The organism is Myxococcales bacterium (assembly GCA_016703425.1).
GTDB lineage: Bacteria > Myxococcota_A > Polyangia > Polyangiales > Polyangiaceae > JADJCA01.
This window is the reverse complement of the sequence record JADJCA010000008.1, coordinates 284,694-342,364: the sequence shown is the minus strand read 5'-3', so window position 1 is coordinate 342,364 and position 57,671 is coordinate 284,694. Positions and strand designations below refer to the sequence as shown.

Genomic DNA, 57,671 nt, shown 5'->3' with positions numbered 1-57,671 from the left:
TCCCACTTGGCTCGACCTCGGGCGTTGCTACGAGGCGCTGGGGCGCATTGACGAAGCAGTCCACGCCGCCAAGACAGCGCTTCGCATCGACGCCACCATTCCTGGCATTCACACCGAACTCGCGAAGCTGCACGAAAAGGGCGGGCGTCGCGAAGAGATGCTCGAGGCCCTCGAGGCGAGCGTCAAACAGAAGCCCGAGGACAGTCAGGCGCTGCAAAAGATCGCCGTCGCGTATGACGCGCTCGGCAAGGACACGGAGGCGGTCCAGGCGTTGGAGCGCGCCCTCCAAGCCGACCCGTCACAGTTCGCGCTTCGACGCAGGCTCGCCGCGCTCTACAAGAAGGTCGGCCGCAACGCCGACGCGGCGGCCCAACTTCAGCGCATCGAGGACGCGGGCCACGCCGACGGCGAGGCGCTCTACGAGCTTGTCGGCCTTCGGCTCGCGCTCGGCGAGCGCACCGAGGCACTCCGAGTCGCGCGGAAGGCGGCGGAGTTGGCGCGCGATGACGAACGCGCGATGCGCACGCTCGCGAACCTCAGCGCCGAGCTCGGCTTCGTGCGCGAAGCGGCCGAGACCTACGAGCGCGTGGTTCGCCTCGCGCCGAAGTCGGTCGATGCGCTGCTGGGGCTCGCTCGCGCGTACGTGGGCCTCAAGCGGCGCGGCGAAGCCGTGTCGGCCTTCCGGTCGGTCATCGAGATCATGCCGGAGAACGTCGACGCGCAACGCGAGGTCGGACGCGTGTACCTCGACATGAAGGAGCTGCACGACGCGGCCGACGCCTTCTCCAAGGTGACGCGCATGCGACCCGACGACGCCGAGGCTCACGGGCTGCACGGCGAGGCGCTGCGCGCCCTGGGGCGCACGGAGGACGCGTTTCATGCGCTGCGTCGTTCCGTCGCTCTCTCTCCGGATGCACGCTTCGTCGTGGCCTTGGGTGGCCTCTTGGAAGAGACCGAAAAGCCCGCCGAGGCGCTCGCCTCGTACGAGCAGGCGCTCACGCTGGACACCGAGAGTCGACTGCTCTGGGCCAAGGTCGGCCTCCTCCGGCGGCGCACGAGGCCCAACGACGCGGCCGGCCTCGAAGCGCTCGAAAAGGCGGCGGCGGCCGGTAGCGAAGAGGCCCCTGTCTACATCGAGCTTGCGAAGGCTCGTCGCGAGGTGGGGCGCGTCGATGGCGCCGTGGCGGCGGCGCGCCGCGCCTTCGAGCTCGACGCTGCGAGCCCCGGCGCCGCCACCACGCTCGGGAGCATGCTGCTCGAGATCGACGCGCTCGAAGAGGCGGTGCGCGCCTTCGACACGGCGCTCGTCGTCTCGGCGGACGACGGTGAGGCGTTGGCAGGGTTGGGGCGCGCCCTCATGCGCCTCGACAAGCCAAAGGAGGCGCTCGATCGCTTGCGTCAGGCTGCGCGGGCGCGCCCGAGGACGCGGACACGCAGAAGGCCTTCGCAGGCGCGTGCCTCGTCGGGTCGGAACACGACGAAGCGGCGCAGGCGCTGCTCGTCGTGGTGCGGCTCCGGCCCGAAGACGGCGAGGCGCGACTCATGCTCGCCGAGGCGTTCCAAGGCGTGGGCAAGTGGCGCGAGAGCCTCGAGGCGATCGACCAAGCAGGGTTGCAGGGGCGTTCAGCTCGCGCCGCCTACCTTCGCGGGCGCGCGCATGAAGCGGCCGGGCGACCGGAAGACGCGGCGGCGGCGTATCGCGAGGCGGTCGAAAAGGATCGACGCCTCGCCGATGCGCACCTGCGGCTCGCGCGGATCCTGGAGAAGCAGGGCGCCTTCGAGGACGCCGCGACGTCCTTCGAAGCCGTCGTCAAACTCGAAGCGCACGACGCCGATGTGCTCGTGGCGCTCGCTCGCTGCCAGCGCGGCATCGACCGCGTGGACCTCGCGCTCGCGACGCTCAAGAAGGCGGCGCTCCTTGCCCCACACGACTCGTCGATTCCGCGAGCGCGCGGCGAGGTTCTCCTCGAGCAAGGCGAATACGGCGATGCCATCACGGCGTTCGCTCGAGCGGTGCGTGCCAACGCGGAGGACGCACGCGCTTGGCTCGGTTTGGGGCTCGCCCAAGAGCGGAGCGGCGAGGACATGGAGGCCATCGCGGCCTTGCGAAAGGCCGTCCGCATCGACCCCACGCAGATCGGCGCGCAGCGTCTCCTCGGCTTCTTGCTCGAGCGCCGCGGCTACCCGCAGCAGGCCGTCACGGCCTTCGCCATTGTGGTCAAGGCCGAGCCGAGCGACGTCGAGGCGACGTATCGCCTTGGCACGACCTTGTTTGCGAGTGGCGACGTAGAACGAAGTCGGCTGGCGCTCGAGCGCGCCGTCCAGCTCGACCCGCGGAACGCCAAGTCTTACTTCGGACTCGGGACGGCGCTCGTCAAGCTCGACCGCGTGCAGGAGGCCGTTCGATGCTTCGAGCAGGCCGCCACGCTTCTGCCCGCCGATGCAGACTTTCGCCTCGCGCTCGGCCTCGCCTACGCCCGCGCGAATCGCGTAGCCGACTCGGTCGCGTCGTACGAGGCCGCGATCACCCTCGGCCGTCGCGATCCTGACACGTACATGAACCTCGGCGCGCAGCTCGACAAGCTGGGGCACGGCGAGCGCGCCGTGGCGTGCTTGCTCGAAGCGCTGCGCCTGCGCGCCGATCACGTCCCGACCCACAAGCACTTGGCGGCCGCCTACGGTCGCCTTGGTCGGTATGCCGAGGCGGCTCAGCTCTACCGACAGGCGACGCGACTCGCTCCACAAGATCTCGAGCTTACGTTCGACTTGGGGGTCGCGCTTTCCCGTGCCGGCGACGCCGAGGGCGCCCGTGAGCAGGTGGTGATACTGAACCTGAGCGACCCCGCGGCGGCCGACCGACTGCGCTCGCTTCTTCGACCTTAACTGAGGAGAACACGATGGCTGGTTTTCGAAACGAACTGGTGGGCTTTGAGGCGCCCGAGGGCTGGGACGACAAGACCATCGTGGCCTTCGCCGCTCCCGTCGAGCCCGGGAAATTCTCGCCCAACGTCGTGATGACGAAGGACAAGCTGAAGGCCGGCGAGACGCTGCGCAGCTACGCCGATCGCCAAATCATGGAGCTCGCGCGGCGCCTCGAAGGATTCGACCTGATGGAGAGCGGAGACCGAACGCTCGGTGGCCTGCCCGCCATGGAGTACCGGTTCACTTGGACCAGCGAGCACGCCGAGCTCCATCAGCGCTCCGTCATGACCGCCTCCGGGTCGGACGTGATCACGTTCACCGGCACCTCGACCCACGATGAGGAGGCCGCCCTCGACGAGGCCATGGACAAACTCCTGGCGACGGTGACCTTCCCCAAGCAGGCGGGAGGCTACTCGCCGGCTGGGGGCGGCGCGGTGCCACCTCCTGCGCCTGCAGGCACCGGGTGGACGCCCACGCGATAGGCGCGATAGGCCCGCGAACCGCGATAGCGCCAGATGGATGCACCGCCTCACAGCCAACGCGCCCACTACGGGAAGCTCGTGGGGCTCAAGGACGTCTACCTCGAGGACAGCTACGTCCTGGGCATCGGGGAAGACCCGGGCCTCTTACGCTTCACAGTGCAGGTCGTCTTGAGGGAAGGGCATCCCGCGTATCAAGCGCCGGAGCGGCCCGCCCGGTATTGCTACCGGCTCGGTGTGCTCGAGTTTCGCAACGTGACCAAGATCGAGTGGGCACGAAAGACGCTGCGCAAGTACCGGGATGCCGACGGCCGCGTCGACTTCGGGAACATCGACGTCTTCTATCGCGAAGGTGCGACGTACCACCTCGAGGGGGACTGGGGCGTCGTCGACGTCGCCTCGGCGCCGCCCATCGTACGGCTGATGATGTAGAGCGCATCCCAAGCGTGAGCGCGCTCGAAACAGAGTGGCCCTTGAGCGCTATTCGGCTTTGCCTGCGCAGGTGTTGCTCGTGGCGATGGCGTTCTTGAGGCACTTCTGAGTGCCTCGGTCGCAGATCCCGATGGCGCAATCGACGGCGCTGCCACACGACTCGGGCGCGAGCTTCTTCGCGACGCACTTGCCTTGCGCCGCGTCGCACCGCGACGTGCCGTCACATTCTTCCGGTGTGGCGCACGGTCCGCCGATCGGAGAGGTCGGGACGCAGAGGCCCGCGTTGGGCCCGCCGGCCGCGCACGCGCCGCCGGCCGCGCAGGAGCCGGGGATGCAGGGGGCTCCTACGGCGCCCTTTGGCGCGCATTTCTGGACCTTGGGGTCGCAGAAGAGGTCTTCGCCGCAGCTCCCACGGACGCTAGCGGGGCTCACAAGGCAAGGAACACCCGGGCCCGCTTCGCCGAGGAGCGTGCACACGGGGGTCTTGGCGGCGATGGCGCCAATGGCCGCGTTGAGCGGGAGCACGCCGGCGTCGACGGCGTCGTCCGGGGGGATCTCGCAACCGACGCGGCCGCCCTCAGGTAGCGTCGCGCACTCGGCCGCTGCGGAGCAGGGCGCGCCGAGCGGCTTTTTACCCGCGAAGATCTGAAGGCACGTATCGCGCGCGTCGGAGATGCTCCCGGGCACCGGATCGCACGATACGGCGCCCGCGGCGCGAACGGCGTCGACGCAGGCCTTGGCCTTTCGAGGCTCGTAATTGACCAGCGCCGAAGGCCCCGCCAAGAGTTGCTCGACGTAGGCCTTCCAACCGCTGCTGCACGCGGCGTAGTTTGCGGCGATGCCGTTCTCCGAGCAGCAGTGCTCGAGGCTGCCGCACAAGGCTTGCGCGTAGGCCGCGGGGAACTTGCTCGGCGAGAAGGTATCGACGCCTTCCGTGTCGTCGCTGCAAGCGGCGACGGCGAGAACGCACAGGACCGCGGAGGCGACCGCTCCGCGGCGCGCCATGGCGCGGGCTCTTCCGTGGTTCAACGAGCCACGATTCGGCGGGGAGGGGCGGTGCGCTTCGCTCACGCGGCGAGCATACTTCTCCCGTGCGATGCGGCCCAATTGCCGGCGATTGTTGGGCAGGCTCCTCACCGGAGCACGCCCGAGCGGAAGGCCCACACGAGCATGCCCACGACGACGACGGCCCCGAGCGCGAGGCCCCCCAAGAAGAACGCGATCACCGAGCTGCCATCGCTCTCGTCTTTTCCTTCCGCCGGCGGGGCCTTCTCCCTCGGGCCCGTCGGTGTCATGACGGCCCGCGGCGTAGGCCGCGGCGTCGCTTCCACCTGGAGCACGGCCTGCCCGCTGGGAACCGTGGCGCCTTGCCCGAGCGGTGCCTTCTGTTGCCACGCGGCGGCCGGGACGGTGGCCGTGATGGGATCCACGACGCCCACGAGCGGCTTGATGACCAGGCCGGCGGGCGCCTTCGGAGACCGCAACGTTACCTCTTGCGCCACGCCCTGGGCTTGGCGCGTGGTGATCTCCAGGTCTGCGGGGGCGGCTGCCGCGGCGGGCTGCGCGACGCCCGGCGCGCTCTTCGTCTTAGGATCGCTCGGATTCGCGTCTTCGAAGACGGACGGCGCGATGACCGTTCGCTCCGATGACATGGGCTCGTCAGAGCTCGGCGCGGCGGAGCTGGGCCCCGGGAGCGCAGCCACGTCGGTCATCGTCGCCGGCGGGCTCGACGGGTAACCGCCCCGCTCGGTCGGCGAAGGGGCGACGCTGCCGGCTTGCGGCGCGGCCCCGGGGAAGGCGGGAAAGGCTTCCGATAGCGCGACGACCGTGCGGTCGCGCTGCTGCGGACTTGCGGCGCCGCGGCTCATCTTCTCAAGCAGCGCGCAGATCTCGGGAACCTCCGCGAGGGGGCGCCACCTGAGTTGATCGGCTTCCGTGATCCAGCGGTTGGCCTGAACGGCTCCGCTCTTGACGGCTCGCGCAACGTACTCGGAGGGCACCGGTCCGAGGTGCTGCCCGTCTTCAGAGTAGAGGAGCCAGGTGCCCATCGCTCTAGCGCAACGGAAGCTCGAGGGAGAGCTCCTCCAAAGTGACCCCCGCCACGCGGTGAGGAACGATGCGCAGCGACAGAACCCCGTTCTTCGCTTCGGCGAAGACCTCAGGGCCGTGGGGACGCGCGCCGGCGAACATTTCGAGGAGAACGGCCTCGGCGACGGCGCCGATCTTCGCCTCCGGTGTGCTCGGCGGGATGGCCGCGCCGAGCTCCCGAAGGGCGCGGACAATGCTTCCAACGAAGAGGGCGTCGGCAAGCGTTCCTTCCGCCGCCTTCGGCGCCGCTCCGCCGCTCCGTGCGAGGGCCCGCGCCGTGAGCACGTGCGCCGCGTCGCGGTTCGCGATGCCTGTAAAGCACACGAGTCCCGCGTCGGCGAGCTCGCGCGAAACGCTGTCGCTGACGAACGCCTCGGTGGCCACGGCAGCGCTTGTGCCTCGGTCGCTTACCTCACGAACGACGAGGCCGCTCAGCCCGTGGGCGGGGGCCGTAATGGGCGTGGGAAAGCCGGTCTCCGCGAAGCTCTTCGCGCAGAGCGCCGCGAGCGCGAAGGCGGGCCAGGCGCACACCCAAGAGCGTTCGTCGTCGGTCGGCTGCTGAAACGAGATGCCGCGAAGGCGCGAGCCCGCCATGTCGTAGGGGGCGCGGAGCCATACGCCGTTCAGCGCGACGAAGAGCCAGCGCATCGCGTCGTCGGCCGCCGCGGCGCGAACGGCAACGGAGCGCGCGTCGTCTTGGTTCGATAGCTTGCGCGAACCGCGGCCGAGGGACGCCAAATCTGTGCCGCCCACCAGCTCCGCCGAGCCAGAAACGAAGACCGGCGCGTGCATCGCCTCCCCAGCTGCGGCGGCTCGCTTGCCGCGCTCAAGCGACGACGCCGTTGCCCGGAGCTCGTCGCCGAGGACGACGAGGTCGAAGGCGCCCGAGTCAGCGTCACCGAGCGCCTCGAGCACACCGTCGATCTCCGCATCGGAGGCAGAAACGAGGAACACCTCGACGCCCCGTCGTGCGTCGGCGTGGTCTACGAGGAGCTTTACGCTGCGCCAGAGGCGCTCCAAGCGGCGGACCTCGTCGTGGATCAAGATCGACGATAGGACGCGGACGAAGGCCGCGTCGACGTTGGCCGTCGCGCCCGCCGGCGCCGCGGCCTTGGGGCGGCTGCTCTTGGTCACCGCCGAGAGCAGCGACGAAATCGGATCGGCGCCGGGGCTCTCCGCGGGAGTCGTGAGGTCCACCTTGTCGAGCAACGCGTCGAGGCTTGACGCTTCGGGTGTGGTCACCGCCGGCGCGGCCGGCGCGGGGGAAGGCGCGGCTCCGTCGGTCAGCGACGCCGCCCATCCCTCGCGGGGAAGCACACGCGCCAGGTGCGCGCGCACCTCGGCGGGGCCTCGCTTGGCGGAGCCGGCGTCGCTCAAGACGCGCTTCGCCTCGAGCAACGCCGAGAGGATCGGCGTCGTGTCGACGAGTCCGTCAGGGCGCAAGTCGCGGAGCGCCTGCCAGCGCAGATCGATCGGGAGCGGCGCGCCTCCGAACGGGTCATCCACGTCGATGGTGAACGGAGGAACGAGCTTGGCGAGCGTCTCGTCGAAAGTGGTGCGCTGGACGGGGAGGGCCGTTGGGTCGCGCGCCTCGGCGGTTCGGAACTCCTCCCGCGGCGTCAGCTCCGCCACGACCGCGATGCGGAAGGCCGGCACATCCGTCTCGACATCTTGCTCGTCACCACTCGACATGGCGCACCATCTTCGGAGAGGAAAGGACCTCGATGTCGAAGGGTATCCCAGCGAGCGACGAGGCCAACGCCTGAACTGCTCCGCTGCCAGCGGATCCTACCAGCAGATGAGCGAGCCCGTGTAGCCGCACTCGGGGCGCTGCATCAGCGAGTAGGTGAGGCCGCTCAAGAAGCCGACGCCAAGGCCGATGGTGCCTCCCACGAGGACCTGTCCGAACGACTCGTAGTCACCGACGCTGCGTCCGACGCCGGTGATGCCCGCGAGGACGAGCGGTCCGGCGAGGTGGCCGGCGAAGGCGCCGCCGTTGAATCGTCCGCCGCTCCACTTGAACGTGTCGAAGACGAAGACCGCCGCACCGTGGCCGAGGGCTGAGAAGCTGGCGAAGGCGTGCGTGGAAGGCGAGCCGTAGGACTCGCAGCCGGCGAGCTTGTTGTTCGACTCATCGCAACCGGGGCGGTGTGACTTGAAGAGGTTCTTCAGCGCGAGGTCGTTGAGCAAGGTCGCCGACGTCAGCGTCATCACGGGCGCGAGCACCGACACGTGCCATCGGGCCTTCCAGCCCACCGTGACCTCGGGGTCCGCGTAGAAGATACGCGGCATCAGGAGCTCGGTCGCGCCGCCGGCGACCATGGTGATCGTCGTGACCGTGCCCCAGCCGTCGCTCCGTTTGGGCTCCGGGCTGACCTGGGCGTTCGCCTCCTTGGCGCCGAGCACCAGCGCGAGACAGAGGGCTATGAGACGAGCGAGCTTGGCCATTCGGGCGTCCTCGAGGTCAGGAGACCGGCAGATTCCTCGGCCTTCGCTGAGTTCGCAAAACGGTAATGGGAGACGAAATCCCTGGCCAACTTTCGCGACAGCGAAGGCGTCTCGCTCGCGCGAGCCAAGGGCGTTCAGCGCTCGGGACGCACGGTGCCGACGGCGCCGGTAGCCCACGCTTGACCCGTGGCCGTCCGTCGAAACGTTGCGTACGCGCGCGCGAAGTCCGGTCCGAAGATGAGCCCGAAGGCCTCGCGCTCCTCGTCGGCCAAGTCCGAGTGCCGCTCCGCGTAGAGCTCCCAGAGCTGCCGGTACCGGAACGGCCCAATCTGGAGGCCGCCGGCGCCACGCCTCCTCGGATCTTCCGCGTAACGCTCGATGGCGGCCGGCGAGAGCTCCGCGAGCAGCGACTTGACACCGTTCATGATGCCGTTCAGGAGCGCGACCTGGTGAATCATCAGATCGGCGAACGCGCCCTCGACGTCGCGCGGGGCGTCAGGCGAACCGCTGCGAAAATCGAGGAGTGCTCGCGCCAGCTCTTCGGCGGTTGTTGCGCTCTCCACGTCGGCGGTGCCCGTCTCCTCGGGGCCGCGGCGAATATCCATCTGTGCCTCGAACTGCCGATGGCCTTCGCGGAGGCGCACGAAACCCCGGAGGAACACGTCCATCGAGTCCTGCAGGCACTGCAGGAACATCGCGATGTCATCGACGCTCTGTGGCGGAGGCGCGTTCGGCAGGTAGGTCGCGAACATCTCCAAGATGGCGCGATGCGCGAAGGCGTCGTTGCTCGTCGACATCGGCTCGGCCTCGCCGATTCCGTGTGCCGCGAAGAGCTTCTTGAACTCGGGATCGCCGCTCAGCTCTGGCATCTGCTGGCGAACGGCCATCACGGCGCGCGAGCGCATCTCCGGCTCGAGCGTGTCGAGCGTCTCCTCGAGACTGCGGAGCAGGTAGACCGTCGCCTCGCGCTGCTGCTGGTAAAAGGGCGTGAGCTGCGAGATGGCCTTTGCCGCGCCGATCTCCAGGCCGAGGTTCAGGCCCGCTTGCGTGGAGTCGCCGAAGTCGTCGCGCCGTTCGCTCTCGGCTTCCGCCAAGCCCACCATGCGGCCTTGCCGCCGGTAGGTGACCGTCGACTCGACGTCCATCACTTGGAGCTGGAAGATCAAGGTGACGATGGCGAACTCGCCACCGTAGGGCGTCAAATCGATGGGCGTGTTCGCCGCGGCGCGCCCGCTGCCGCGGAGCAAGGTGCCGTTTAGGCTCCCCAGATCGCGCAGGTGGAGCACGCCGTTGTGCGCCTCGATAACCGCGTGAAATTGCGACACGAAGGGTGAGTCGAGCATCAGGTCGTTCAGCTCGTTTCTCCCGACGCGCACGGGGAAACGGTCGAACGACCGCTCTTCTTGAGCACCCGTCTTGGTGTCGACGATGCGGACAACCAGTCCCGCGGCCACGGCCAGACGCTATCACGCTGGCCCGGCACGGCATCATTCCTCGCCACCCGCCCAGCCCGCTCGCCACTTTCTTGGAGCGCCAGATGACATTGTGCGAGTGTGACCTACATGACGACCTTCGGATCGGCGCAGGGGCTCGGACGGTTGCTCCGACGAAACCAGATGGGGATCCTTCGACTGTTCGGCGTGGGGGTCCTTTTTGCGGTGTTCATGCCGATGCACGGCACCCGCTATCAGGGCGACGCGCAGAAGCTCCCGGAGCTCACCCAGTCTGCCGGCGCGACGCCTAACGCGAAGTTGCTCGCGGCCAGCCGCCCGGCGGGGAGCGCCGCCGAGTCGGCGCGTTTGCGAGCGCTGCGGAGCTCCGAGTCCGACCTCTTCAAGAACCTCCCCGACGCGTCACGCCCGACCGAGACGGCGAGCCGCGTCGACGAGGCCCCCCGTGAAGGGCGCGAAGTGCAGGCGCCGCGCGACGCCACGGAGGACACCTCCTGGCTCGCCAACTTGCGAATGCCCGACATGCCGATTCGCGCTCACGAGCGCGTCCGCCAATACGTCGACTACTTCACGCAGAACGCCGATGGGCGCCGCGTGTTCCGGACTTGGCTAAAGCGCAGCGGACGCTACTCGAAGACCGTCAGCGGAGCGCTCCGCGAGCAGCTCATGCCGCAGGACCTTCAGGCCGTTGTGTTCGTCGAGAGCGGCTATTCGCCCAAGGCCGTGTCGACAGCGGGCGCCGTGGGCCTCTGGCAGTTCATGGCCAGCACCGCACGCATCTACGGCCTCGCCGTGGAAGCTGACATCGACGAGCGGCGGAGTGTCGAGCGGGCCTCGCAAGCGGCGGTGAAACACCTGTCGGACATGCGCGATCGCTTTGGCTCTTGGGAGCTCGCGTTGGCCGCCTACAACATGGGCTACAAGGCCCTTGTCGATCGCATCAAGGACGTGTCGACCAACGATTTCTGGATGCTGTCGGAGCTCGAGGGCGTGCTGCCGCGCGAGACCCAGCTCTACGTCCCCAAGGTCCTCGCCGCGGCGATCATCTTGCGCAACCTCGACCGCTTCGGCCTCGACGACGTGCGCGTGGATCCGCCCGTCGCCACCGCCGATCTCGACGTGCCCTCAGGCACCCCGCTCGCCGTGGTCGCCCGCGCGTCGGGCACGAGCGTCAAGGCCATTCGCGAGCTGAACCCGGAGATCCTGTCTGACACGGTCCCTGACCGAGGGCGAACGCTCGCGGTGCACGTGCCGTCGTCGGGCATCGCCCGGGCGCAGACGATCCTGCCGCGCCTCCTCGAAAAGCGCGACCGCGAGGGCCTCGACGACGGGCGCGAGGACTTCGACTGGGGCTCCGACGACGCGCCCCGCCGCTCGGCGTCGCGTCGCCGCGGTGACTTCTTCGACGCCGAGCCCCGAACCGCTGCCACGCTCGATGAGCCGCGGCGACCGGCGCGCGTGGCTCGTAACGTGCCGCGCGACGACGACCAAGAAGGGCCTGCCGGCCGCGTCATTCTCTATCGAGTGGGCGAGCGCGAGAGCATCACCGGCATTGCAAAGGCCTTCGGCACCAGCGCGTCACAAATCGCGAGCGACAATTACCTCGACCCCGACGGCAAGCTCCAAAAGGGCATGCTCCTCATCGTCGAGGTGTCCTCCAAGTCGATGAACCGCATCATGAAGCGTCGCACTCAGGGCCGCATCGACGATTCCGAGCGGGAACCTTCACGCGCCGCCGACGGGCAACCGGAGGACGACTCGGCCCGGGGCAGCGGTCCCGGCATCACCCTTCCGGCAGACGTGCGCAGCAACGGCACGCGAGGATAGGATAGCCCGCCATGCTCGTCGTCGAACCCCGCCCACTCCTCCGCAAGCTCAACCCAACGTGTACGCGCGCTCTCGAGGCCGCCGCGGCCATGTGCATGCAGTCGCGTCACTACGAGGTGACCACCGAGCACGTCATGCTCGCGCTTCTCGACGACCGAGGCAGCGACGTCACGACCGTGCTCGAGGCGCTCGGGCTCGACCTGACGACGGCGCGTTCAGCGATCTCGCGGGCGCTGGGCGATCTTCGGAGCGGAAACGCGGGCAAGCCGGCCTTCAGTCCGCTGCTCCTTGAGTGGATCCAAGACGCGTGGCTCTACGGCTCGACGGAGCTCGGCGAGGCCAAGGTCCGTTCCGGTGGCCTCTTGGTGCGCCTCGCGGCGGCGCCGACCCGCTACACGGCGACCGAGGTCCCGGTCTTCGAGCAACTCCCTCGTGAGGAGCTCCGCAAGAACCTTGCGGTCATCGCCGCGTCGAGCGGTGAAGCCAAAGAGCAGACGACCATCTCCGAGACGGGTGCCTCGACTGGCGGCGGCGGCGGCGCGGGGCCCGAGGGACTCAAGGGCGCCACGGCGCTCGGACCGCCCGACGGCGCGCTCGCTCGCTTCACCAGCGACCTCACGGAGCGCGCGAGGAAAGGGGAGCTCGACCCGGTGTTCGGTCGCGAGCCCGAGATCCGGCAGCTCGTCGACATCCTCTCGCGCCGTCGCAAGAACAACCCGGTCATCGTCGGCGAGCCGGGCGTCGGCAAAACGGCGCTCGTCGAGGGCCTCGCGCTCCGCATCGCAGAGGGCTCGGTCCCCGAGCAGATGCGAGGCGTTCACCTCCTCGTCTTGGATCTCGGCGCGCTTCAGGCCGGCGCTGGCGTGAAGGGTGAGTTTGAGAACCGGTTGAAGGGCGTTATCGCCGAGGTGAAATCTTCGCCGAAGCCCATCGTCGTCTTCATCGACGAGGCCCACACGATCATCGGCGCCGGTGGACAGCAGGGGGGCGGCGACGCGGCCAACCTCTTGAAGCCGGCGTTGGCGCGCGGCGAGCTCCGCACGATCGCGGCGACCACCTGGACCGAATACAAGAAGTACTTCGAAAAAGACGCCGCCCTCGAGCGCCGCTTTCAGCCGGTCAAGGTCGACGAGCCGAGCCTCGATAACGCGACCCTGATGCTCCGTGGCCTCGCGAAGCGCTTCGAGGAAGCGCACGGGATCATCGTGCAGGACGAGGCGGTTCGAGCCGCCGTGTCGCTCTCGAGTCGCTACATCTCCGGGCGGCTCTTGCCCGACAAGGCCGTCGATCTTCTCGACACGAGCGCCGCTCGCGTGAAGGTTCTGCGCGGCGCGCCGCCGTCGGCCCTCGAGGATCGCAAGGCCGAGCTTGCGGCCATCCATCGGCACCTCGAAGCGCTGGAGCGCGATGAGCGCGCCGGCCTGGTCATCGATCAGGAGGCGCGCAAAGACGCCCTCGAGCGCAAGGCAGCCGCTGAAGGTTCCATCGCCGAGCTCGAGGCGAGGACGGCGGCCCAGCGCGCCATCGTGGAACGCGTCGACGGTCTCCGAAAGGAAGTGACCGAAGGCGCCGAGGCCAAGAGGCCCGACCTTCGCAAAGCGCTCGACGAGCTCAAGGCCATCAAGCCGGAAGACCTCCTCGTGCACGCCGACGTCGACCCGGAGATCGTCGCCGCCGTCGTGGGCGACTGGACCGGCATTCCCGTCGGCAAGATGGTTAAAGACGACATCGCGGCCATCCTCGACATCGAGCCGCGGCTAAGGGCGCGCGTGCGCGGGCAAGACCACGCGCTCGATCTCGTGGCCCGCGAGATTCGCGCGGCGCGCTCGGGCCTGAAGTCCGAGACGCAGCCGATCGGCGTCTTTCTGCTCGTGGGCCCGAGCGGCGTCGGCAAGACCGAGACGGCGTTGGCTCTCGCCGACATCCTCTTTGGTGGTGAGCGCTTCATGTGCACCATCAACATGAGCGAGTTCCAGGAGCGCCATACCGTCTCCCGCCTCATCGGTTCGCCGCCGGGCTACGTGGGCTTTGGCGAAGGCGGCATGTTGACGGAGGCCGTCCGCCAGCGGCCCTACTCGCTGGTGCTCCTCGACGAGGTCGAAAAGGCCGATCGCGACGTCTTGAACCTGTTCTACCAAGTCTTCGACAAGGGCATGCTCGCCGACGGTGAAGGTCGCGTCATCGACTTCAAGAACACGGTCCTCATCCTGACGTCGAACCTGGCGACCGATCTCATCACCAACGCCGCCGATCCGGCGGGCGACGCGCCTCCGTCGCTCGACGACATGGTCACGCTGATCAAGCCGACGCTCTCGGCGCACTTCAAGCCGGCGCTCCTGGCCCGCATGACCGTCGTGCCGTACTACCCGATCCGTGCCGACGCCCTCGCGGCCATCGTTCGCATGAAGCTGAAGAGCGTCGCGAACCGCGCGCGCGCCTCCCACGGCATCGACCTTCAGATCGACGACGCCGTGGTCGACGCCATCGCGGCGCGCTGCCGCGAGGTCGAGAGCGGTGCCCGCAACGCCGACCACATCTTGCGCGGCAGCGTGCTGCCGATTCTCTCGGCGGAGATCTTGCGCCGCCTCGCCGATGGCAGCGCCCTCGACAAGATTCGGCTCGCGCTCGACGCGCAGGGCAACATCGTCACGACATGAGAGCTCGGAGGTAATGGTGGAAGACTGGCGCAGCTGGGCTCGAGTTTCGCTCTCACGTGCGGCGTCCGCGGTCCTCGTGACCGTCGCCGTGGGAGCGACCGCGTTCGCGTGCACGACGACGCCACCACCGGCCGCGAAGGCGGCGCCCGACCGGTGCAAGTTTCAGGTCGTCGACATGACGATCCTCGGCTCCCGGCGCCTCAATCCCACGGAGACGGGCGAGGCTCGTCCGGTGCAGCTTCGCATCTACCAATCGAAGAGCGACGCCCGCTTCAACTTCGCGGAGTTCGAGGACATCTGGAAGAAGGACCAGAAGACCCTCGGTGACGACTACGTCTCGATGCAGGAGATCACGGTCTACCCGGAGTCGCGCGCCGACGTCCGCTTCGAGCGAGACGAAGCGGCCCTCAACATCGTGGCCATGGGACTCTTCCGCAACCCGAGCGGGCGAACCTGGTGGACGAGCTTCGACCTCCCGCCGCCGCCAGGGAAGGGCGAGTGCGGCGCCGATTGTCCCGACGGCCAGTGCGATGGCGGCAGCAACCTGAACCCGCACTACGTCGTGTGGCTCGACGGCACTCGCATCGACGACGGCGCCGATCACCTCGACGACTACCCCGAGGGGCGCTGGCCGCGCCAGTCGAGCGCCAAGCTCTCTCCAGCGAAGGCCGCGGAAAAGGCCGAAAAATGAAGCCGCGCAAGCTTCTCTGGAACGAGGGGCTGTTCGTTACGCAGCACCACTTTCAGCAGCTCGATCGTTACCACGAGACGCTGCTCACAGAGCGCGTGCGCGCGACCAATCGCTACGATTGGGGCGTCGTCGACATCGAGATCGATGAGCGCGCGCTCGCGACCGGGGCCCTTCGCGTGACGAGGCTCGTTGGGATCCTTCCCGACGGGACGCCCATCGCCTGTGGCGACGGCTTCGACGACATCATTCCGCCCCGCCCGCTCGAGTCGGCTTTTGGTCCGCAGGTGAAGCAGCTCGACGTGTTTATCGCGCTGCCCGACGAGGTCGACAACGCGCCGAACCTCGACCCCGACCCGAAGCAGCTCGTGACGTCGCGCTACATTCGCGGTGACGCGTCCGTGCTCGACTACAACACGGGCACCACGGAGCAGCCCATGAGCTGGGCGCGGCGCACCGTGCGCCTCCTCTTCGGCGAAGAGCACCAGGAGGCCATGGTCGTCATGCGCATCGGGCAGGTGATGCGCGGCCCGACGGGCGCGATGTCGCTTCGCACCGACGTCATTCCGCCGGTCTTGCGTATCGGCGCCTCGACGATGCTGATGACCGGCTTCAGTCGGCTCCTCTCGCGCATGACGGGCAAGCAACGGGCGCTCGCCGAGACCCGCAAGCAGCGGACCGAAGCGGCCGTCGAGTTCTTGGCCAGCGACGCGACGAAATTCTGGCTCTTGAACGCGCTGAACCTCTGGATCCCGGTCTTCTCGCACCTCGTGGAGGAGGGGCGGCACCATCCGAGCGATGCGTACGTGTCCCTCGGGCAGCTGATTGGGCAGCTCTGCACGTTCGCCGTCGACGGCGACCCGTCGGCGATCCCGCGCTTCGACTACCTGGAGCTCGGTGACGTCTTCCGCAAGCTCTTCGACCGAGCCGAGTTTCTCCTCGAGGCGGTCATCGCGGAGAAGTACACAGAGATCGAGCTGAAGAAGCGCGAAGACGGCATGTACCTGGGGAATTTGCCCGATCCGAGCATTCTTCAGCACGAGTTCTTCGTCGGCGCGCAGGGCTCCATCGGCGAGACGGCGCTGCGGGACAAGCTCCCGCGATTGTCGAAAATTGCGTCTTGGAACCAGATTTCCTCGATTCTGAACTCCGCCGTGAACGGAGCTAAGCTCGAACTCGAATACAGACCGCCGGGGGCGCTGCCGGTGCGGGGCGGCATGGTCTTCTTCCGGGTGCAAAAGACCCCAGAATTTTGGTCAGACATCGTGACCACGGGCACCATTGCACTTTACCAGCCCATCGAGCCCTCCGCCGTGACCCTCACCCTCTACGCCGTTGATCCTTCGAGCCTGAAATGACGTTGAGCAAGTCGGACAGCATGTACTTCGCCTGCGCCGACGTCTTGGCGTTGGGCAACCAGCTCGCGACGCGGCGCGATCTTCCGCCACCGGACGAGCTTCAGCGCCGTGTATCGGCGATGCTCGAGACGATGACGCGGCGCTGCCGCGAGGCGCAGATCCCCGATAGCGACATCGAAGAAGCGAAATACGCGGTCGTCGCGCTCATCGATGAGCAGATCTTCCGGTCGCCCTGGCCGGGGCGTCAGCAGTGGCTCGCGCGCCCGCTGCAGTTCGTCTACTACAACGAGAACACCGCCGGCGAAGGCTTCTTCCAGCGGCTCGAGCGGCTGCAAGTGCAGCCCGATCGTCGCCACGTCCTCGAGGTCTACTTCCTCTGCCTCGCGCTGGGCTTCCAGGGCAAATACGCCGTGCGCGGCGGCGATGGCCTGCTCGGGCTCTCGGAGCACGTCGGCTCCCAGCTCGCGGCGAGCCTCCCCGGCTCCGACGTCATCAGCCCCCGCGGAGAAGCGCCCGAGACGGTGCGCGGCGGGCGGAAACAAAACATGCCCATCGTCGCCGTCGGCTTGGGCTTCTTCGCCTTCACCGTCGTGATCTTCATGTTCCTCAAAGCCTTCCTCTGGTTCGGAACGCAGAGCGCGGCCAGCACGATGACCAAAGCGGCACCGGTGGTGCCAGCAGGGAAGCCATGATCTGGTTCTGGCTCCTCGCCCTCTTCATCGTCCTCGGCACGTGGGTCGGCGGGTTCTTCCTCGGCTGGGCCCTGTGGCTGAAGATCGTCCTTACGGTCGTCGCCGCACTCATCGTCGGCGGCGCGTACGTCGGACGCATGCTGCGCAATCGCATGCGCGACAAAGCGCTCGAACGCGAGTTGCTGAAGCAAGCCGAGCAGCAAGCCATCAACGCGCGCCCCGATCGACGCGCGGAGATCGCGCAGCTCCAGGTTCAGTTCCAACGCGGCCTCCAGGCGCTGCGCCAGAGCCGCCTTGGCAGCGGCAAGACGACGGCCCTCTACGCGCTGCCTTGGTACATGCTCGTGGGCCCGCCCGGCGCCGGTAAAACCACCGCGCTTCGCCACTCGGGCTTGCCGTTCCCGGTCCTCGACGGTGACGGCAAAGGCCTCCGCGGCATCGGCGGCACGCGCAACTGCGATTGGTGGTTCACCAACGACGCGATCCTCCTCGACACCGCCGGCCGCTACACGACCGAGTCTGACGACCACGACGAGTGGACGTCGTTCCTCGATCTGCTCAAGAAATTCCGCCCTAGCAAGCCCATCAACGGGGTTCTGGTCGGCATCAGCATCACCGACATCCTGGAGTCGAACGAGGAACAGATCGACGCCTACGCGCGCAAGATTCGTTCGCGCGTCGACGAGGTCATGAGCCGCCTGCAGATGGTGGTGCCCGTCTACGTCGTCTTCACGAAGGTCGACTTGATCGACGGGTTCTCCGAGTTCTGGGCCGATCTTCGGAAGAGCGAACGCTCGCAGATGTGGGGCATGACGTTTCCCCTCGCGGCCGCGCCCGACCGTGACGCGGCCAAAGCTTTCCAGGAAGAATTCGAGCGCCTCGTTTCCACGTTGCACGCGCGCTCCGTTCGCCGGCTCGCGCAAGAGCGAAATCCCGACGCGCGCGCCAAAATCTTCCAGTTTCCGGCCGAATTTCGCGCCATCGAGTCGAGCGTCGCCGAGTTTCTGAACGCCCTCTTTCAGAAGAACCAGTTCAGCGAGACGCCCATCTTCCGCGGCGTGTACTTCACGAGCGGCACGCAAGAGGGCCGCCCGCTCTCTCGCATCGTGTCGGGCATGCTTCGGGCCTTCAACCTCAGCCCCGCGAGCGTCGGTCCGGACACGCAGCCCCAAACGGAAGCGAAGAGCTACTTTCTCACAGACGTCTTCCGTCGCGTCGTGTTCCCGGATCAGGACGTCGCCGCCCGCACGGAAGGCGAGCTCCGCCGGCAGCTGATTCAACGGATCGGCTTCGCCGCCGCCGCGTTCCTTCTGGCGATGATGGTCTTGCTCCCGTCGTCGTGCACGTTCATGAAGAACCGCGAGCTGGTCGCGACCGCGGAGCTCCTCGCCGCCGAGGCCGGCAAGGTCAACTGGGCCGAGACCAACGTCGGCGTCGTCGACAAGGCGAAGAAGCTCGACGAGATGCGCAACCAGTTGAAGCAGCTCGACGATTGGCGTCGCGACGGCGCGCCCATCGCCTACCGCTGGGGCATGTACGCCGGCGACAACCTCTACGAGCCGCTCCGCACGGTCTACGTCGCCAACTTGCAGACGGCCTTTGCGCTGCCCAGCAAGGCGCGTCTCGAGGACGAGCTGCGCGCCGTGGGCGACAGCTCCACGCTCACGACGGACCAATACAACACGCACTTCAACCGTCTCCGCGCGTACCTCGAGATGTGCGACATCGAGCACCTCGAGCTCGAGTGGGAGCCGAGCGCCCTGACCGAGGCGTGGGGGCGCGCGCTCGGCGCGAACCAGAAGGCCGACAAAGAGGTCTTGAAGGGGCACGTCGCCTACTACGTCGAACTCACCAAGCGGAAGGAGATCCCGCTTTGGCATTGCGACGCGAACCTGGTGAACCGCGTGCGCTCCATCTTGCGCCGCCTCTCGCAGGCCGATCGCGACTACAGCGCCCTCGTTCGTGACGCCAACGAGAACGTCGCTCCGATCACGCGCGACACCGTGTTCCTCAACACGGCCTTCGGCTCCTACATCACCTCGAAGAGCCGCCCCGAGGTCCTGGTGCCGGGCGCATTCACGAAGCTCGGCTGGGAGCTCTACGTCCGGGGTCGCCTCGGCAAAGACCGCGCGAAGCAGCTCGCGGCCGACCGCTGGGTCCTCGGTGAGAACCAGGCCATCAGCGTGGAGCAGATGGAGAAGCTGCTCGCCGACGTACGCGACCGTTACTTCACCAACTTCTCCCGCGCCTGGGCTGAGTTCATTCGGGACCTCGACGTGCGCAAGCCCGACAGCAACCAGACGGCGCTTGAGGAGCTGTCGGCGCTGAGCGAAGTGCCGTGGCCCTACCTGCGACTGACGCGCGTCCTCGGCGAGAACGTCTTGCTTGAAGAGGCGAAGACGGATCAGGTGGCGTCGGCCGTCACGAACATCGCCAAAGGCGAGCTCAAGGAGGCCATCACGCAGAACGAGACCGTGGGCCGGCTCGGACTCGTGGACGCGGGCCTCGTCCCCCTTCCCGGTGCGCCCGCGAAGCGCTGGGTCTCGCCGCCCGAGGCGGCCTTCGAGCCGATGCTCAAGTTCGGTCTGCCGTCGGTGGCGCCGGGCCAAACCAACGTCGAGCCCGCGGCAGGAGCCCAGACGGCGACGCGCCTCGGTCACTACCAAGATCGCATCGTCTCCAAGCTTGTGGCCGTCTTGACGGACCTCCGCGACTCAAAGGGCAGGGGCGTCGACGGCAAGAGCGTCACGTCGGCCTTCGAGGACGCCATCCGCGGCACCAACGAGCTTCTGACCGGGTCGCAAAGTGGCTTCACGCGCCCCTTGCTCTCGCCGCTGCTCCTAAACCCCATCGAGCTCGCCTATGGCGGCTCGCTCCACGATGTGGCCGGCGCAGCCGGTGGCAACTGGGAGCTCGACGTGTGGAAGAAGTGGCACGAGCGTATGGAGGACGGCTACCCGTTCACCGACACGTGGAAGGACGTGGCGCTCGCCTACTACTCCGAGTTCTTCAAGCCTAAAGGCCTCCTCTTCGACTTCTACGAGAAGAACCTCCGAGGCCAACTCGAGCTGCAAGGCGCGCACTTCGTCCCGACGACGCGCTTCAACCAGGCCATCGGCTTCACGGGGCCGTTCCTCAAGTGTTACGACCGAGGCCTCGAGTTCCAGAAGGCCACCTTCGCCGACGGCGGAGAGGAGCCCGGCGTCGACTTCGAGATCAACCTTCACTCGGTGAGCGACAACATCGCCGAGGTTACCTTCGAGATCGACGGCGCGAACCGCACCTACAAGAACGAGCCGGAGCAGTGGCTCAGCGTGCGCTGGCCCGCGAAAGACAAGGCCATCTCGGGTGGCAAAGTCCGCGTGCGTGGCTACAGCGGCTTGGTGGAGGAGATCGGACGCCCGGGCGAGTGGGGGCTCTTCCGCCTCCTCGACTCGGCCACCAAGATCGAGCAGGGCACGCTCGGCGGCAAGGTCGGCGCGACGCCTACGATGGTCGTCACGTGGAACCTCCGTTCGCAGGCGGCCGTCGTGAAGATGGACCTCCGGCCGTCGAAGCGCGACAGCGTCTTTCCGCCGTACGTGACGAAGAAGGAGCGCATGTTCCGCAACTACGATTGCCCGCGGGTGCTCTCTCGAGGCGTCAGGGGGCGGTAGGCGTCTTGGACAACACGCCCCCGAGCTCGCCGCTCTCATCGCGATACGCCGTCGGGGCCTTCGGCAAGGTGCCGAAAATCGGCGATTTCGTTAGGGCGGGCCTGACCAACGAGGCGACGCGAGCCTTCGAGGAGTGGCTTCACCAAGGGGTCACGTACGCCCACGAGAAGCGCGGCTCGACGTGGAAGGCGCCCTTTCTCGCGGGGAGCATCTACGCGTTCGTGGTGCAGGTGCCGCTGGGACCCGACCGCAGCCGCGGTGTCGCCGGTGTCCTCAAGCCGAGCCAGGACTCGGTGGGTCGAGCGTTCCCGCTGGCCATCTTTGCTCCCCTGAGCGTCGACATGGGGCCGCAGCTCTTGCTCCACGCGCTCGGAGGTTTCCTCGACGAAGCCGTTGTCGCCATCGATGCGGCGTCGCGTGCGACGTCGGCGGCGGAGGTCGACGCTGCGCTCCCCGGCACCGTCGCCATCGCCGACGCGACTCCGTTGTCTTGGCACTACGAGTCGTGGACGAGGGCTACGCGGCTCGCGGACTCGTGGCGTGAGATCTACGGGAGCGATGACGTGGGCCACCCGGCGCGTGCGCTCTACACGCTCGTGGAGATGGCGCGGCCGGTCCGCGAAGGGAAGGTCGCCAGCGTCTCTTTGGGCGCGCGATTTCCCGTAGGCACGCTCGGCGTCAACGCGGCGGCGCTGTGGCTCGATCTCGCCCGATGCGCCTTTCGCGCGACGACGCCCCCGAGCTTCTTTTGGTTCTTTGACGGACAGAAGGGCGACGTCTTCCTCCAGCTGGGCCGCCCCTCGGGCTCGACCTTTGCCGAACTCTGGTGCCCCGACCCGAGGAGCGAGACGATCAGCGATCTTCGCGCCTCCGCGCCACAGGGCGACCTCATCGCGTCGCTCCCGCCTTCGCTCCAGGCGGTCCTCTTGCGCGGCGACGCTTCGGTGTCTGACCTCATGCAAGCGCTGTGGTTCGGGGCCTGATGTCACTCAGGGAGGAACTCGACGCACGGCACGCCCCGCTCCTCGCGCCACTGTCACCGGCGCCCGGTGGGCGCGACATGTCGTTCGATCCTAGCTTCGAGGCGGCGAAGGCCGAGATCGACAAGCTCACGAGCGTCAGCGGCGGCAAGCCCAATTGGACGGGCATCATCGAGGGGACGTCGCGGCTCCTTACGAACGACACCAAGGACTTCCGGTTGGTGATCTGGTGGGCGCTGGCGACCGTTCAGCAACGCCCGACGCCAGCGTTTGCCGACCTCGCCGCCGCAGCCCACCTGGTCCTCGGCATGGTCCACGCGCACTGGACGACGGCCTTCCCCGATGTGAAGAGGAGCCGCGGTCGCGCGAACCTCTACGCGTGGCTTACCGAGCAGATTGACCCGCTCTTCGACGGCCGCGAAGTCGTCGCCGAGGAGCGTGAAGCGGTCGTCCTGAGCCAATCGCTCTTAGAAGAGCTCGATGCCGCGTTGGCGGAGCGCCTTGGCGAGAGTCACCCAGGCCCCGGTCGGCTGCGCGGCTCTATGAACAGGTTCGTGCGGGCGTTGCCGGCCGACGCGCCTCCACAACCGCCGCCCCCCGCACCGGCGCCCGTCGGGGAGCCGCGGCGCGGCGCAACCGCCGAGACGCACGCGTACGCGGATGACCCCCAAGAGGGCGGTGGCGGCGACCGCGCGTCTACGCCGGCACCATCTGTCATGGTCGTTCGCGTCGAGCAGGATCCGTTTGCTCCGCCAGCGCTTCTTGCGGCCGCCCCGACCAGCGCCGATGAGGCGCGCGGGGCCTTGGATACGGTGACGCCGCTTTTGTTCGACGTCGCCGATCTCCTTCGCGCCGACGCGCCTGATGACCCGACGGCCTATCGCGTCTCGCGTCTCGCGGCGCGGCTCCTGCCGGCGGCCCTTGGCAACGTGGATGACGTCCGGCCCCCCGAAGGGGCGGCGGTTACCGAGCTCGGCGAAGCGCTCAGCCGCGAGGACTGGGCGGCCGTCGTCGAGGTCGGCGAACGCTTGCTTCGCGCGAGCCCGTCGTGGCTCGAGCTCCACTACACGCTCTCGACGGCGCTGGCTCAGCTCGGCCGCGACGATGCACGCAAAGAGGCCGACCGCGGCGCCCGGGAGATCCTGGCGCGTTTCGACGGGCAGCCGGAACCGCGGTTCTTCATTATCCCCTACGCAACGGAGGCGTCGCGCAAGTGGCTGCACCCGCCGGCGCCGCGGGCGCGAGCGGTTCCAGCGGAAGGGGGTAACGAGGAGGCGGCTCCACCGCCTTCGGTGGCGCAGCACGTCGAAACGTTGGGCGACGCCGTGAAGGTGGCCAACCGTGCCGGCAGTGGCCGGGAGCGCTTTCGCGGCATGCTCCAGGCCGGGACCATGGCCATCGAACAGGGCCAATTTCAGCTGGCCCGTGCCGTGCTTGAGAGTCTCCTCGATGTTGTTGGCAGGCACCAACTCGAGGAATGGGACCCGGCCCTGTGTGCGTCCTTGTATCAGCTTCTCATTCAGGCACTCCGCGGCCAAGGTGGCGAGAACCCGGACCAAGGTGCCCGCGAGGCGCAACTCTTCGACAAACTCTGCCGCATTGACCCCGAGGCCGCCCTTGCCCTGACCCAAAGGTGACCAGATCGATGGCAACGGGGTACACTCTGCAAACCACATCCTTGAGCGGCAATTGGTTGCCGCGTCGTGACACGAAGTGAAGGAGAGCCCATGGCGAAGGAAGGTTCCGTCGCGCCCCGAGAGCGCATCAACATCCGCTACAAGCCGGCCACCGGTAACGCGAAGGAGGACGTAGAGCTCCCCCTCAAGATGTTGTTCATCGGGGACTACACGGGCCGCCCCGATCCGCGGCCGGTGGAGGATCGAAAGCCGATCAACATCGACAAGGACAACTTCAATCAGGTGCTCGGCGAGCAAGACCTCGGTTTGCACATCAGCGTACCTGACGTCCTCTCAGGCGAGCCCGGCAGCTCGCTCGACGTGAAGCTCAAGTTCAAGTCACTCGCCGATTTCGGTCCCGAACGCGTAGCGGAGCAGGTGCCCGAGCTCAAGAAGCTCCTCGAGCTTCGCCAGGCCATCACGGCGCTGAAGGGCCCGCTCGGGAACGTGCCCGCGTTCAAGCGCAAGATTGAGGCGCTCCTCAAAGATGACGCCGCCCGCGACAAGCTCATCGCAGAGCTTGGGCTCTCGAAGGACGGAGGCTGATCATGGCGGAACAACAACGCAGCGGCGGCGCGCCCGCATCGGTCGAGGAGGAGTCGCTCCTCGATGCCATCATTGGCGAGACGAAGCTCAAGCCCAATGACGAGGGCTATGAGGTCACGCGTCGTGGCGTGCAGGCGTTCATTACGGAGCTTCTGACGCCAACCCGCGGCCAGAAGAAGGTCGACCGAGCCTTCGCCGACAGTCTCATCGCCGAGATCGACGCTCGCATCTCCAAGCAGCTCGATCTCGTCCTCCATGATCCGGCGTTCCAGCAACTCGAGTCCGCGTGGCGCGGACTCAAGTTTGTCGTCGATCGCACGGACTTCCGCGAGAACATCAAGTGCGAGCTCCTCAACTGCTCCAAAGACGACCTCATGATGGACTTCGAGGACGCTCCGGAGATCATGAAGAGCGGCTTCTACAAGACCGTGTACACCGCGGAGTACGGTCAGTTCGGTGGCAAGCCCTACGGCGCCATCATCAGCAATTACGATTTCGGCCCGGGGCCACAAGACATCGCCTTGCTCCAGCAGTGTGCGGCTGTGGGGGCCATGGCCCATGCGCCATTCATGGCCGCTGCAAGTTCGAAGTTCTTTGGGACAGAGAACTACCTCTCGCTGCCCAACCTCAAGGACCTTCGTGCCTTGATGGAAGGCCCCCAATACGCGAAGTGGCAGTCTTTCCGTGAATCGGAGGACTCGCGCTACGTCGGGCTCCTCATGCCGCGCTTCTTGCTCCGGCTCCCCTATGGGGAGGCGAGCAACAAGGTGCGCTCCTTCAACTATGAGGAGCAGTCCGTCGGCGATCACAACGCCTACCTCTGGGGCAATGCCACCTTCGCGTTTGCCACGCGGCTTGCCGACAGCTTCGGCAAGTATCGTTGGTGCCCCAACATCATCGGCCCGCAATCAGGCGGAACGGTCGAAGACCTTCCACTGCACCAGTATGAAGCGATGGGGGAAATTCAGACCAAGATCCCCACCGAGGTGATGATCAGCGAACGTCGCGAGTACGAACTCTCGGAAGAGGGCTTCATCGCCCTGACCTTCCGCAAGGATTCGGACAACGCCTGCTTCTTCTCAGCGAACAGCTGCCAAAAGCCGAAGTACTTCGGCCAGTCGGCGGAAGGCCGCGAGGCTGAGATGAACTATCGCCTCGGCACCCAGCTGCCGTACCTATTCCTTACGACTCGCGTGGCACACTTTCTCAAGGTCCTTCAGCGCGAGGAGATTGGCTCCTGGAAGGAGCGAGGCGACCTCGAGGATCAGCTCAACACTTGGTTGGGCCAGTATGTCGTCGGCATGGACAACGTTTCGTCGGAGATTCGTTCGACGCATTCGTTTCGCGAGGCCAAGATCCTCGTTGAGGACGTCGAGGGCAACGCCGGTTGGTACAAGGTGGACATGAAGCTGCGGCCCCACTTCAAATACATGGGCGCCTTCTTCACGCTCAGCCTCGTAGGCAAGCTCGACAAGGCCTAGGTGCACACCCACCCGGGGCGGCGTTGGGGATGTTCCCCTGCGGCCGCCCCGTGTGCCTCTTTCGAAACGGAGCGCCGGTGCCCGGACCCGCGGCGAGCGGTCAGAGCTCGGTGTAGCCGCCGGGGATCACGAACGTGTCGTCGCGTCCCGCCGCCGTCAGCACGCCCCAGCACGCGAGCTGTGTTTTGGCGGCGAAAGCAGTGAGCTGCTGCTCCGAGCCGATGGGGGCGAGCACGGCGAGGTTCGAGCGGTGCACGCCCCACGAGCCGGGGCCGTGTTCGAGGATCGCTTGGTGCAAGTCGCGGCCCGCCTCCTGGGCCGTCGGCAAGACGGCGACGCGAAGGCGCACGGGAATCTCTCCGCCGCCGTTGACGACGTCGACGTAGACGAGGTCGGCTCGCGCTCGCGTGCGACGAACCTCGTAGCCGCGTGCCTGGAGAAAGCGCATCAAGGACGATTCGTCGAGCACCGTGTATTCGGGACGCATCTCCGCGACGCCTTGGCAGACCTCGGGCTTGATGCGCAGCTCCGGCAAGGAGCCCTCGGCGACGACCTTCGGGGACGCCTCCGGCGTGGTGAGGTACGCGGACTTCGGACCAGTGGTGCAGCCAACGGAGAGCACGCAGAGAGCCGCCAGAGTGAAGTGCGTTGCCATGAGACCTCGATGAGGGTCATAGCGGAGGCGAAAAGGACGCGCGAATTTTCTGTCGCAACTTCTTGGGCCAATAGCGTGCGCCGACCTACGCTAGAAACCATGCAGCGCGTCTCTCAGACCGGCCTCGGCGTCGCCCTCGCGCTCATGGCTTGTGCCGGATGCTCTACGGCGCCGGAGCCCCTCGCGTTCCAGAATAAGGTCTTCTACCAATACGACGAACTCGCCGGCCAACTGAGCCAGTTCGAGCGTCGCTACCCGCAACTCGACCACGCGGAAGAGCCGCCCAATCCCCAGTACATCGGGGTCTGCGTCTTCGATGGAGGTGCGTGCTTCCCGAGGCCCAAGAACTGGCTCGTGAGGCGTGCCGGCCTCGAGCCCGAGCGGCGCTTCATCGAATACGTCTCGCCAGCGGAGTACATCTTCTCGATCTACGAGCGCGTGGAGTCGCCGCAAGACCCGTGGCGTGAGGTGCTCGCTCGATACGAGGAAGATCAGGCCGCCCTCGGGGCGAAGATCATCGGCGGCCGCGTGCCGATTGCGACCTGGAACGCTCAGGGTCGCGGCTACGTGCTGAGACGCACCGTGCCGGGCACCAAGGGGCCGTACGAGAACGTGAGCCACGAGTTTCTCGCGCGCAGCAGCATGCGCATCGCACTCGTTCAGATCGTGCACCAGACGCCGAACATCGAGCCGGTGACCGGCGAGCTGCTCCGAGTCGTCAACCGATTCGAGCTCTACTGAGTCGCAAGGACCGCCTTGGTCGCGGGCGGTCGGCGCGGCGTCGCCAGGCAGCCGAGCGGACGTGTCGTCCGTTTGCACCGGGACGTCGCGCTTCGCTATCGTGAGCCGTTGTCTTCATTCAATCAGTACTTCAAGGACGAGCTCGCGTACCTGCGGGAGTTGGGCCGCGAGTTCTCGCAGGCCTACCCCATGCTCGCCCCGATGCTCGCTGACCGGGGTGGCGATCCGGACGTTGAACGCTTGTTGGAGGGGGTCGCGTTCCTTACGGGACGCCTTCGGCAGAAGCTGGACGATGAGCTTCCCGAAATCGTCGTTGGCGTAGCGACGCTGCTCTTTCCCCACCTCCTTCGCCCGTTGCCGGCCTGTTCAATCCTCGAGTTCTCCCCGCTCATGACCGGTGCTCGCGATCGCACCGTAGTCCCCGCGTTCGCCGAGTTTTCAAGCGTCGACGTGAACGGCGTCGCCTGCCGATTCCGGAGCACCACCGCTACCGAGATTTCGCCCGTCGCCATTGCCGACGTCCGCCTCGAGTCCATCCCGCACGGCAAACAGGAGCTAAAGCTGTCCCTTGACGCGGCCGTCGGGGTCCCGCCCCGCGATAGCCTGCCGGAGAGCCTGCGGCTGCACTTCCCGGGGGAGGGCTACGAGGCTCTGCGGCTCTGGTCGTGGGTGTTGGAGCGCACCGACGATGTGCTGCTGCGAGCGGTGGGCCCTGACGGTCGCATTCGGGGCGAAGTCTCGCTCGGCAAACGCTCCCTCAAGGTTCGGAGCTTCGACGCCGACCAGTCGCTGTTACCCATGGGGAGCTCCACGTTTCACGGCTTCCGATTGCTCGAGGAGTACTACGTCCTGCCCGAGAAATTTGCCTTCGTCGACATCGACGGAGTCCGCGAGGCTGCCGGCGCACTCGGCATGGAGTCGCCGCACGGCCTGGTTCTCGCGTTGCGATTCGATCGACGCCTCGTGGACGCAGCACCGGTGACGAAGGATAGCGTGAAGCTTCACTGCGTCCCGATCGTCAACGTGTTTCAGACGAGCGCAGAGCCGGTTCGCTTGGCGGTGGGGCGTGAACGTTTCCGCGTCAAGCCGACCGGTCTCTCGGTGCGTGCCGGCGAGGTCTACTCGATCGAGCGAGTCACCACGATCCTTCGGCACAGTGGAAAGCGAGTCGAACTGCCGTGCTTCTATGACTTCAGTCACTCGGGGGCCGCGGACTCGAGCGGCATTTTTTACACTCCACACTACGCTCCGAGCGTCGTTGGCGATGGCGTGGATCTGACCGTGTCTTTCGGTTCAGCCTCCCAAGCGAATCTCTTGCCGGATGCTGATGTCGCGTCGCTGGACTTGCTGGCCACGAATCGGAGTCACGCCAATGCGCTCCGGGCCGGCGAGATTCGCGTGGCGACGGGAACCTCACCCATCGGTGTCTCCTTCCGAAACCTGTTCGCCGTGAGGCCGCATGTGTCGCCCCCGTTTGGTCGTGAGCTTCACTGGCGAGTGGTTGCGCATGCGGCCATGGGCATTCGTGCCCTTACCGAGCTGGACGTGTTGCGCTCCGTGCTCGACGTTTACAACCTCCATGCCATCGTGGACCGGCAGGCGGCTCGCGCCGGCGAGCTGCGCATGGCGGCCCTGAAGGACATCCGCCTCAAGCCGTCCGAGAGGCTTCTTCGCGGGGTGCCTGTTCGAGGCATCGACATCGAGGTCGATGCTGAGGAGACTGGCTTCCAGGGAGACGGCGACCTCTACCTCTTCGGTTCGGTGCTCGAGCGGTTCTTTGGCCACTACGTTTCCCTCAACTCCTTCTCGCGCATGACCCTGAGCGGCCTCACCACGAAGCAGAAGTACGTGTGGCCTGCGCGGAGCGGTTCGGTGACCCTCCTATGAAGGGCCGGGTCTAGTGGAGCCACGGCGCCCCTACGACGAGACGGAGAATCCTGAGACGGAGGAGCAGCTGACGCGCCTGCTCGAGACGAACGGCCATCGCTTCGCCTTCTTTCAGGTGGTGCGCATCCTCGAGCACCTAAACCCCGGCGCTGCGCCGATCGGAGAGCGGGGGCCGCTCGTCAACGAGGCCGTTCGCTTCCGGCACGACCCGAGCCTCGGATTCCCCGCGGGGGACGTGTCGAAGGTGCGCCCCCGCGTTGCACGCCACGGCCTGGTCTTCGCGGAGGTCACCAGCACGTTCCTCGGACTCTTCGGCGCGAACTCGCCCCTGCCAACGACGATGTCGGAGGACGTCCTCAAGAACGAGGACGACAGCGGCAGCCTTCGAGCCTTCTACGACATCTTCCATCACCGCCTCATCAGCCTCTTCTACCGCGCGTGGAAGAAGACCCGGATGTACGCGTCCCATCGCGCCGACGGCTCCGATCGGCTCACGCAGCGGGTGCTCTCCTTCGTGGGGGTCGACGGCTTTGGCGCGACGCCCAATCTAGGCATTCCGCCGATTGACCTCCTGGCCCTCGCGCCACTGCTCGCCGTTCGCACCCGGTCGGCTCGCACCCTCGAGACGGTCCTCACGCGCGTCTTTCCCGGCATCGCCGTCGGCGTCGAGAGCTTCCTCGAGCGACGCGTCATGCTCAGCGACGACCAGCGGGCGCAGCTCGGGCTCCGCAACGGCACCCTCGGGACGAACTTCACCATTGGTCGCTCGGTCGTTGACCGGACGGGGCGCTTCGGCGTGCAGGTCGGCCCCGTGGACTACGAGCTCTTCGAGGCGCTTTTGCCTGGCGGGAAGCATCACACGAAGCTCCGCGAGGTTGTGCAGCAGTTCACGCGCGGTGTCCTCGAGGCCGAGGTCGAGCTGCTCCTCAAGGACGATCAGACGCCCCGCTTCCAGCTCGGCGAGCGCGGCGCCCAGCTCGGGGTCACGACGACCTTGCGGAGCGCCGAGGGCAAGGCCCTCAAGGCCAAATTTGTGCTCAGTGACAACGCGGAGGAGGCCCGCGCGACGATGTCGTAAGGGCCGCCAGTGGTGCTGCCGTCGCGCCTTCTTGCCGTGCCGCCCGAAAGTGGGCCGATTCCAGGTCCGCGACCTACGATGACCGCGATGGACGCAAAGTGTGGGGCCCTCGTCGGGTCGTCGGTCGCTCTCGTGGCCGCGCTCTCTGGTTTCGGCTGCAGCAGCGTGGCCCAGCCGGCGCGAAACGAAGACGTCGCGCGGCAGAACGCGCCGGTCCCGGCGTGCATCATGCCCATGCCCGTGCGCCCGACGTCGCGTGGCACGGTGAAGCGCCTTCGCGACCTTCAGTATTGGGAGCTCGTCTTTCCGTCCTACGATGCGGCGAACCGCAAGCTCCCGGAGGACGCGCTAGCGTGCACCGGTAAGGCGGTCTTCAAGGACCCGATCCTCGAGGGCGGCACCAGCGATCGCGGCTGGCCTCGCACCATCGAGGAGCCCGACGTCCTCGTCGGCTCCGGCGGCGATCGTCTCAAGGTTGTCTGGTTCCGCACGCACACGTTCAAAGACGGAGCGACCGGTGGCGCCATCGCGCTCGTGCGGTCTCTCGACGAAAACGCAGAGGCCTACGCCGTAGGCGCCTACAAAGCCACGACGCCCAAGCCCTACCTCGGAATGGAGCGCATGGGGCCCGAGGTCGTCATTACGGCGCAAGACGATCAATGCCTCGCGGTACCCAAGGGCCCCTGCGAGACGCGCATGACGGTGCTCGTTCCGCGCAACGGCGTGCTCAAGCCGATGGCGTCGTTCCTCTTGCAGAAGCGCGACTTCGTCAATGGCAGCGAACCTGGTGCGCCGGGGCGCATCGAGTATCGCCTGACAGCCTCGCCTAAGTTCAGCGAGGAAGGCATCAAGCTCTACGAGCAAGTCCTCGCCATCGATGAAGGCGGTCGCGAGCTCCGTCGCGCCGAGCTCGAGCGGATGTACAAGGTGGCGGGTCGTGATCTCTCCGAGAGCGAAGGGTCGCTGTGGCCGCGCATTTTTCCGCACAAAGACGTGCCGGCACCGGCTGGTGGCAAGGGCGGCGCGAAGATCACCGTGCTCTCGTCGAAAGAGGCGGCGCGCGCCGCGAAGGCGATGCTCGAAGACTGAGGCGTCGGGAGCTTGGTCGTGTCAGGCGTCTTCGCTACGGCAGCGCCTTGATCCAGCGATAGACGGCCGTGGTGCCTTCTAGGTCGCCGATCTTGGTTCCGAGCGGTGGCATGGCCCACGACTCTCGGAAGGCCATGCGCACGAAGAGCTGACTCTCGTCGGGCGCGCCGGGAACGATGAGTTGATTGATGTCTGGCGGGACGATGTGCCTCGCCACGACGCCGACGCTCTTCATGGCGCCGGTGTCGCTTGCGAGCTTGTCGGTCGTCTTGAGGGCCAGCCGCAAGGGCGACTGGTTGTGCAGACCCGTGTGCTCGTTGTGGCAGTGGCCGCAGTTCGCGTGGAGGTAGCCGAAGGCGGCGCGCTCGACGTCGTTGCCCGGCACTTCGAATTCACCGGACGGGGGCGCCGATAGCAAGCCGTCGGCGACGAACTTGGACAAGAGCCCGGCGCCGCCGTTCGAGAGTTGAATGGCAGAGACGCCCAAGACCGCGCTGTGTCCGCCGGCGTGGCACTTGCGGCAGTCGAGCTGCGACGGGACGTCGTGGTTGGTGCCGGCTGCCTTGGCCACGCCGAGGAGCGACGCGTCGGCATCGGAGCCGTCGGCGCGCCAGACGTACGCCATCATCCACCACTCGTCGTCGGGAAGCTTTTCGAGCAAGCGGGTCTCGATGAGACGACCTTCCACCCAAAACTCTTTCCAGACCTTGGTGCCCGCCGGGAACTTCCAAACGTCCATGTCGGTCGTGTCGATGGTGGCACCGGGCGGCAGCGCCAAGAACCGCTTCTTCTCCTCGCCGTCGCTGAAGAGCGCGAAGCGCGGCACAAACTCGCGAACGCCGCTCGCGAGCTTCTTCGTCGCGACGTCGTCGTAGAGGCCTGATGCGGAGAGGAGCTGCGGGCCCGTCGGCGGCGGCGTATCGGGCACGACCGCGGGACGCTGCTTGGCGCCGGCGTCGGGCACAGGCACCGACGAGGCGGCCTGCCCGGGGCCGGCCGCCTCCGAGCAGCCCGCCACGAGCGTCAGGGCCAGGAAGGCCTTCAGCGCGCCATGGCTAGAGCTTCGCATGGCCATGCGGTAGCACGCGGCGGGAGAAGCGTCATGGCGCCAGCGCGCCCCGCTCAAACTCGCTCACGAATTCCTGCCCCGTCCGACAGCCAGAGATGCTTAGGTCGTAGGCCCCGGAGTCGAACCAGGACGGTCACCACTCACCCGTAAAGGCGCCGCGCCCGCGGCCTTTTTGGTGGTGCCTACGACGATGACTTCCCATGCACAGCTCGGACCAGGCTCAAGCGTTCGCATTGTCGCGGAAGTTGGCCAACTTTCGCGCGCCGCGCCGCCGCTTTTGCGCCGGCCCCATGGCGCCCGCGTCACGGAGCCGGCGGTCGCCACTCCGCGGACTTTGGATACACGCGGCCGTCGCTCATGGGAGCGCCGCTGTCACGGGCACTGCCACCGCGCCTCGGCTTTCGCCTGACCTCGAAACGGCGCCCGGCACACGTCGACGTTCGCGAGGCCCACGAAGAGTGCGCACTGCGCGTCGCCCACACGTCCCCGCGCCGCGCACTCGCGCTTTGCCCAGTCGTCGAGGAGACCCCGCGACGGCGCCGAGTGTTTCGTGCCGGTTGTCTTCTCGAGGCCACTCGTCTCCAGGCATGCCTCAAAGAACGCAGCGGCACCCGGCTCGCGGGGCTCGTTCATGCGGTCCATCGCGAGGACGGCCCCGTCGAAACACTCGCTCGCGGAGCGCTTGGGCACCGCGAAGGCGCGCCCCTCGGCCTCGCCGCGCGTGAGCACGGCCTTCATCTCGTCTTTTCCGCGAAAGGCGACAAATCCGCCGAATGCGACGAGCGCGATGGGGAGCGCGAAGAAGAGCGGGGTGAAGAGTCCGCCGCCGAAGAGGCCCTTGTCGTCTTCGTCCGCCATCAGTGGCTCCAGTCGATGCTCTTCTGGCTGCCCTCAGCCATGAAGCGGCCGTCCTTCTCGACGACGCGCGAGGCCGCCGCTCCGCGATCGTGCGTGTAGAAGACCCACTCGGAGCCCGCCACGATGCGCGTCAAGAGGCGGGTCTTCTCCTCGATGAGCAGCTCCGGGAAGCGGTCGTAGCCCATGGTGATGGGCAGGTGGACCCACGGCAGGCCCGGCACCAGATCGCCGAGGAAGGTGATGGGCCCCCTTGGGCCGTCGTAGACCGTGGAGAGAAGCAGACCCGGCGTATGCCCTTCGGAAAGGAAGAACGTGTAGCCCGCGCCGAGCGTGGCGCTCGTCGCGGCGTCGCCTTCTTCTCGGACGAGTTCGAGGCGCCCGGTCGCTTCGAGGAGTCCCGTGAGCTCGGGGATGAACGACGCGCGGTCGCGCACGTGCGGGGCCTTGGCGCGCTCCCAGGCGCGAGCGCCCACCACGTAGGTCGCCTTGGGAAACACGAGCTCGAGCGCCTTGCCGGGTGCGTAGGCGGAGAGCAGGCCGCCGGCGTGATCGAAGTGAAGGTGGCTGAGGACGAGCACGTCGATGTCTTTCGGCGTGAGACCTTGCTCCTTGAGCGAGCGAACGAGGACGTGCTCCTCTTCGATCACGCCGAACCGCTCCTTCATCTTCGGATCGAAGAACGCGCCGATGCCCGCCTCGAAGAGCACGTTGCGGCCCGATGTCTCCGTGACGAGCATGGCGCGGCACGCGAAGTCGATGCGGTTCTTCTCGTCGGGCGCGGCCCAGCGCTCCCAAAGCGCCTTCGGACAGTTGCCGAACATGGCGCCACCGTCGAGTCGTTGCGTGTTGCCTTCGAGGGATCGGATCCGCATGGGGTGCCCTCTATAGCATTTCAGCGATCGCCGAGCGCCACCGGGAGGCGGTCGTCGCGTGCCCAATCGCTGTAGCTGCCCTCGTAGATAAGAGCCGCGAACCCCGCACGCTCGAGGGCCAGGACGTCGAGGCACGCCGTCACGCCGGAGCCGCAATAGACGACGATGTCGTCGGCCGCGCCGGCGCCGAGCGAGCGGAAGTACGCCTCCAGCTCGCTCTTGGACTTGAGGCCCGTCGTGCCGTCGGCCTTCGTCACCAGGAGATCCGCGAAGGGCGCGTTCACGGCCGAAGGAATGTGTCCGGGCCGCGCGTCGACGGGCTCCGTGTCGCCGCGGTAGCGCTCGCGCGCGCGCGCGTCGAGCAGGAGCGTGCGGCCCACGCCGCCGCCGAGCGCGAGTCGCTCCACGAAGGCCTTGTCGACGACGTCGCTTCGCTGGGGCGCGGCGAGGCTGAGCGCTTGGGGCTCAAAGCTGGGCCCGTCGGTGGATACAGGTCCGCCGGCGGCGACCCACGCGGGAAAGCCTCCGTCGAGGATCGACACGCGCTCGTGTCCGTAGCGGCGCAAGAGGAACCAAACGCGCGCGGCGATGGCGCCGCCGGCGTCGTCGTAGGCCACCACGTGGGTGGTCGCGTCGACGCCGATGGCCCCGAAGACGCGTTCGAGCTGAGCTCGCTCCGGCATCGGGTGTCGGCCCGGGCCCGACGGCGCTGAGAGGTCCACGTCGAGGTCCAAGAAGGCGGCTCCCTCTACGTGCCCTGCCGCGTACGCGTCGCGGCCACGTTTGCTGAGCGACCAACGGACATCGACGACGCGAAGGTCGGACCAGGGTCGAGGACGTGCCATCAGCCATGGTGCCGTGACGACCGGGTCGGTGGGCGAAGTCATGCGTTGGAAGGTACCGCGGCCACGGCTCGGGCCAAAAGGTCGATCCCGCTGGCCGGCGAACGCTATAACGGTCCTCGGTCGCTCGGCGACCTTCCTATGCGGTACCTGTACGGAGACTCGGCGCCGTTTCCTCACGGATACGATTTCCTCGCGACGCTTCAGCGGTTCTTGGAGGAGGCGGCGCGGACCGTCTCGCTGACCAGCGAAATGGCTGCGCTCGTCGAGGCGCGCGTCGCGTCGGAGCGCACGCGCGTTCGTGCGCTGGCCGACCTCGAGGCCCTCCACGCGACGCTCGTCGCCGACCTCGAAGCCGGAGCGATGCGCCTCGCCGGCGAGCTAGCCCCGGACTACGCGGGGCGAATCCGCGATGAGGCGGGCCGCGCCGTGGAGGCTGCCCGCGCTCACGCCGGGCAACGCGAAGACCACGAACGTCGCGCCCTCGAGACCGAGCTCGCGCAACGTCACGAGCTGGCTCGCCAAGCGCTCGAGGGGTTCTTCCTCTCCGCGAGGATGCCGATCCTCGCCGCCACCATTCGCATGGACCTCGAGGGCCAGAGCCCGCGCATGAGCGCCGAGCTCGTTCACGAAGGCGGGATCGTCGCCGCCGTCACGCTCGCTGCGAGCCGCGCTCACGATTGGGTCGCGCCGCGTCGCGCCGGTGACTTCGCGCCCGAGCTTTCGATGCTCATTGGCCTCAAGAAGGGCCTCTTCCGCCGCGGCGACGAGCCGGAAGCCGTGCGCCTCGACGACTTCATTCTGGGCGGTTTCGTCCTCGGCGAGGACACCGCAGAGATTCGATTGCGTCGTCGCGCGACGGAGCCTGACGCCTACGTGTTCGAGGCGCGACTCCAAGAGGAAGGCCGCCTCGTGGCCCACGTGACGCGCGCCCTCGAGGCCGCGGAGCACGCGGGCCCGGTCGAGCTCGAAGAAGCGGACCGGAGGAAGGTTCTCCAGTTCTGGGAGCGCTTGCGCAGCGCGGTCGAAGGGCCGCTCGACCAGCGATCGGCGCTCACGGCGCTGATGCTCGACGGTGAAAACGTCTTCGACTCGGGGCAATACGGTGAGCTCCTCGCGCGCGTGGTGCGGTCCCTCGCGCACACGATGACCGAGGTGTCGCGTCGGAGCCCCAACAAGGAAGAGCTCTCCCTCAAGCGAGAGTCCGACGCTGGCGCGCGCGAGGAGCTCTACGTGAAGAAGAAGGATCTCCTCGTGGCCCTCGCGGGCCTGACGCTCGAGCAACGAACGCTGTTCGCTCCGCTCGGCCTCGGCGTCGCCGAGTAGCAAGGAGGCGGCGAACGCGACTCGAGAGCGCGCCCGCGAGCTCGGTGCGGCGCCGCTACGGCATTCGCGTGACGAACGACATCACCATCGCCGCCACGGTGAAGACCCACAACATTCCTAGCGCCGTGAAGAGTGCGACGGTCGCGAGCAGTCGAGCGTTGGGTGGCGCGGTGCGCATCGCGATGATCGGCACGACGGGCGGCGCGGCGATGGCGTTCAAGAGCAGTCGATCCACGGGCGTCGGCTCGCGGCGAGGGCTTGTCTTCGCCGTGGTCGATTCCCAGGTCTCCCAGGCCTCGGCATGCGACGGCGCCGTCACGAGCGTGGCGTCATTGTTGGCGAACACGTTCGTCCGCTCCGCCTCCATGGGCGCGATGGCGCCGACCACCTGGGCCTCGACGACCTTCGGGCGGAGCTCCGAGGCCGGTGCCGCGTCCGTCGCCGGCCCCCTTTCACCAGAGCCTACGCTGCCGCTCTCGCGCAGGCCGCTTGCAAGGACGGCAGTCTCGCCGGGCGCTTCGCCGACGGCTGCGAAGACGCGAGTCGGTGTGTCGCCGTATTGGCGCGTCTTGCCGCCGTCGTCGCCGGGATGCGGAACCATCACGCGGGTCACTTCGTCGTCGTCGCGCCGCACGTCAGGCCGCACGCGCTGCATGGTGCCGCTCGCAGGGCGCCGCGGCTCCGCGGCGGTCTGCTGTCGTGTCCGCGCAAGTTCAGCGTTCTTGCTCATTGGTTCCCCACCCGGAAGGTTTGAACACAAAGCACGCGCTCTCGAGCGACTCAACAACGTCCCCGTGGCGGCTTTCTGTGACCGCAGCTTACGCCGCGGACGTGAGACTTCATCGTTCCTGTGAACGCGCATCGGGGAATGTGTCGGATGGACGCCGACATTGGCGGACTACGGCGGCTGTCGAAGCGCGGTCCCGGAGTGGATCAACGGCGATCGCACTGGCTCGCTTCAAGCACCCACCTGCGAGATCGGCCGACATCGGTCATCCCCGAGCGATGCGCACTTTTGGGGTCCGTCGCCCGATGGATTGGGCGTTGCAGGTTCTGAGTCGTGGCCCGCGACGTTTCCGGGCGGCGACATGAGACTGCAAATGTCTACATCGGGTTGTCCAAACAGGATGGTGGGTGCGACATGGGGTTCTTTCGCTGGCTCAGCAACGTCTTCGGCGGCCGTCAGGCGACGGTCGCTCCCGTTAGCAAAGAACTCCGCCGCCCAACGTCGTTGATGCCTCCGCCCGGCGACCCCGTTCGCATGGCGTGGGATCAACTGAAGTCCTTCGTGGCGCGCTGCGAAGCGCAGTCGCTCGACCTCGCCGGTCTTCACGTCGACGACCCCATCGGATTTTGCGCCGTGCGTGCGCGCATCGAAGAGCGGAAGCTCGCGGGCACGAGCGCCGAGGAGGCGACGCTCGCGGAGGGCTTCTCCTGCGTCGATCACTGGGTCGTCGTCGAGCGCTACTTCCAGGCCCGCTACTCGGAGCTGGTGCGCTTGCCCACGGGCAAGGTGGCCGTGCGCTACGTCGAAGCATTTCAGCGCGCCACAGAGCGGGCCGAACACCAGGTCAACGGCGAGCGCACGCGCCTTGAGCAAGCGGCCTCGCTGCGGGAGCCCATCGCCGGCGTGACGCTCGAGCGCTTCGCGGAGATCTCCGCCATGCTCGCGTTCCTCGGCTCGGACGCCACGCGCGCCCGCACCACCGAGGTCCTCGCGTCGTTCGGCATCGGGGCGGCCACCTTCGGCTCCGTCCGGCGCGGCTGGGAAACGCGCATGGAAGGCGATTCGACCAAGTCGCTGCGTCGGACCTTCCGCGCCGCGTGGACCTTCACGCAGGAGCAGCTCGCGTCGGGAAAGCTCAAGGTCGCGGGCACCGTCGACCAGGAGATCTCGAAGGTCTCCACGCGCTACACCTGGGTCGAGTCGATGGAGGCTCGTCCCGAGTACCGCAGCTCGATGATGACCGGCTAAGGCCGCGACGGGCGGAACCGGGCCGTATCGGGCGCGCAGTCGCTGCGGCCCGCGCCGCGCTAGCCGGCGAGATTTGCACGCAACTTTCCTCGCGCAAGCCAAATCGCCCGAGACAGAAAAGAAAGCTTTCGCGCGCCCATAAGGCGGGCTAGCAAGGTCGCGACATGCGCCTTCGCTACGCCTCCGATGTCCGCACGCTTCTTTGGACGTTCGTTCTCACGCCGGCCCTGGCCGCGCTGCTCTACGCGCGCCCGGCCCTCGTGCCGTACCTCTCCTGGGTGAGTTGCTACTTCGCACTCGCCTGCGGCGTCATCGCGCACAACCACAACCACTGCCCGACCTTCGAGAGCAAGCGCGCCAACTCGATCTTCGCGGGCTGGATCTCGATCTTCTACGGGTACCCCACGTTCGCGTGGATCCCGACCCACAACCTGAACCACCACAAGTTCGTCAACAAGGCCGGCGACGCGACCATCACCTGGCGCTTCACGAACAAGAACAACGCGCTCGTGGGCATCACGTACTTCTTCGTCTCGAGCTACTACCAGAGCGGACCCATCAAGGAGTTCATCCGCAAGGCGAAGGCCGGAAACCCGAAGCTCTATCGCCAGATCGTGACCCAATACGTGGTCTGGGCGGGCGCGCACCTCGGCCTCTTTGCGCTCGCGCTCGCGATCCATGGGCCCAAGACGGGCCTCTACGTTTACGTGTTCGCCTTCGCGCTCCCCGCGTTCTTCGCGCTCTGGACGATCATGTTCTTCAACTACGGGCAACACGTGCACACGGACCCGTGGTCGAAGCACAACCACTCGCGCACCTTCAACGGTCGGCTCCTCAACTTCCTGCTCTTCAATAACGGCCTTCACACCGTGCACCACGAGCACGCGAGCGCGCACTGGAGCACCATGCGCGAGATCCACGAGAAGATCGCGCCGGAGATTCACCCCGAGCTGAACCTCCGGAGCTTCTGGTGGTGGGTCATTCGCTCGTTCTTCTTGGCGCCGATCTTCCCGTCGATGGGCACCAAACAAATCGGTCGCGCGCCCTTCGACACCGAATCGCCCCGCACCGCGGCTGTCGAGACGGCGACCATCGGCGAGGCCGTCGAGGCGGGCATCAACGCTCCGATGGTTTGACGCAGGGCACGTCGAGCGGCTGACCCGTCCGAAAGGCGTCGAGCACGAGCGCCGTGCACGGATCTTCTCCTCCAAGGCGCCAAAGCGCGATCTTCGAGAATCCGTGCTCCAGCGCAAGGGCCAGGCGTTGCCGCGTAGCCGTGTGGTCTTCGATGAAGATGGGGCCACGCTGCGCGCCTCCATCACCAAGGGTGACGGTCGCCGTGGCCACGGTGCTTAGCGCCGAGTCGTCGAAGCGTCGCGAGCTGGTGCGGACTGTTCGACCGCGGATGCGGCCTCGATGGAGCGCGCTCCAAAGAAAGTCACTGCGCCCTTCCATGAGCGCGCCGTCGACGCGCCCGTAGAGAGGCACGCCGAACGCGAGGCGATCGAACTGGTCTTTCGGGACAAGTCCTGCGAGTCGCGAGAGCGCTCCCACGATCCACTCGCGGGGTTGTGGCGGGCGAGCGCCCGTCGTGTCGTGGTCGTAGAGCATGATCGCGACGAGGTCGCTTTCGGCCGTCAGCGCACGGAAGTCGTATGCCGACCCCGGTGCCGGTTGGACGCAGCTGCTCGTCTTCGCAGCCGCCGGCGTGAGCGAGAGGGGACATGGCGCCGGGAGCGCGAGGGCGAGACGCTTCTTGTGGCGACGGAGCCGCGCGCCCAGGCTCTTCACGAGCGATGAGAAGAACTGGCTCTCCCCAACGAGCCCCTCGAAGTCCAAGAGGACACCGCCATGGTCGGTCGCCAACGCGAAGAGCTGGTCCTCGAGACGCGTCGTCATTGCGGAATCGCTGAGCGTGCGCGCTAAGCGGCGCGCGCAGCTGCCTCCGCAGGCGACCAGCGGCAGCCGGTCCCGCTCCGCGAAGCGCGCGATGGCGCGGGTGAGGCGCTCTGAATCCTGCGGCCGCGACCACGCGGTGATCTTGGGTTCGGCCCCCTCGAAGCTCACGCGATGAAGAACCGGGCTCACCAGGGTGACGCCGCGCTCCGCTTTCAAGCTCGCGAGGCTCTCGTCGTCGCCGATGACCCACGCGAGCACCTCTCTCGGCGGCGGGCCCGCGTCGACAGACCCCGCGACCGTCGACTCGCTGGGCGCTGGGTCTCGGGTGAGCGGTTCGGCGGTCGGTACGCAGCCGCTCAGCGCCGCCAAGAGCGCGAATCGCAACGCGGTGAAACGCCCGTCAACGCGGGCGCTAGCCAAGGAGCGCGCCACCTACGGGGAGATGCTCGCGCGTGAGGTTCGCGATGTTGTCGGGCCCTCGAACGTAGAGATCATCCTCGATGCGGATGCCTCCCATTGGTGCGATGGCGTCGACGGCCTTCCAATCGACGAGCGACGCGTGCGCGCCCGCGCGGAGCTCGGCGAGCAGGTGGTCGATGAAGTAGATGCCCGGTTCAACGGTGAAGCACTGGCTTGTCTCGATGGTCGACGTGTTGCGCAGCCAGGGGTTCTCGGGCTTCGGCTTCACCAGCGCGCAGCCCACGTCGTGGCACTGCAAGCCGAGCGAGTGTCCGAGTCCGTGCGGGTAGAACGCCCGCGTGACGCCGCCGGCCACGAGCTCATCGGGGCTGCCCTTTCCGAGGCCGCTCGCCTTGAGAATGCTCGCCACGCGGCGGTGCGACTCTTCGTGGAGCGACTCGTAGCCGCTATCGACCTTCACGGCCGCGCAGAGCTCCTTTTGAGCCTCCTCCAAGCCCGACACGAGCTCAGCGAAGGTTGACGCGGTCGAGCCCTTGCCCTTGACCCACGTGCGCGTGATGTCCGACGCATAGCCGAGGAATGTCGCGCCTGCGTCGACGAGCAACGACTCCGCATCACGCGTGCGCGGATGCTTGCGGTAGCTCACGTGATGCAGCGTTGCTGCGTTCTCGCCAAGCGCCACGATGTTCTTGTAGGGCGTCTCGGCGTCGTCTTGTTTCGTTGCGGCGAGGTACAAGAGGTGTAGGTCGAGCTCGGAGCGATCACCGGCGGCGAAGGCGTCGCGGAGCGCCGCGTGTCCCTTTGCGGCCCGGAGATTGGCCTCCGCGAGGCATGCGGCTTCGTAGGGCGTCTTGCGGGACCGCAAGCGGTCGAGCGGCCCCAAGAGGTGAGGGGCGTTGGGCTCGACGAGCCCCCAAGCGTCGGCTCGCGCGACCTCTTCCCCAATGAACGCGAGCTTCTTTCCCGCGGGCAGGAGCGCCTTGACCTCGTCGACGCTCTTTGGCCGTTCGACGCGGAGGACCTCGAGGAAGAGCTGATGCTCAGGCAGTGCCGGCCGCTCCCAGTAACTCGTGCAAGCGGTCCAAACGAGGATCGGCGCCGAACCGGTCACGAAGATCAGCGCGCAGTCGGCATCGGCGATGGGAGCCCAGTGCTGGAAGTGCGGCGTCGCGCGGAGAGGCCAATATTGGTCGTCGTATTCGGAGCGCTTCTTCTGGACGCCCGAGTGAATGACGACGCCATCGAAGCCGGCGGCCGCGAGGGTCGTCTCGTAGGCCCGGGTGAGCGACTGGATGTGATCGCGATAGAGCGCGAGGAGTAGAGCGGAATCCACCCACGTACTCTACATCGCCCAGCGTGATTCGGCGTCACGCGGTTGTCAGGCTGCGGCGCGGGGCTCGCTTCGTGACGGACGCCTCTACTCGGGCGAATGGCAGACCGCTTCGATGTTGTGGCCGTCGGGATCGAGGACGAACGCACCGTAGTAGTCCTTGTGGTAGTGGGCGCGCGGCCCCGGCGGGCCGTTGTCGTGCCCGCCGGCGGCGAGGGCCGCTGCGTAGAATTCGTCGACGACTCTGCGACTCTCGGCGCGGAAGGCCAGGTGGATGCGCGGCTCGTTCGGCGCGCCCTCGCTGACCCAGAAGTCCGGCTTGGGCGGGACGCCGTAGCCGACGACGACGAGGCCGCCGGTGTGCTCCTTCGGCACCTCCATCAGCTGGCGGTAACCAAGCGGTGCGAGCGCCTTTTCGTAGAAGGCTCGGCTCCTGGCGGGATCGCTGACTCGGAAACCGGTGTGGTCGATCACGGGAAGAAGGCCCTTGGGCTCCGCGAACGTCGGAGCAGGTGGCGTGACAAAATAGCCGAAGGGCGGCTCGGTCACCCGGCCGCCCTTCGCGGAAGTCTTCTTGTCCTCACCACGCTTCGCCGTATTCGGGCGGGCGCGTCCGGCTCTCGCCGGAGCGGGACCCACGGCTCATCACCTCGCGAGTGATGGGCTCGTGCACCAAGTGGGGGACGGGGGGCGCTTTCCGGGCCCGCGCGGTTCGCGCCTGCGGGCTCGGTGCGTAGCGACGGTATTCCCGACGCCAGCTTCAGTGGACTCACCCTCGGAACACGCGGCACGTGGCTCACCCTCGAACGGTGACGGCCTGCCTTGTGTGGACCCCCCGCGCCTTGCAGGGCTAGAGGAGCCTTGTCCGAAAACGTTCCCACCTCTGATGTTCCTTGTCGCGCATGAGGCACCGGTCGCTCGGCTCCAGCCGATGACCAGCGGGTGATGCTTTCCTCACGAAGAGCAGCGCACCGCGATCCTCTTGCGTCAGGACTGTTTCACGGACACCCGGTTAGAGGCCATCCGCTTCCCAGCCCAGAACACCTTCCGTCGTGTACGGAACCGCGCGGGACTCTCGCCCTTTGCAGCCGCTTCGCTTCGTCGAGGTGTGTTCCTCGATGTTGCGTAGCGCGTACCCTTTCGCCCTGTCTCTGCAGCGCCGCGCTTTATCACGCGCCGCCGTTTCCTTCAGGCTAGGCACCCTTCGAGTTCAAGCTCTCTCGAGCGTTGGACCCACGGAGGTACCGAGGCACTTCCAACCGACGTTTGCCACCCAACAACGTCTCTTCCCAAACTGCACCCGTGCTCACGTCGCTCGACTGGTTCTCCGGGCTCACACCCGGTTCGGCCGAGAAGATCCTGGTTCACGCCAGGCCGATCCTGCTTCGGTGGGACCGTGGCCGGTGCGGGAGGGGTATTCGCCCTCGAGCACTCGACCCAGCCTTCACCTCTGACGTCCTCGTCGCGACGGTTCATGAACTCTCGAGCCTCTCAGCTCGACGAATCCAGTCCCCGAAGCCAAGGCTGCCCGTGCCGGCGGCGCCGTGAAGCGACCGCGCGATAGAGCAACCAGGACGCCTTCCACCGAAAGTGCCCCGAGCGCCTTCCTCCCTGGGGAGGGGCTACCCCTCGCGGAGTAACCGGTCTCGAGACCCGACGAAAGCGAGGTACGCCTCTCCTCCGCCAGCAAACTCCCTTCGCGACTCAAGGCTGGTGCTCACCGAAGTGCGCACGAGGTGTTCCCTGAGAGCTAGCCCTTGCCCGCGTGTGGTGACGGTCCGAGATGGAGACGTCAGGCGCACGCATCGACGGGGCTGGAGTCGAACTTCCGACTTCTGCCGTACGTTTTCGACGCACGGGCACACCCATACGAGCCCTCGATCCTCCTCCGCGCTGGGCGTGCAGCCCCGGTCCGCGTTCGACCTCGAAAACCCCGCTTGCGCCGAGCCTTCGTGGTCGTCCCGAGCGTGATCAGCGCCCGAGTGAGGAGCCATGCCCTCTGACGGTGCTCCCGGCGGCCGATCTCTCGGCCGTCGCTCTCGCGAAGCTCCACTCGCGGGAGATTGCGTGCCGAAGCGACGCGACCCTGCGAACGAGCCTGGGGTGCAACGGAGCGTGACGGTGACTAGCCGACACGCGACATGGGTCGCGCCCCCGAAGTGAAGGCTCCGCGGCGATTCCTGCCGTGGGATCCCCTCCTTCGAGGAGCGCGGACACCCCGTGTCGTCTCGCGAAAGCTGCCAGTCCGGAGGTTCTCTCCGCTCTGGCTGGCGCATCCTGGAGGGAGGCCATGCCTTCGCAAGGACCTAGACTTTGGACTCCGGCTCTTCCGCGAAGAAGAGGCCGACGTCGACGGTCGGGGTGCCTGGAACCCTTCGTAGGAACGGGTGACGGCGGAGGGTCGCCCCTCGCGCCGCTCGTCCGATCTCCCGGCCGCGCGGCTCTTGCGAGCGTTGCGATGTCGAGAGACCAGCGCCACATTCAGCCTCGCCAGAAGCGACCCCGCATGAAAAGTGCGAAGCCGCCTAGGTGAGGTGATCGAAGCGCGCCCCTTGGGAATCCGCGGGGTGTGGGCTTCGATCGTGGCGCCCGAAGGGCCCTTGCGATCGAGAAGCTCGCGAGCTGGTGTGTCGCGAACTTCCAAGAGCACTTATCGGTGATCGCGACGCCAATCGCAACGCGAAAATCGCGTCTCATTCACTTTTGTTTCGCATAGGTTTCCCACAGGGTTGTCCACAGGATCTGTGGAAAAGTGGCCAAAAGGCCGTAAATGTTCGCGGTTTTGTGCGGCGAGGCGAAGTGCGTCACTCCGCGCGCAACGGGTGAGCGGCGCCGACAATAACGTTTGTATGAAGTGTTTGATTGATGTGTTTGTTTGTCCAGTTTGATGGTGTGCGAAGCGCGCGCGTCCTCGCGAGGCGATGCGCGTCATCGCGCGAGCGACGCTGCTCCCTCGTTCGTGACTTGCGAGTGCGCGCGGCCGTGCGCGGCGTTTGGCCTTGGCGTCCGGTGACGCTACTTCGCGCCGAACGTCTTGCTCACCGCGACGTCCTTGCCCCTGCACGCTTTGGCGTCGAAGGGCTCCTTCTTCACGGCCTTCACCATGCACGCCACGGTGCTCGCATCGAGGGTGGACGGATCGCTCACGGCCTTGCCAACCTTGCCCTTGACGTCGACCTTGAGCACCACGCGCACGGTTCCCTGGAGCTCGGGGTTCTTCTTCTTGCCGGCCTGGTAGCACTCGTTGAACTTGGCGCGGACCCGCTCCTCGAAGGGCGCAGCCACGAGCGCGCAATCGTCGTGACCTTCGGCGATGAGCCCCGCCGTCTTGGGCTCGTTCTTGATCTCTGGCGCGGGGCCGTCGGTGCCGCGGGGCTTGAACTCGGCTCCGCCGCGCCGCCATCGGCAGTCGATCGAGGCGCGGCTAGCGGCTCGTCGCTCGTCGCCGGCGGGCTCGCCGGCTCGCTCGGCGTAGCCGGTGCCGACGCGGGCGGCGCCGCGGCGCCTCCACAGCTCGCGAGCGCGAGCCCGACGGAAATGCAGAAGGCGCAGGCAGGGGCGGAGAGCAGGCCGGCGGGAGAAACGCGCATCCCCGTACGCTACAAAGCTTTCGAGGGTTCGGCGCGACGAAACACCAGCGTGCGGTGGTCGGCGTCGAGGGCCGTGCGGGCCCGCAGAATGGCGCGGCGGCCGGGCTCGAGATCGATGACGCGCGGCGCCCCGTCGAGCGTCCACGCGGGGCCGTCGGTCAGCGGGACGGCGTAGGGCGCCGACCGCTGCGCGGCGAAGGCCACGATGCCGTTCTCCTTCGCGCGTCCGAGCACGTCGGCGCCGCTGGGCGTCTCCGTGATGCCTTCGAGCGGCACCGGTTCGAAGCCGAGCGCGACGAGTCGCCGTGTGAGGGCCACGACTTGCGCCGCGGCCGTCGACGCTTCTTTTCCTGGCACCTCGGCGAAGGGCTTGAGCCACGTGGGCAAGCCTCCGTAGGCCACCGCTCCGTCGGCCCGTCCGCGGGCTTCCAGGAAGTTTGGACGGCCCGCATGCGTGCACGCAGCGGTGCGTGCCGGCTCGCCGGCGGCGTCGCAGGCGAGCGTATCGGAGAGCGCGGGGGCGCCGGGGCTCGCGCTGCCCTCGCCACCGAGCGACACGACGAAAGTGCGCGCGTCGTCGGGCAGCTTGCCCGCTTTCCAATCGGTCGTGTGAATCGGAAACACGCGCGCCGCTCGCAACGAGAGCTCGGCGTCCCACGTCGCATCGGCGGCGTCGAGCCACACGCGCGCGCTCGTTTTGGCGCGCGCCGCGATGCGCGTAAGCTCATGGCGTCCACCTACCCGGAGCGCGCTCGCGCGCAGCACGTGAACGGCGCCCGCGCCCTCGTGGGACACGCCGTAGGTGCGCTCCGCCTTGGAGCACGCCCCAACGGGGACCTTCGACGACGAAAGCGGACGGTTGCCGCCCGGGAGACGCAGCGCGACGGTGTCGGCGGGGCCTTCGGGGATGGCGAGAACACACTCGCCGGCGCCCACGCGGAGTGGGAAGAGCTCAGCCGTGCTCGACGCTCTCGCGTCGTGGCGCACGCCGCTCGACGCGAGCTCGGCGGCGCGCGGATCGCTCTGCCACGCAGCCCCCAACTTCTTTTCGTTGGCTGGCGCGTCGCGTTCCATCGTCAGCCAAGCGTCGATGTGCTCCTCCTTGCAGGCGGAGTCGAGGACCGTCGCCGGTCGCGCGCCGCCGCGGGCGAAGCCGAGGACGCTTCCGAAGCGTTTGGCGTCGCCTTGCAGGAGGCGGACGCTTCCCGTCTCGGTCTTGGCTTTGACGACCACGGTGTCGGGCACGCAGGTGCACAGCCCCACGCTTCCGAGCGCCTCGAGCGAATCGCCGTCGTGCGACAGCTCGATCGATGTGGGCACCCCAGCGCCGTCGGTGCCGAGGGCGACGACGCACACCCCGGCCGCGACGGGGACTTCGAGGTGGTTTGCCTTGCGCCAGAGGGCCCAGGGCTCGGGCGGCGTTTCGCGAAGGCCTAACGGCTCGAACGTTCGGGCGAGGCGCGCGGACGACGCGAGCTTGGCTTTACGCCCCTCGTAGAGGCTCTGGGTGGTCCAGCCTACTGTTCCAACGACGGTGATCGTGATCAGCGAGGCGGCAAGACGCCGGCGCCTCGTGCGGCGCGCCTCGGCCTCCGCTTGGTCGAGCTGCCGCCGCCGGCGCGCCATCGCCTGAGCCTTTTCGCGCTCGGCCTTCGCGAAGTCGGGGTGGCGGCCGTCGAGCACCGAGAGCGCGTGCTCGACCTCGGCCAGCTCTTGCTGCGGGGACCGAATCGGTCCGTCGCTCAGCATGAGGCTGGGCGAGGACGGCCTGGGTGGCTTGGGCGGCTCAGCCACGTCGCGAATGTAGAAGGGAATCCCTGGTCAAGGAAGGGCGACGCGGAGACGGACCCGGCGCCGGGGAGGGAAGGCGCGCCGACGGGCCGCGTACAACGACACGAATGGCCTCCGGGAACACGCTGCCGAGCTACGACGACGACGACGTCCCGACGGCGAACGGCCTCCCGTCCGGCCGCGCGGCCTCGCCCGTCGCCAGTGCGCCCGCGGGGCCCGACGACTCGGCCGCGCGCCCGAAGAGCGTGTCGGTCGTGCGGCTCAAAGTCTCCGTGCCTGACGAAGCGACGGCCGCGTGCCTCGCCTCGCTCGCCGAGCACCAACTGCGCCTGACCGAGAGCCTAAGGTGGGGCCGCGCTGTGCTTGCTGAGCTGCCGCGGGACGTCTCCACGCGCGCCGCGGGTGCGACGGTCGGCGCCCGCCTCGCCGACGCGACGGCCGTCCGCGACGCACTAAACGAGCTCAATCGGGCGATCTACGAACACCTTGAGGCGATCGGATTCGAGATCGTGAGCCCCCAAAGCCCGCTCGTCGCGATGCTGCAGGCGGTCCACGGTTGGCTTTGGACGGTCCTCTACGAGCTGGTCGCCCTCATCGACGAGCTCCACCGCCTGGAGGCGGACTGGACGGCGTTTCGCGAGCGTCTGAACCGGGCCAAGGCCTGGCTGCCGCGCGCCCGGGTTGATGAGGTGCGGGACTTCATTGCCCTTTGCGACGATCTCCCGGCTCGGATGGAGCTGAACGGGGCTTTTGACGAGCTCGTGTTCGCCCTCTGCTTGCTCGAAGGAAACCTCGAGCACCGCTTCGGCTGATTAAATAAATCGCCGCAGAGTGGACTTTTTCACCTTGCGGGTCGCCGCGGTGGGGCTAGACCATCCGCCTCCGCCATTTCAGCAGATTGCAGGAGAGAAGGTTACATGGGCTCCATTCGTTCACTGGTTCTCGCTTCCGTGGTTCCGTTCGCGTTCGCGGCTGTCGCCTGCGGCGACGATGGCGACCAGGGCTCCACGGTCGAAGCGCCCAAGGCCACCGAGGGCGTGATGCCCCCGATCAACTCGCAGCCTGCTGCTGCCGCCGCACCCATTTGCGCCAGCGCCGAGTCCGTTGCCGAGGCCACCAAGGAGCCTTCGAACGTGCTCCTCGTGCTCGACCGCTCGGGAAGCATGAAGATCAAGCTCTCCAACAGCGAGACGCGATGGGCGGCCACCAAGCGCGGGCTCTTCGAGCTGCTCGCGAACCTTCCGGCGACCACGAGCGCCGGCGCCATGATGTTCCCGCAGGGCGACAAGCCCGTCGACTTCTGCTCCATCAACGCGACCAACGAGGTCGAGTGCGTTCAAGGCCCGGCGCGTCCGCCCAAGGCTCCGCGCTGCACCTCCGGTACGTACAAGATCGGCGTCGGTAACGCGGCCCTCGATGGCGCGCAGGTCGACAAGGTGAAGGCCTACGTCGAAGCTTCCGATCAAGAGTTCTATTACGGCACGCCCATGGCGGCGGCGCTCGGTGCCGCCATCACCGCTCAGCAAGCGTCCACGCTGCCGGGCGCCCGCTCGGTCGTCCTCTTGACCGACGGCAACCCCACCGACTGCCACACCGATGCCGACCCCGGTGCAAACGACATCGGTCGCGTTGTCGCCGCGGCGCACGCCGGCGCGACCAGCAACCCGCTCGTCCGCACGTTCGTGATGGGCGTGATCGACGGTACGAAGGGCGCGACGCCGGAGAACCTGTCGAAGGTCGCCAAGGCTGGCGCCACGGGTCGCACGGCGGCTTGCGAGTCGACGAACGACTGCTTCTACGCCCTCAACGCTTCGACGTTCCAAAACGACATCCAGAAGGCCTTCGCGGAGATCTCGCTCCAGGCCTTCGATTGCACGTTCAACCTCCCGCCGGCCAACGCGCAAAACGACGCGAGCAAGACCAACGTCGAGATCGAGACGTCGTCCGGTTCGAAGACCGTCGCCAAGGACGCGAACCACCAGAACGGCTGGGACTACCTCCCCAACGGCACGCAGATCCAACTTTACGGTCAGGCCTGCCAGGACATGAAGTCCGACGCGAAGGCCAAGCTCAACATCGTCATCGGTTGCAAGACCGTTGAGGCGCCGGGCAACCCGAACTGAGCCGAGCGACGGCCCATGACAGCCACGACGCTTCGCTGGCTCGCACTCGCGTCCGTCGTCGCGCTCGCGGCGGCGTGCGCCGGCAAAGATCCCGGCGGCGGCCCCAACTACTCGACGCTCCCTTGCGCCGAGACGTGTGGGCAGGACCGGGCGTGCATGAATCGCTGTACGCCGGTCACGACCACCACGCAGCAGCCGCTCCCGGCGGGCCTGCAACCGGGGAAGTAGGCGCGGCCGAAGTAGACGCGCCCAAGTAGACGCAGCCAAGCAGACGCAGCCAAGCAGACGCTATGCGCTTACCAGCGCGAGCTTGTTCTTCGCCATCTTGGCGATCTTCGCGCGGCCGCCCTTCTTGACGACCTCGCCAAGGAGCTCTTCGCCAACGGGGTGGCCCTCCTCGGCGAAGTGGAAGCCGAGGTAGAAGAGGTCCTCGAGCTCGACAGCGCGATCCTTGCGCAGGGCGCCCGCGAGGTCGTAGCCGCGCGCGAGCAGGGCGCTCAACTGCTTTAGCGCCTCGTCGCCAGCGCGAGCCTGAGGGCGCGTGTCTTTGGTGCGCTTTGCAAGCTCGAGCGTCGCCAGGGCGTACCGATCGTGATCGGTGGCGCCGTCGGTCTTGCAGACGAGCCGCATGACCGTCACCGCCTTGTCGGTCGTGCCAGCCTTCTTGAGCTTCAGCGAGAGCGCGCGGAGCGCTTCGCTCGTGCCCTCCGGATCGGCGTCGCGGACGACGTCGAGGAGCGCTTCCCAACCGCGCCCGGTCGCGAATTGCTTGAGCGCCGCGTCGAGCAGCTGCTTTCGCATCGCGGGGGCGATCTTCTTCGCCGCCGGCCGGAGCACGTTGCGGAGGATCCACGATCGGTCTGGGTTGTCGCTATCGAGGAGAGCCTTCGCCAGCAGCGGCACGGCGGCCTCCATCCCTGTCAACGCCGTCGCTGCCAGCTCGACGCGGCGTCGGTCGGGGCCCAGAAGCACCGCCACAAGGACCGCCGCTGCGTCCTTGTCGGCTTGCCGACCGAGCTGCTCGATGACGAAGCGGGCGCGCTCGCCGTCGGGATGGTTGACCAACTTGGAGAGGCGATTGGCCACACCGCTCGGCAGCTCGAGGCTGCCGAGGGTGTGAAGCGCCGTCTGGGCCAGCGTTCGATCGTCGAGCGACGCCGCGTCGAGCAGAGCCTCCACAAGCCTCACCGGCGCCTTCTTGTCCTTGAGGCAGAAGCGCATCGCGATGATGGCCTCCTGACGGACCTTCGGCGGTTGCTTTTTGTCGGCGGCGTAGGCGAGGAGCGTGGGGATGGCCTTCTCGTCTTCGAGGAAGCCCATGATCTTGAGCACGGCAGCGACCGCGTGCGGGGCCTCGCCGCCCTTGGACTTCGCGTTCTTTGCCAGGAACTTCTCGGTCTCCGTCAGGTACGTCCGACGCTGCCGACCGTCGGCGCTCTTCGCTCGCTCGCGCACGGCGATGGCGGCGGCCTTGCCCTCTTCTTCGTCTCCCGACACGAGCGTGGTGAGGAGCGCTGTGAACGCGTCGCGGCCGCCGAGCTCTGCGAGGACGCCTTCGAGCGCGCGCCGCTCCTCTGGCAGCGCCGACGCCATGCGCGCCTTGATGAGCGGCACGACCTCTTCGCCGACGCTGGTGATGGCCGCCGCCGCGGCACGACGCACGTCCGTGTCGTGAACCTGCAGCAGCGGGAAGATCTTCGGCAGCGCCTTCTTGGCGCCGATGCGCGCGAGGCCGACGAGCGCGTGGCGCTGGAGGATGTGCACATCCGACCCAAGTGCCTCTGCAAGCGCAGCGGCTACCTCGGCACCCTTTGGTCGAAGCTCCGCGAGGACGACCGCCGCGGCGATCTGCGTTTCGATCGAGTCGCTCTTAAGAAGCTGGAGGATCTTAGGAATTTCGCTCATGGCGGCGCGCGAGGATCATCCGAACGGCGCTCTCGCGCAAGCCACGCCTCCCATCGCCGGGTCGAAAAAAGCGCCGCATCAGCGAGGGAAGAAGTTGCCCGCCACGCGAGAAAAAGGTGGGAGCGCCCCGCGTCCTGGGTCACCATTCACGCAGAGTGAAGATTCGGGCGGCAGCCAACGGCGACAACATCAATTCGAGGCCGACGATCCCGGCGCCCGCATCGGCGCCGGAGGATGACGACGCCGACGAGTCCGGTGTTTACGCCACACGCCACTCGCAGTCCGACCTGGCGCTCCGGATTCCGTCGCTCTCGCTCGTGCCGATGGTGCGCATGAGCCCTGCCGAGCTCCGCGGCCTGCCGCTCGACCCGACGTCCGCGTTTCTCCTTGGCGTGATGGACGGGGTGACGAACCTCGAAACGTTGCTCGACATGGCGCCGGTGCCCCGCGAAGACGCCCTACGCAGCCTCGCGCTCCTCGTTGACTACGGCGTGATTCAGCTCCGCTGAGCCCGCGTCCGGCGCGCCCGGGCTCGTCGGTGCGGGCTCGTCGGTCCGGGCCTCGCGACGCACCCAAGCGCGCCGTCTTCGCCGATTCCCTTGCGCGCGCCCCCGAATTCGGCCAAACGGTCGCTGGTGGAAGCGCCCGCCCACTCGCGCAAGACGAATGACCTCCTCGAGGACGATCGCGGTCTTCTGACGCCCCTCGAGCGGCTGCAGATTCGCTTCATTCGCGAGAGTTTTCGCCACGGGCCCATCGACCGAACGCTGCGCGCCTGCCAGCGCACCCTCGGACAGGCGTGGATCAACAGCGCGCTGTCGCACCTGCGGCAGGTACAGGGGGCCTCGCGGCTCCCGTCGTTCGACCCCAGCGCCAGCTACATCCTGGTCAGCAACCACCGGAGCTTCTTCGACCTCTACGCCATCACGTCGTACCTCGTTCGCGGCGGGCTCCCTCACCGGCTGCTCTTTCCCGTTCGGTCTAACTTCTTCTACGACCACCCCTTCGGGCCCTTGGTCAACGGAGCCATGAGCTTCTTCGCGATGTACCCGCCGGTGTTTCGCGACAAGAAGAAGGCGGCCCTGAACCTCGCGGGCCTCGACGAGGTCGTCCGCCTCGTGGAGCAAGGCGGCACCTTCGTCGGCCTTCACCCCGAGGGCACGCGGGGCCGTGGCGACGATCCCTACGAGCTCTTGCCTGCGCAGCCGGGCGTGGGGCGCATCATTCATCGCTCCCGCGTGACGGTCATTCCGGTCTTCGTGAACGGCCTCCTCAACGACATCGTCAAGCAGGTGTGGACCAACTTTCGGCGCACCGGCGACGAGGTCAACGTCGTCTTCGGCGCGCCGCTCGACTTCAGCGATCTCTACGCCAAGAACGGCAGCCCGAGGGTCTACCGCGAGGTCGCGGAGCGCACGACAGCGGCCATTGCGGCCTTGGGCGCCGAAGAAAAGGCGCTCCGCGAGGGGAAAAATAGCCCCGCCGCGCCGTTCTGCTAATAGGTGCCCGCCGTGCCGCACCACCCCATTGCCGCTGCCCAGATGCTGAGGGAGCGCCCCGTCATCCTCGCGCCCATGGAGGATGTCACCGACGACGTCTTCCGCCGTCTTTGCCGGCGCTTCGGCGCGCGCATCGCCGTGACCGAGTTCGTCAACGTCGAAGGTCTGTTGCGAGGCTGCAAGAACGCGCGCCGGAAGATCCGCCTCGCCGACGACGACATCGGCACGGCCATCCAGATCTACGGCTCCGACCCGGAGCGACTCGCGGAGGCGGCGCGCGTGGCCGAAGAAGCCCAGCCGCTCTACATCGACGTGAACTGCGGCTGCTGGGTCCCGAAGATCGCAGGGCGCGGCGCCGGCGCGGGCTGGCTTCGCGACCCCGACGCGATGGTCGCCATGGCGCGGCTCGTGGTGGAGAGCGTGTCCATTCCTGTCACCATCAAGACGCGTGTCGGCTGGGGGCCGGAGTCGCACATGCCCATCGTCGACCTCGCGCGCCGTCTCGAGGACACTGGCATCGCGGCCCTGACGATTCACTGTCGCACGGCGCAGATGGGCCACAAGGGCGAAGCCGATTGGTCCTGGGCCCAGAAGGCCCGCGAGAAGGTCTCGATCCCCGTCATCGTCAACGGTGACGTCAAGAGCGCCGACGACGCCGCCCGCGCCATCGAAGAGACGGGCTGCGCCGGCGTCATGGTTGGCCGCCGCGCCATCGAGCACCCTTGGGTGTTTCGTGAAATCGAGGCCAAGTTTCGCGGCGAGCCGGTCGTCTTGCCGACGGTCGCGGAACGCATCGAAACCTGCAAAGTGCACCTTCACGCGAACGTCGAGGCACGCGGCGAGCGCCACGGGGTCCACGTGACGCGCCGCCACCTGAGCGGTTACCTCCACGGCCTCCCCCACGCGGCGCAACTCCGCCGGCGCCTGATGGGCTGCGAGACGGAAGCCGCGTGCGTCGAGGTCCTGGACGAAGTCCTCGCTGAGCCGCCGCTCGCCGCCGTTGCGAACTGACGCGTCCGTGTTGACACGCCGGTCCGGGAGCACTCGGGCGGCCCGCGCGCGCTTCAGAGAATCAGCGCGTGCGGGTTCGGACCGAAGGGATCGGTCGGCACCTTGAGCGCCTTCGACAGGTACGCCCAATAGCCGGCGTTGGACGGCGTCGTCGCCGGCAGGCCCACGTCGCCATCGGTACGCCCCGTGGTGCCGACCTTCACGTATTTGCCGATGACCGTCGACGTCAGGTTTCCCTGGTGGTCGGAGTTCGGGAGGCTCCTCGCGAAGTCTCCCATGATGGTGAAGACGACGTTGTAGTCGGGGTTCGCGAGCATGCGCGTCAGGAACGTGCGGAGCGAGGGCAAGATGTCCTGCGTCATCTGGTTGCGTACCGACGAACCGTCGTTGTCGTCGTGCGAGTCCCAGCCGCCGTCGGTGATGGTGATGACGTTCGCGCCGGCGAGCACCATGAGCTCGGCGGCCACCATCTTGGAGCGGAAGTTGTTCACGCCGAATTGGTTCGTCGGCTGGCCGTAGGCGGTCGCTAGGTCCGTGAACGAAAATGGCTTCACGGGCTTCTTCAAGGTCTCGACGGCGGTGTCGAAGCCATCTTTCACCGTCACCAAGGATTTCTGGCTCGCGCCGATGCGACCGCCGCTCATGGTGCGCGCGGCCGTCAGGCCCTTGGCCGCGATGTCGCGGTCGGGGACCTTCGGGTCCGGCGTGCCACCGCCGAGCGCGCGAATGGTGGCATCCATGTTGGTGATCGTCTGAAGCGAGATGCCGCCCTCTGTCTGCGGCTGCACGTTGTCCATGTCGGGGCGGTTGCCGATGGCCGCCGCCTTGATGGCCGCGTCGCCGCCCATGACGTTCGCGAGCATCAGCGGGTAGGCCCGGTTCCCGGTGGTCCAGTTGCGGACCTTCGCCGTCTCGTGCGACGTGGTGTTGTGGCGAATGCCGATGGACGCCATCTTTTGCAGCGCCGCCTGAGGCAACGAGCCAAGCGTCGGCGCGTCGACGGTGAGGCCGTTGCCGAGGGCCATCATGTTGCCGTTGTTGACGCCGAAGCTCCCGTTGGCGAGGAAGGCGTCAGCCCCGGTGAAGAGCGAGTTGTAGCCGCCGTCCAGGTAGAGCACGACGAGCGCCGACTTCTCGCCGCCGGCGAGCTGCGCCGACGCGTTCGGCACCCAACCGGGGATGATGCGACCCGCGGCAGCGGCGCCGGCGGCCGCCGAGAGGCCCTTCAAGAATCCGCGCCGAGAGAGCTCATTCTTCTTCATCGTCGAAATCTCCTCAGCAGGTGAGTCAGTAGGTCAGAAAGCCGGCGGCCGTCAGGACCGAGGCGCACGCGTAAGCCCAGCGCCTCCGCGGGTCGGTCTCCTTGGCCGATTCGACGGTGGCCATTTGCACGCACGCGGCCGACTCCTCGGGCGTCGCGGTGCGGCTCCAGAAACGGCGTGCCATGGCGCTGCACTCGGTGGTCGCCGTGGCGTCGGCGGGCGCCGCGGCGTACTTCGCGTCGGTCTGCGTGTAGACGAGGCACGTCTCAAAGCCGATGCGGAACGCGGTGTAGAGGTTGACGGCGCTGCCCTCCGGCTCCTCGTTCCATCGCGCGACGGGCTGCCCGAAGGTCGACCCGGATTGCCCGAGGAGGGCGGGCGCGGTCACGCCGGTGACGCGGGTGTACTCACCCACGAGGGCGCTGTACGGCTTCACACGCTGGCGATCGATGCCTTCCACCGCGTCGAGTCGCGCGGAAACGAGGTCGGTCTTCCCGAACCCGACGTACTTCTTCGCGCGCTCGGAACAGCCGTAGGTCGGATTGGCGGCGGCGGCGGGGTCGACGGTGCCTCCCGCCCCTTCAGCGCCGGGTTTGCCCTTGCCGTTGCCGAACTCCATGCCCGAGAGGTCGCCAGCGTTGCAACCAAAAAGCGCGATGACGCACACGACCGCGCCAAGGAGAGGCGCGGCGGAGGTGAGGTGGCGGGAAGCGTTCATCCTGGCTCCGTTTCTCATTGGCAAAACGAGGGGTCAGAGGCGACGGCGGAGATGGCCGACTGCATCGTTTGCTTGGCCGAGAACTCAGTCATGCAGCGGTCAAAGGCGGGGCCTTCGCACACGTTCTCGGCGCGGCCGTAGAGGAATTGAAACGCGAGGCGGCACACGTTGAAGCGAAACCCCTCCGACGCGACGATGGTGGTGACGAGCTGCTTGTCGTCGGCGATGGTCTGACCGTCGAGGAGCGCCGCGGGACCGGTGGTGCTCGGCACGAAGGTCATCTTGTCGCCCTTGCCCTGACGTCGCGTGAGGACGCTCGCCACCTTGTCGAGGGCGTACCAGTTCTCGAAGTGACAGCCGCGACACCCGGGAGCCTGACGCCCCGTCGCGCTGATGTCGACGCTCGGCTCGTTGGTCACGGCCTCGAGCTTGAGCCCCAGCGTGTCTTTCAGCATGCGGGCGCCGGTCACGATCTTGAGGCCAGCGCCTTCGTTGCCGGCGTAGCGCTTGAGCCACGCGGGGCTGCGAAAGTAGCCAAGGCCGTTCGGGTCATCCACAGCGGCGCCGTTTTCGACGCGGTACGGGCCGACGAACATGTCTTGCCAAGGTTTGCCTTCCGCGAGAACACGCTTCGCCATGAAGTAGGCGGCGTCTTCGTCTTGCGTCACCCCTGGCGTCGGATTGAAGCGCGCGTTGACGAAGCGCGAGAAGCGCTCGATGAAGTCTTGCGATAGGAGCATGCCGTTGACGGACGCCTGCGGCGTTGCTGACGCAAAGAGCGTCGCGTCGGGGCTCCGCCCGAGCAGAGCGATCGAGAGGCGCGTCGCGCACCGTTCGTTCAGCTCCGTCTTGTCGGCCGTGTCGGCGGACGCCGTGCGGCCGCTAGCCAACGACATTCCGGCGACGACGCCGACGAGCGGACACACGAATAGCAAGCGCCGAAGGCGCGACCCCAACGTCATGGGCTTTCTCCTCCCGGAAAAAGTGGTGGTGAAGGGCGCTCGATGCGCCGCGGCGTCGCGGCAGGCGACGTGTCCTCAGTGGAGCAACGGCCATGCCGTAGAGCGCCAAAGGAACATTTCACGAGCCCGTGCGCTGGGGGAGAAAATGTTCCAGAGGCCCTCGCCCCCGCTCGCGCGTCTCGCCTCGGCGACGAAAGACGATTTCGCGTTTTTCGCACCGTTTTCGAAACCGTGCGGAGTGCATGTAGGTGCAGAAGGGGATCGCCAAGCTCCTGATGGACATCGGATCCACCACGGTGGAGGCTTCGGGGCCGGTCTGGTAATCACGCACCGAGATGGCGGAGCGAATGCTTGTTGTCGGGGCCGGCGGCCTCGGAGGGATTACCGCGGCGCTCGCCGCGGAGCGTTGGGGCACGAGCGCCGAGCCAACCTTCGAGGTCAGCGCGTTGACGACCAACGCGCGCATCGCCGAGGCCGTACGCAAGGGCGGCTACCGCGTCGGCGGACTTTTGCGCGAGCGAGCGATCGTCGCGCCGATTCTGTCGGAGCCTGCGGCGGTGACGGGGCCCTACGATTGGATCGTGCTCGCCGTTCAACCACCGCAAGTGGAGGAGGCGGCGAGGGCCGCGATGCCCTGGCTCTCGCCGTCGGGGCGCCTCGTTTGCTTCCAAAATGGCCTCGCGGAGGAGCGAATCACGCGCCTGGGCCTTCCCGCGTCTCGCGTCGTGGGAGCGGTCGTCGGCTGGGGCGCGAGCATGCCCGAGCCGGGCCGGTACCACCTGACGGCGCGCGGCGGCTTCACCGTCGGGACGCTCGATGCGAGCGCTCCCGAGGACGCACTGGCGGGGCTCGCGTCGTGCCTGTCGCCGGTGGCGCCCGTCAAGCTCACCACGAACCTCCGCGGCGCGCGGTGGAGCAAGCTCGCCATCAACTGCGCCATCTCGACCTTGGGAACCATCGGCCGAGGCACGCTCGGTGCCGTCCTCCTTCACCGCACGGCGCGCCGACTCGGCCTCGAGCTCATCACCGAGGTCGTCGAACTCGCGTCGAAGGAGGGGGTCACGCTGGAGAAGATCGCGGGCCTCGACCTCACCAAGCTGGCGCTCACCGACGCGGAGCGCGCCGCGCAGGGATCACCCACGTTGGTCGCGAAACATTCGCTGATGCTCGCTGTCGGGGCGCGCTACCGACGCATGCGCTCGTCGATGCTGTCCGCCATCGAGCGGGGCCGGATCCCGGCGGTCGACTTTCTGAACGGTGAGATCGTGGAACGCGCCGAGCGCCATCGATGCGCCGTCCCGGCCAATCGAGAGGCGACGCAGATGGTCCACGACATTGCGAGAGGTCGTGTGCCGGGCGGCATTGGCGCGATCCATCTGCTCCAGGAG

General features: G+C 67.4%; 48 protein-coding genes and 1 pseudogene (2 of these 49 cut by a window edge). 29 read left to right on the top strand and 20 right to left on the bottom strand.

Annotation, left to right across the window (positions count from 1 at the left end):
* The 5 genes and pseudogenes from IPG50_16470 to IPG50_16450 form a co-directional block, all read left to right on the top strand.
* On the top strand, window positions 1-2,290 hold the end of the coding sequence (locus tag IPG50_16470) for a tetratricopeptide repeat protein (GenBank protein ID MBK6693783.1). 2,351 nt of this gene lie to the left of the window's left edge; only the last 2,290 of its 4,641 coding nucleotides appear in the window; its start codon lies off the left edge, out of view; its stop codon occupies window positions 2,288-2,290.
* Window positions 2,269-2,547, top strand: a pseudogene (locus IPG50_16465) (tetratricopeptide repeat protein). Before IPG50_16470 ends, IPG50_16465 begins: the two are co-directional and overlap by 22 nt.
* A 9-nt stretch (window positions 2,548-2,556) precedes the next feature.
* Entirely contained in the window at window positions 2,557-2,883 is a 327-nt protein-coding gene (locus tag IPG50_16460) for a tetratricopeptide repeat protein (protein MBK6693782.1), read from the top strand.
* A 14-nt stretch (window positions 2,884-2,897) separates the two neighbouring features.
* Window positions 2,898-3,404, top strand: coding sequence for a DUF1795 domain-containing protein (locus IPG50_16455; protein ID MBK6693781.1), 507 nt, complete (start codon window positions 2,898-2,900; stop codon window positions 3,402-3,404).
* Window positions 3,405-3,437: 33 nt separating this feature from the next.
* Entirely contained in the window at window positions 3,438-3,833 is a 396-nt protein-coding gene (locus IPG50_16450) for a hypothetical protein (protein ID MBK6693780.1), read from the top strand.
* Window positions 3,834-3,881: 48 nt separating this feature from the next.
* Here IPG50_16450 and IPG50_16445 read toward each other — a convergent pair whose 3' ends face one another.
* The 5 genes from IPG50_16445 to IPG50_16425 all read right to left on the bottom strand — a co-directional run bounded on the left by IPG50_16445 (window position 3,882) and on the right by IPG50_16425 (window position 9,823).
* Window positions 3,882-4,838 carry a hypothetical protein gene (locus IPG50_16445; protein MBK6693779.1) on the bottom strand — a complete coding sequence of 319 codons (957 nt, stop codon included), beginning with the start codon at window positions 4,836-4,838 and terminating at the stop codon, window positions 3,882-3,884.
* 128 nt (window positions 4,839-4,966) lie between these two features.
* Window positions 4,967-5,881 (bottom strand): hypothetical protein, encoded by a 915-nt coding sequence (locus IPG50_16440; protein MBK6693778.1) that lies wholly within the window; start codon window positions 5,879-5,881, stop codon window positions 4,967-4,969.
* A gap of 4 nt (window positions 5,882-5,885) precedes the next feature.
* Complete coding sequence (locus IPG50_16435; GenBank protein ID MBK6693777.1) at window positions 5,886-7,613, bottom strand: type VI secretion system contractile sheath large subunit; 1,728 nt, start codon at window positions 7,611-7,613, stop codon at window positions 5,886-5,888.
* 96 nt (window positions 7,614-7,709) lie between these two features.
* Window positions 7,710-8,249: a phosphatase PAP2 family protein gene (locus IPG50_16430; protein MBK6693776.1), complete on the bottom strand. Its 540-nt coding sequence runs from the start codon at window positions 8,247-8,249 to the stop codon at window positions 7,710-7,712.
* A gap of 254 nt (window positions 8,250-8,503) precedes the next feature.
* Window positions 8,504-9,823, bottom strand: a complete 1,320-nt coding sequence (locus IPG50_16425; GenBank protein ID MBK6693775.1) for an FHA domain-containing protein — start codon at window positions 9,821-9,823, stop codon at window positions 8,504-8,506.
* Window positions 9,824-9,931: 108 nt separating this feature from the next.
* On the opposite strand from IPG50_16425, the gene IPG50_16420 reads away from it, so the two are divergent.
* The 10 genes from IPG50_16420 to tssC all read left to right on the top strand — a co-directional run bounded on the left by IPG50_16420 (window position 9,932) and on the right by tssC (window position 25,381).
* Window positions 9,932-11,647 (top strand): transglycosylase SLT domain-containing protein, encoded by a 1,716-nt coding sequence (locus tag IPG50_16420; protein ID MBK6693774.1) that lies wholly within the window; start codon window positions 9,932-9,934, stop codon window positions 11,645-11,647.
* An 11-nt stretch (window positions 11,648-11,658) separates the two neighbouring features.
* Window positions 11,659-14,304 carry a type VI secretion system ATPase TssH gene (gene tssH, locus IPG50_16415; GenBank protein MBK6693773.1) on the top strand — a complete coding sequence of 882 codons (2,646 nt, stop codon included), beginning with the start codon at window positions 11,659-11,661 and terminating at the stop codon, window positions 14,302-14,304.
* Window positions 14,305-14,380: 76 nt separating this feature from the next.
* The gene (gene tssJ, locus IPG50_16410; GenBank protein MBK6693772.1) at window positions 14,381-14,995 is read left to right on the top strand and encodes a type VI secretion system lipoprotein TssJ; all 615 of its coding nucleotides are present in this window, start codon (window positions 14,381-14,383) and stop codon (window positions 14,993-14,995) included.
* A complete protein-coding gene (gene tssK / locus IPG50_16405; protein MBK6693771.1) occupies window positions 14,992-16,350 on the top strand; it encodes a type VI secretion system baseplate subunit TssK in 1,359 nt (452 codons plus the stop codon). The genes tssJ and tssK overlap by 4 nt, the downstream gene beginning before the upstream one ends.
* Window positions 16,347-17,042, top strand: coding sequence for a DotU family type IV/VI secretion system protein (locus IPG50_16400; GenBank protein ID MBK6693770.1), 696 nt, complete (start codon window positions 16,347-16,349; stop codon window positions 17,040-17,042). The genes tssK and IPG50_16400 overlap by 4 nt, the downstream gene beginning before the upstream one ends.
* Window positions 17,039-20,698 (top strand): type VI secretion system membrane subunit TssM, encoded by a 3,660-nt coding sequence (tssM, locus tag IPG50_16395; GenBank protein MBK6693769.1) that lies wholly within the window; start codon window positions 17,039-17,041, stop codon window positions 20,696-20,698. The genes IPG50_16400 and tssM overlap by 4 nt, the downstream gene beginning before the upstream one ends.
* Window positions 20,699-20,703: 5 nt before the next feature.
* Window positions 20,704-21,681, top strand: coding sequence for a type VI secretion system-associated protein TagF (tagF, locus tag IPG50_16390; protein MBK6693768.1), 978 nt, complete (start codon window positions 20,704-20,706; stop codon window positions 21,679-21,681).
* Complete coding sequence (locus IPG50_16385; GenBank protein ID MBK6693767.1) at window positions 21,681-23,315, top strand: type VI secretion system domain-containing protein; 1,635 nt, start codon at window positions 21,681-21,683, stop codon at window positions 23,313-23,315. The genes tagF and IPG50_16385 overlap by 1 nt, the downstream gene beginning before the upstream one ends.
* Window positions 23,316-23,405: 90 nt before the next feature.
* Entirely contained in the window at window positions 23,406-23,900 is a 495-nt protein-coding gene (gene tssB / locus IPG50_16380; GenBank protein MBK6693766.1) for a type VI secretion system contractile sheath small subunit, read from the top strand.
* Window positions 23,901-23,902: 2 nt separating this feature from the next.
* The gene (gene tssC, locus IPG50_16375; protein ID MBK6693765.1) at window positions 23,903-25,381 is read left to right on the top strand and encodes a type VI secretion system contractile sheath large subunit; all 1,479 of its coding nucleotides are present in this window, start codon (window positions 23,903-23,905) and stop codon (window positions 25,379-25,381) included.
* A gap of 100 nt (window positions 25,382-25,481) precedes the next feature.
* On the opposite strand, the gene IPG50_16370 is transcribed toward tssC, so the two are convergent.
* A complete protein-coding gene (locus IPG50_16370) occupies window positions 25,482-26,036 on the bottom strand; it encodes a hypothetical protein (GenBank protein MBK6693764.1) in 555 nt (184 codons plus the stop codon).
* Window positions 26,037-26,135: 99 nt separating this feature from the next.
* On the opposite strand from IPG50_16370, the gene IPG50_16365 reads away from it, so the two are divergent.
* The 4 genes from IPG50_16365 (at window position 26,136) to IPG50_16350 (ending at window position 30,831) form a co-directional block, all read left to right on the top strand.
* Window positions 26,136-26,777 carry a hypothetical protein gene (locus IPG50_16365; GenBank protein ID MBK6693763.1) on the top strand — a complete coding sequence of 214 codons (642 nt, stop codon included), beginning with the start codon at window positions 26,136-26,138 and terminating at the stop codon, window positions 26,775-26,777.
* Between the two features lie 108 nt (window positions 26,778-26,885).
* The gene (gene tssF, locus IPG50_16360) at window positions 26,886-28,664 is read left to right on the top strand and encodes a type VI secretion system baseplate subunit TssF (protein MBK6693762.1); all 1,779 of its coding nucleotides are present in this window, start codon (window positions 26,886-26,888) and stop codon (window positions 28,662-28,664) included.
* A 13-nt stretch (window positions 28,665-28,677) separates the two neighbouring features.
* Complete coding sequence (tssG, locus tag IPG50_16355) at window positions 28,678-29,742, top strand: type VI secretion system baseplate subunit TssG (GenBank protein MBK6693761.1); 1,065 nt, start codon at window positions 28,678-28,680, stop codon at window positions 29,740-29,742.
* A gap of 87 nt (window positions 29,743-29,829) precedes the next feature.
* Window positions 29,830-30,831 (top strand): hypothetical protein, encoded by a 1,002-nt coding sequence (locus IPG50_16350; GenBank protein ID MBK6693760.1) that lies wholly within the window; start codon window positions 29,830-29,832, stop codon window positions 30,829-30,831.
* A 34-nt stretch (window positions 30,832-30,865) separates the two neighbouring features.
* On the opposite strand, the gene IPG50_16345 is transcribed toward IPG50_16350, so the two are convergent.
* The 4 genes from IPG50_16345 to IPG50_16330 form a co-directional block, all read right to left on the bottom strand.
* The gene (locus IPG50_16345) at window positions 30,866-31,900 is read right to left on the bottom strand and encodes a hypothetical protein (protein MBK6693759.1); all 1,035 of its coding nucleotides are present in this window, start codon (window positions 31,898-31,900) and stop codon (window positions 30,866-30,868) included.
* A gap of 372 nt (window positions 31,901-32,272) precedes the next feature.
* Window positions 32,273-32,758 (bottom strand): hypothetical protein, encoded by a 486-nt coding sequence (locus tag IPG50_16340; GenBank protein MBK6693758.1) that lies wholly within the window; start codon window positions 32,756-32,758, stop codon window positions 32,273-32,275.
* Window positions 32,758-33,630 carry an MBL fold metallo-hydrolase gene (locus IPG50_16335; GenBank protein MBK6693757.1) on the bottom strand — a complete coding sequence of 291 codons (873 nt, stop codon included), beginning with the start codon at window positions 33,628-33,630 and terminating at the stop codon, window positions 32,758-32,760. Before IPG50_16335 ends, IPG50_16340 begins: the two co-directional genes overlap by 1 nt.
* A gap of 20 nt (window positions 33,631-33,650) precedes the next feature.
* Entirely contained in the window at window positions 33,651-34,475 is an 825-nt protein-coding gene (locus tag IPG50_16330; protein MBK6693756.1) for a sulfurtransferase, read from the bottom strand.
* A gap of 138 nt (window positions 34,476-34,613) precedes the next feature.
* Here IPG50_16330 and IPG50_16325 point away from each other — a divergent pair, with 138 nt between their 5' ends.
* The gene (locus IPG50_16325) at window positions 34,614-35,798 is read left to right on the top strand and encodes a hypothetical protein (GenBank protein ID MBK6693755.1); all 1,185 of its coding nucleotides are present in this window, start codon (window positions 34,614-34,616) and stop codon (window positions 35,796-35,798) included.
* A 55-nt stretch (window positions 35,799-35,853) separates the two neighbouring features.
* Here IPG50_16325 and IPG50_16320 read toward each other — a convergent pair whose 3' ends face one another.
* Entirely contained in the window at window positions 35,854-36,528 is a 675-nt protein-coding gene (locus IPG50_16320; GenBank protein MBK6693754.1) for a hypothetical protein, read from the bottom strand.
* A gap of 411 nt (window positions 36,529-36,939) precedes the next feature.
* On the opposite strand from IPG50_16320, the gene IPG50_16315 reads away from it, so the two are divergent.
* A complete protein-coding gene (locus IPG50_16315) occupies window positions 36,940-37,773 on the top strand; it encodes a hypothetical protein (GenBank protein ID MBK6693753.1) in 834 nt (277 codons plus the stop codon).
* A 164-nt stretch (window positions 37,774-37,937) separates the two neighbouring features.
* Complete coding sequence (locus tag IPG50_16310; GenBank protein MBK6693752.1) at window positions 37,938-38,909, top strand: fatty acid desaturase; 972 nt, start codon at window positions 37,938-37,940, stop codon at window positions 38,907-38,909.
* Here the strand turns inward: IPG50_16310 and IPG50_16305 are convergent.
* The 5 genes from IPG50_16305 to IPG50_16285 all read right to left on the bottom strand — a co-directional run bounded on the left by IPG50_16305 (window position 38,890) and on the right by IPG50_16285 (window position 46,806).
* Window positions 38,890-40,092: a hypothetical protein gene (locus IPG50_16305; protein ID MBK6693751.1), complete on the bottom strand. Its 1,203-nt coding sequence runs from the start codon at window positions 40,090-40,092 to the stop codon at window positions 38,890-38,892. The genes IPG50_16310 and IPG50_16305 overlap by 20 nt on opposite strands.
* Window positions 40,085-41,425: a Xaa-Pro dipeptidase gene (gene pepQ / locus IPG50_16300; GenBank protein MBK6693750.1), complete on the bottom strand. Its 1,341-nt coding sequence runs from the start codon at window positions 41,423-41,425 to the stop codon at window positions 40,085-40,087. The genes IPG50_16305 and pepQ overlap by 8 nt, the downstream gene beginning before the upstream one ends.
* Window positions 41,426-41,509: 84 nt before the next feature.
* Window positions 41,510-41,896, bottom strand: coding sequence for a VOC family protein (locus IPG50_16295; protein MBK6693749.1), 387 nt, complete (start codon window positions 41,894-41,896; stop codon window positions 41,510-41,512).
* A 2,541-nt stretch (window positions 41,897-44,437) separates the two neighbouring features.
* Window positions 44,438-44,707: an AgmX/PglI C-terminal domain-containing protein gene (locus IPG50_16290; GenBank protein MBK6693748.1), complete on the bottom strand. Its 270-nt coding sequence runs from the start codon at window positions 44,705-44,707 to the stop codon at window positions 44,438-44,440.
* A gap of 314 nt (window positions 44,708-45,021) precedes the next feature.
* Window positions 45,022-46,806, bottom strand: a complete 1,785-nt coding sequence (locus IPG50_16285; protein MBK6693747.1) for a hypothetical protein — start codon at window positions 46,804-46,806, stop codon at window positions 45,022-45,024.
* A gap of 104 nt (window positions 46,807-46,910) precedes the next feature.
* On the opposite strand from IPG50_16285, the gene IPG50_16280 reads away from it, so the two are divergent.
* The 3 genes from IPG50_16280 (at window position 46,911) to IPG50_16270 (ending at window position 49,154) form a co-directional block, all read left to right on the top strand.
* Window positions 46,911-47,615 (top strand): hypothetical protein, encoded by a 705-nt coding sequence (locus tag IPG50_16280; GenBank protein MBK6693746.1) that lies wholly within the window; start codon window positions 46,911-46,913, stop codon window positions 47,613-47,615.
* Window positions 47,616-47,720: 105 nt separating this feature from the next.
* Complete coding sequence (locus IPG50_16275; protein MBK6693745.1) at window positions 47,721-48,926, top strand: hypothetical protein; 1,206 nt, start codon at window positions 47,721-47,723, stop codon at window positions 48,924-48,926.
* A 15-nt stretch (window positions 48,927-48,941) separates the two neighbouring features.
* Window positions 48,942-49,154, top strand: coding sequence for a hypothetical protein (locus IPG50_16270; protein ID MBK6693744.1), 213 nt, complete (start codon window positions 48,942-48,944; stop codon window positions 49,152-49,154).
* A 60-nt stretch (window positions 49,155-49,214) separates the two neighbouring features.
* Here IPG50_16270 and IPG50_16265 read toward each other — a convergent pair whose 3' ends face one another.
* On the bottom strand, window positions 49,215-50,831 hold the full coding sequence (locus tag IPG50_16265) for a HEAT repeat domain-containing protein (GenBank protein MBK6693743.1): 1,617 nt from the start codon (window positions 50,829-50,831) through the stop codon (window positions 49,215-49,217).
* Window positions 50,832-50,986: 155 nt separating this feature from the next.
* Between IPG50_16265 and IPG50_16260 the strand changes: the two genes are divergently transcribed.
* The 3 genes from IPG50_16260 (at window position 50,987) to dusB (ending at window position 53,341) form a co-directional block, all read left to right on the top strand.
* Window positions 50,987-51,340, top strand: coding sequence for a hypothetical protein (locus IPG50_16260; protein ID MBK6693742.1), 354 nt, complete (start codon window positions 50,987-50,989; stop codon window positions 51,338-51,340).
* Window positions 51,341-51,466: 126 nt separating this feature from the next.
* A complete protein-coding gene (locus IPG50_16255) occupies window positions 51,467-52,330 on the top strand; it encodes a 1-acyl-sn-glycerol-3-phosphate acyltransferase (protein ID MBK6693741.1) in 864 nt (287 codons plus the stop codon).
* A 42-nt stretch (window positions 52,331-52,372) separates the two neighbouring features.
* Window positions 52,373-53,341: a tRNA dihydrouridine synthase DusB gene (dusB, locus tag IPG50_16250; GenBank protein ID MBK6693740.1), complete on the top strand. Its 969-nt coding sequence runs from the start codon at window positions 52,373-52,375 to the stop codon at window positions 53,339-53,341.
* A 53-nt stretch (window positions 53,342-53,394) separates the two neighbouring features.
* Here the strand turns inward: dusB and IPG50_16245 are convergent, their stop codons facing one another.
* Genes IPG50_16245 through IPG50_16235 form a run of 3 tightly spaced genes read right to left on the bottom strand, consistent with a single transcriptional unit; the run spans window position 53,395 to window position 56,283 of the window.
* A complete protein-coding gene (locus IPG50_16245; GenBank protein MBK6693739.1) occupies window positions 53,395-54,603 on the bottom strand; it encodes a twin-arginine translocation signal domain-containing protein in 1,209 nt (402 codons plus the stop codon).
* Between the two features lie 25 nt (window positions 54,604-54,628).
* Window positions 54,629-55,321 (bottom strand): hypothetical protein, encoded by a 693-nt coding sequence (locus tag IPG50_16240; GenBank protein ID MBK6693738.1) that lies wholly within the window; start codon window positions 55,319-55,321, stop codon window positions 54,629-54,631.
* A 14-nt stretch (window positions 55,322-55,335) separates the two neighbouring features.
* Window positions 55,336-56,283: a hypothetical protein gene (locus IPG50_16235; protein MBK6693737.1), complete on the bottom strand. Its 948-nt coding sequence runs from the start codon at window positions 56,281-56,283 to the stop codon at window positions 55,336-55,338.
* A gap of 335 nt (window positions 56,284-56,618) precedes the next feature.
* Here IPG50_16235 and IPG50_16230 point away from each other — a divergent pair, with 335 nt between their 5' ends.
* Window positions 56,619-57,671, top strand: the 5' portion of a protein-coding gene (locus tag IPG50_16230; protein ID MBK6693736.1) for a 2-dehydropantoate 2-reductase. It continues 39 nt past the right edge of the window; 1,053 of the gene's 1,092 nt are visible here — the first part of the coding sequence; it begins with the start codon at window positions 56,619-56,621; the stop codon falls past the right edge of the window.

What these genes read in the sequence shown, in the direction of transcription:
- IPG50_16235 (MBK6693737.1), bottom strand. Translation starts at nt 56,283, where the DNA reads ATGACGTTGGGGTCGCGCCTTCGGCGCTTGCTATTCGTGTGTCCGCTC.
- dusB (MBK6693740.1), top strand. Translation starts at nt 52,373, where the DNA reads ATGCTGAGGGAGCGCCCCGTCATCCTCGCGCCCATGGAGGATGTCACC.
- IPG50_16370 (MBK6693764.1), bottom strand. Translation starts at nt 26,036, where the DNA reads ATGGCAACGCACTTCACTCTGGCGGCTCTCTGCGTGCTCTCCGTTGGC.
- tssC (MBK6693765.1), top strand. Translation starts at nt 23,903, where the DNA reads ATGGCGGAACAACAACGCAGCGGCGGCGCGCCCGCATCGGTCGAGGAG.
- IPG50_16330 (MBK6693756.1), bottom strand. Translation starts at nt 34,475, where the DNA reads ATGGCACGTCCTCGACCCTGGTCCGACCTTCGCGTCGTCGATGTCCGT.
- IPG50_16385 (MBK6693767.1), top strand. Translation starts at nt 21,681, where the DNA reads ATGTCACTCAGGGAGGAACTCGACGCACGGCACGCCCCGCTCCTCGCG.
- IPG50_16280 (MBK6693746.1), top strand. Translation starts at nt 46,911, where the DNA reads ATGGCCTCCGGGAACACGCTGCCGAGCTACGACGACGACGACGTCCCG.
- IPG50_16350 (MBK6693760.1), top strand. Translation starts at nt 29,830, where the DNA reads ATGGACGCAAAGTGTGGGGCCCTCGTCGGGTCGTCGGTCGCTCTCGTG.
- tssH (MBK6693773.1), top strand. Translation starts at nt 11,659, where the DNA reads ATGCTCGTCGTCGAACCCCGCCCACTCCTCCGCAAGCTCAACCCAACG.
- IPG50_16420 (MBK6693774.1), top strand. Translation starts at nt 9,932, where the DNA reads ATGACGACCTTCGGATCGGCGCAGGGGCTCGGACGGTTGCTCCGACGA.
- IPG50_16340 (MBK6693758.1), bottom strand. Translation starts at nt 32,758, where the DNA reads ATGGCGGACGAAGACGACAAGGGCCTCTTCGGCGGCGGACTCTTCACC.
- IPG50_16440 (MBK6693778.1), bottom strand. Translation starts at nt 5,881, where the DNA reads ATGGGCACCTGGCTCCTCTACTCTGAAGACGGGCAGCACCTCGGACCG.
- IPG50_16435 (MBK6693777.1), bottom strand. Translation starts at nt 7,613, where the DNA reads ATGTCGAGTGGTGACGAGCAAGATGTCGAGACGGATGTGCCGGCCTTC.
- IPG50_16365 (MBK6693763.1), top strand. Translation starts at nt 26,136, where the DNA reads ATGCAGCGCGTCTCTCAGACCGGCCTCGGCGTCGCCCTCGCGCTCATG.
- IPG50_16325 (MBK6693755.1), top strand. Translation starts at nt 34,614, where the DNA reads ATGCGGTACCTGTACGGAGACTCGGCGCCGTTTCCTCACGGATACGAT.
- IPG50_16310 (MBK6693752.1), top strand. Translation starts at nt 37,938, where the DNA reads ATGCGCCTTCGCTACGCCTCCGATGTCCGCACGCTTCTTTGGACGTTC.
- tssM (MBK6693769.1), top strand. Translation starts at nt 17,039, where the DNA reads ATGATCTGGTTCTGGCTCCTCGCCCTCTTCATCGTCCTCGGCACGTGG.
- IPG50_16245 (MBK6693739.1), bottom strand. Translation starts at nt 54,603, where the DNA reads ATGAAGAAGAATGAGCTCTCTCGGCGCGGATTCTTGAAGGGCCTCTCG.
- IPG50_16265 (MBK6693743.1), bottom strand. Translation starts at nt 50,831, where the DNA reads ATGAGCGAAATTCCTAAGATCCTCCAGCTTCTTAAGAGCGACTCGATC.
- IPG50_16455 (MBK6693781.1), top strand. Translation starts at nt 2,898, where the DNA reads ATGGCTGGTTTTCGAAACGAACTGGTGGGCTTTGAGGCGCCCGAGGGC.
- IPG50_16315 (MBK6693753.1), top strand. Translation starts at nt 36,940, where the DNA reads ATGGGGTTCTTTCGCTGGCTCAGCAACGTCTTCGGCGGCCGTCAGGCG.
- IPG50_16450 (MBK6693780.1), top strand. Translation starts at nt 3,438, where the DNA reads ATGGATGCACCGCCTCACAGCCAACGCGCCCACTACGGGAAGCTCGTG.
- IPG50_16400 (MBK6693770.1), top strand. Translation starts at nt 16,347, where the DNA reads ATGACGTTGAGCAAGTCGGACAGCATGTACTTCGCCTGCGCCGACGTC.
- IPG50_16445 (MBK6693779.1), bottom strand. Translation starts at nt 4,838, where the DNA reads ATGGCGCGCCGCGGAGCGGTCGCCTCCGCGGTCCTGTGCGTTCTCGCC.
- IPG50_16335 (MBK6693757.1), bottom strand. Translation starts at nt 33,630, where the DNA reads ATGCGGATCCGATCCCTCGAAGGCAACACGCAACGACTCGACGGTGGC.
- IPG50_16460 (MBK6693782.1), top strand. Translation starts at nt 2,557, where the DNA reads ATGAACCTCGGCGCGCAGCTCGACAAGCTGGGGCACGGCGAGCGCGCC.
- IPG50_16270 (MBK6693744.1), top strand. Translation starts at nt 48,942, where the DNA reads ATGACAGCCACGACGCTTCGCTGGCTCGCACTCGCGTCCGTCGTCGCG.
- tssK (MBK6693771.1), top strand. Translation starts at nt 14,992, where the DNA reads ATGAAGCCGCGCAAGCTTCTCTGGAACGAGGGGCTGTTCGTTACGCAG.
- IPG50_16240 (MBK6693738.1), bottom strand. Translation starts at nt 55,321, where the DNA reads ATGAACGCTTCCCGCCACCTCACCTCCGCCGCGCCTCTCCTTGGCGCG.
- tssB (MBK6693766.1), top strand. Translation starts at nt 23,406, where the DNA reads ATGGCGAAGGAAGGTTCCGTCGCGCCCCGAGAGCGCATCAACATCCGC.
- IPG50_16320 (MBK6693754.1), bottom strand. Translation starts at nt 36,528, where the DNA reads ATGAGCAAGAACGCTGAACTTGCGCGGACACGACAGCAGACCGCCGCG.
- IPG50_16275 (MBK6693745.1), top strand. Translation starts at nt 47,721, where the DNA reads ATGGGCTCCATTCGTTCACTGGTTCTCGCTTCCGTGGTTCCGTTCGCG.
- IPG50_16345 (MBK6693759.1), bottom strand. Translation starts at nt 31,900, where the DNA reads ATGCGAAGCTCTAGCCATGGCGCGCTGAAGGCCTTCCTGGCCCTGACG.